Source organism: Apilactobacillus kunkeei (assembly GCF_001421115.1).
Taxonomy (GTDB): Bacteria; Bacillota; Bacilli; order Lactobacillales; family Lactobacillaceae; genus Apilactobacillus; species Apilactobacillus kunkeei_F.
In genome coordinates this window covers 1-57,671 of the sequence record NZ_JXCW01000006.1, presented here as the reverse complement: position 1 = coordinate 57,671, position 57,671 = coordinate 1, and the positions used below count along the sequence as shown (strand labels likewise).

57 protein-coding genes, 1 riboswitch and 1 other annotated feature (1 of these 59 running past the window's edge) are annotated in these 57,671 nt (G+C 38.0%); of the genes, 43 read left to right on the top strand and 14 right to left on the bottom strand.

Annotated elements, in window-relative coordinates:
* From RZ55_RS05730 to RZ55_RS05635, 20 genes are all read left to right on the top strand, one after another.
* Window positions 1-244: the 3' portion of an SDR family oxidoreductase gene (locus RZ55_RS05730; RefSeq protein WP_034532417.1), read on the top strand. It extends 497 nt beyond the left edge of the window; the window shows 244 of its 741 coding nt (coding positions 498-741); the start codon falls outside the window, past its left edge; it ends in the stop codon at window positions 242-244.
* Between the two features lie 46 nt (window positions 245-290).
* A complete protein-coding gene (locus RZ55_RS05725; protein WP_034532418.1) occupies window positions 291-728 on the top strand; it encodes an acetyl-CoA carboxylase biotin carboxyl carrier protein in 438 nt (145 codons plus the stop codon).
* 50 nt (window positions 729-778) lie between these two features.
* On the top strand, window positions 779-1,144 hold the full coding sequence (locus RZ55_RS05720; protein ID WP_051592197.1) for a 3-hydroxyacyl-ACP dehydratase FabZ family protein: 366 nt from the start codon (window positions 779-781) through the stop codon (window positions 1,142-1,144).
* A gap of 20 nt (window positions 1,145-1,164) precedes the next feature.
* The gene (locus RZ55_RS05715) at window positions 1,165-2,538 is read left to right on the top strand and encodes an acetyl-CoA carboxylase biotin carboxylase subunit (protein WP_054483815.1); all 1,374 of its coding nucleotides are present in this window, start codon (window positions 1,165-1,167) and stop codon (window positions 2,536-2,538) included.
* Entirely contained in the window at window positions 2,528-3,346 is an 819-nt protein-coding gene (locus tag RZ55_RS05710) for an acetyl-CoA carboxylase carboxyltransferase subunit beta (RefSeq protein WP_171823259.1), read from the top strand. The genes RZ55_RS05715 and RZ55_RS05710 overlap by 11 nt, the downstream gene beginning before the upstream one ends.
* A gap of 15 nt (window positions 3,347-3,361) precedes the next feature.
* Complete coding sequence (gene accA / locus RZ55_RS05705) at window positions 3,362-4,129, top strand: carboxyltransferase subunit alpha (RefSeq protein ID WP_034532422.1); 768 nt, start codon at window positions 3,362-3,364, stop codon at window positions 4,127-4,129.
* Window positions 4,130-4,171: 42 nt separating this feature from the next.
* Window positions 4,172-4,933 (top strand): enoyl-ACP reductase FabI, encoded by a 762-nt coding sequence (gene fabI, locus RZ55_RS05700; RefSeq protein WP_034532423.1) that lies wholly within the window; start codon window positions 4,172-4,174, stop codon window positions 4,931-4,933.
* Window positions 4,926-5,516 carry a 4'-phosphopantetheinyl transferase family protein gene (locus tag RZ55_RS05695; protein ID WP_057175951.1) on the top strand — a complete coding sequence of 197 codons (591 nt, stop codon included), beginning with the start codon at window positions 4,926-4,928 and terminating at the stop codon, window positions 5,514-5,516. The genes fabI and RZ55_RS05695 overlap by 8 nt, the downstream gene beginning before the upstream one ends.
* Window positions 5,517-5,882: 366 nt before the next feature.
* Window positions 5,883-6,326 (top strand): 3-hydroxyacyl-ACP dehydratase FabZ, encoded by a 444-nt coding sequence (gene fabZ / locus RZ55_RS05690; protein ID WP_034532426.1) that lies wholly within the window; start codon window positions 5,883-5,885, stop codon window positions 6,324-6,326.
* Between the two features lie 13 nt (window positions 6,327-6,339).
* Window positions 6,340-7,578 carry a beta-ketoacyl-ACP synthase II gene (gene fabF / locus RZ55_RS05685; RefSeq protein ID WP_034532428.1) on the top strand — a complete coding sequence of 413 codons (1,239 nt, stop codon included), beginning with the start codon at window positions 6,340-6,342 and terminating at the stop codon, window positions 7,576-7,578.
* A 115-nt stretch (window positions 7,579-7,693) separates the two neighbouring features.
* The gene (gene galE, locus RZ55_RS05680; protein ID WP_057175950.1) at window positions 7,694-8,683 is read left to right on the top strand and encodes a UDP-glucose 4-epimerase GalE; all 990 of its coding nucleotides are present in this window, start codon (window positions 7,694-7,696) and stop codon (window positions 8,681-8,683) included.
* A gap of 102 nt (window positions 8,684-8,785) precedes the next feature.
* Window positions 8,786-9,694, top strand: coding sequence for an aldo/keto reductase (locus RZ55_RS05675; protein WP_057175949.1), 909 nt, complete (start codon window positions 8,786-8,788; stop codon window positions 9,692-9,694).
* A gap of 98 nt (window positions 9,695-9,792) precedes the next feature.
* Window positions 9,793-10,704, top strand: coding sequence for a DMT family transporter (locus RZ55_RS05670; protein ID WP_054483813.1), 912 nt, complete (start codon window positions 9,793-9,795; stop codon window positions 10,702-10,704).
* A gap of 103 nt (window positions 10,705-10,807) precedes the next feature.
* Complete coding sequence (locus tag RZ55_RS05665; protein WP_034532431.1) at window positions 10,808-11,419, top strand: TetR/AcrR family transcriptional regulator; 612 nt, start codon at window positions 10,808-10,810, stop codon at window positions 11,417-11,419.
* Between the two features lie 14 nt (window positions 11,420-11,433).
* The gene (locus RZ55_RS05660) at window positions 11,434-14,124 is read left to right on the top strand and encodes an MMPL family transporter (protein ID WP_057175948.1); all 2,691 of its coding nucleotides are present in this window, start codon (window positions 11,434-11,436) and stop codon (window positions 14,122-14,124) included.
* A 137-nt stretch (window positions 14,125-14,261) separates the two neighbouring features.
* A complete protein-coding gene (locus RZ55_RS05655; protein WP_053792959.1) occupies window positions 14,262-15,185 on the top strand; it encodes a YczE/YyaS/YitT family protein in 924 nt (307 codons plus the stop codon).
* A 303-nt stretch (window positions 15,186-15,488) separates the two neighbouring features.
* Window positions 15,489-16,880 carry an amino acid permease gene (locus RZ55_RS05650; protein WP_053792958.1) on the top strand — a complete coding sequence of 464 codons (1,392 nt, stop codon included), beginning with the start codon at window positions 15,489-15,491 and terminating at the stop codon, window positions 16,878-16,880.
* A 43-nt stretch (window positions 16,881-16,923) separates the two neighbouring features.
* Window positions 16,924-17,862, top strand: a complete 939-nt coding sequence (locus tag RZ55_RS05645) for a DMT family transporter (RefSeq protein WP_057175947.1) — start codon at window positions 16,924-16,926, stop codon at window positions 17,860-17,862.
* 164 nt (window positions 17,863-18,026) lie between these two features.
* Window positions 18,027-18,968 carry a DMT family transporter gene (locus RZ55_RS05640; protein WP_034532436.1) on the top strand — a complete coding sequence of 314 codons (942 nt, stop codon included), beginning with the start codon at window positions 18,027-18,029 and terminating at the stop codon, window positions 18,966-18,968.
* 102 nt (window positions 18,969-19,070) lie between these two features.
* Window positions 19,071-20,810 carry a hypothetical protein gene (locus RZ55_RS05635; protein WP_057175946.1) on the top strand — a complete coding sequence of 580 codons (1,740 nt, stop codon included), beginning with the start codon at window positions 19,071-19,073 and terminating at the stop codon, window positions 20,808-20,810.
* Between the two features lie 15 nt (window positions 20,811-20,825).
* Here the strand turns inward: RZ55_RS05635 and RZ55_RS05630 are convergent, their stop codons facing one another.
* Window positions 20,826-21,521, bottom strand: a complete 696-nt coding sequence (locus RZ55_RS05630) for a hypothetical protein (protein WP_431354844.1) — start codon at window positions 21,519-21,521, stop codon at window positions 20,826-20,828.
* A gap of 79 nt (window positions 21,522-21,600) precedes the next feature.
* Here RZ55_RS05630 and RZ55_RS05625 point away from each other — a divergent pair, with 79 nt between their 5' ends.
* Window positions 21,601-21,912 carry a DUF7671 family protein gene (locus RZ55_RS05625; RefSeq protein ID WP_057175945.1) on the top strand — a complete coding sequence of 104 codons (312 nt, stop codon included), beginning with the start codon at window positions 21,601-21,603 and terminating at the stop codon, window positions 21,910-21,912.
* Between the two features lie 92 nt (window positions 21,913-22,004).
* Here the strand turns inward: RZ55_RS05625 and RZ55_RS05620 are convergent, their stop codons facing one another.
* Complete coding sequence (locus tag RZ55_RS05620) at window positions 22,005-22,232, bottom strand: hypothetical protein (protein WP_034530575.1); 228 nt, start codon at window positions 22,230-22,232, stop codon at window positions 22,005-22,007.
* 176 nt (window positions 22,233-22,408) lie between these two features.
* On the opposite strand from RZ55_RS05620, the gene RZ55_RS05615 reads away from it, so the two are divergent.
* The gene (locus RZ55_RS05615; protein WP_034530570.1) at window positions 22,409-22,933 is read left to right on the top strand and encodes a TetR/AcrR family transcriptional regulator; all 525 of its coding nucleotides are present in this window, start codon (window positions 22,409-22,411) and stop codon (window positions 22,931-22,933) included.
* Window positions 22,934-23,048: 115 nt separating this feature from the next.
* Here the strand turns inward: RZ55_RS05615 and RZ55_RS05610 are convergent, their stop codons facing one another.
* Window positions 23,049-23,246, bottom strand: a complete 198-nt coding sequence (locus tag RZ55_RS05610; RefSeq protein WP_034530568.1) for a cold-shock protein — start codon at window positions 23,244-23,246, stop codon at window positions 23,049-23,051.
* 411 nt (window positions 23,247-23,657) lie between these two features.
* Between RZ55_RS05610 and RZ55_RS05605 the strand changes: the two genes are divergently transcribed.
* Together RZ55_RS05605 and RZ55_RS05600 are read left to right on the top strand one after the other, a co-directional pair.
* Window positions 23,658-24,362: an NAD(P)H-dependent oxidoreductase gene (locus tag RZ55_RS05605; protein ID WP_057175944.1), complete on the top strand. Its 705-nt coding sequence runs from the start codon at window positions 23,658-23,660 to the stop codon at window positions 24,360-24,362.
* Window positions 24,362-24,541, top strand: coding sequence for a hypothetical protein (locus RZ55_RS05600; protein ID WP_034530555.1), 180 nt, complete (start codon window positions 24,362-24,364; stop codon window positions 24,539-24,541). Before RZ55_RS05605 ends, RZ55_RS05600 begins: the two co-directional genes overlap by 1 nt.
* Before the next feature lie 32 nt (window positions 24,542-24,573).
* Here RZ55_RS05600 and thiD read toward each other — a convergent pair whose 3' ends face one another.
* Complete coding sequence (gene thiD, locus RZ55_RS05595) at window positions 24,574-25,374, bottom strand: bifunctional hydroxymethylpyrimidine kinase/phosphomethylpyrimidine kinase (RefSeq protein WP_057175943.1); 801 nt, start codon at window positions 25,372-25,374, stop codon at window positions 24,574-24,576.
* 167 nt (window positions 25,375-25,541) lie between these two features.
* Here thiD and RZ55_RS07325 point away from each other — a divergent pair, with 167 nt between their 5' ends.
* From RZ55_RS07325 to RZ55_RS05575, 5 genes are all read left to right on the top strand, one after another.
* Window positions 25,542-25,664 carry a hypothetical protein gene (locus RZ55_RS07325; RefSeq protein WP_257719910.1) on the top strand — a complete coding sequence of 41 codons (123 nt, stop codon included), beginning with the start codon at window positions 25,542-25,544 and terminating at the stop codon, window positions 25,662-25,664.
* 53 nt (window positions 25,665-25,717) lie between these two features.
* Entirely contained in the window at window positions 25,718-27,091 is a 1,374-nt protein-coding gene (locus RZ55_RS07330; RefSeq protein WP_081034521.1) for a viroplasmin family protein, read from the top strand.
* Window positions 27,092-27,140: 49 nt separating this feature from the next.
* Window positions 27,141-27,692, top strand: a complete 552-nt coding sequence (locus RZ55_RS05585) for a sugar O-acetyltransferase (protein ID WP_057175942.1) — start codon at window positions 27,141-27,143, stop codon at window positions 27,690-27,692.
* A 233-nt stretch (window positions 27,693-27,925) separates the two neighbouring features.
* Window positions 27,926-29,515: a BCCT family transporter gene (locus RZ55_RS05580; protein ID WP_054605804.1), complete on the top strand. Its 1,590-nt coding sequence runs from the start codon at window positions 27,926-27,928 to the stop codon at window positions 29,513-29,515.
* A 97-nt stretch (window positions 29,516-29,612) separates the two neighbouring features.
* Window positions 29,613-30,551, top strand: a complete 939-nt coding sequence (locus RZ55_RS05575; RefSeq protein WP_057175941.1) for a phosphoglycerate dehydrogenase — start codon at window positions 29,613-29,615, stop codon at window positions 30,549-30,551.
* 54 nt (window positions 30,552-30,605) lie between these two features.
* Here the strand turns inward: RZ55_RS05575 and map are convergent, their stop codons facing one another.
* The gene (gene map, locus RZ55_RS05570; RefSeq protein WP_034532573.1) at window positions 30,606-31,400 is read right to left on the bottom strand and encodes a type I methionyl aminopeptidase; all 795 of its coding nucleotides are present in this window, start codon (window positions 31,398-31,400) and stop codon (window positions 30,606-30,608) included.
* A 151-nt stretch (window positions 31,401-31,551) separates the two neighbouring features.
* Here map and RZ55_RS05565 point away from each other — a divergent pair, with 151 nt between their 5' ends.
* Together RZ55_RS05565 and RZ55_RS05560 are read left to right on the top strand one after the other, a co-directional pair.
* Window positions 31,552-32,427 carry an alpha/beta hydrolase gene (locus RZ55_RS05565; RefSeq protein ID WP_057175940.1) on the top strand — a complete coding sequence of 292 codons (876 nt, stop codon included), beginning with the start codon at window positions 31,552-31,554 and terminating at the stop codon, window positions 32,425-32,427.
* A 90-nt stretch (window positions 32,428-32,517) separates the two neighbouring features.
* Complete coding sequence (locus RZ55_RS05560) at window positions 32,518-33,918, top strand: MFS transporter (RefSeq protein WP_431354843.1); 1,401 nt, start codon at window positions 32,518-32,520, stop codon at window positions 33,916-33,918.
* 41 nt (window positions 33,919-33,959) lie between these two features.
* Here RZ55_RS05560 and RZ55_RS05555 read toward each other — a convergent pair whose 3' ends face one another.
* From RZ55_RS05555 to RZ55_RS05540, 4 genes are all read right to left on the bottom strand, one after another.
* The gene (locus RZ55_RS05555; protein WP_057175938.1) at window positions 33,960-35,882 is read right to left on the bottom strand and encodes a M13 family metallopeptidase; all 1,923 of its coding nucleotides are present in this window, start codon (window positions 35,880-35,882) and stop codon (window positions 33,960-33,962) included.
* A 90-nt stretch (window positions 35,883-35,972) separates the two neighbouring features.
* Window positions 35,973-36,881 (bottom strand): glycine betaine ABC transporter substrate-binding protein, encoded by a 909-nt coding sequence (locus RZ55_RS05550; protein ID WP_034535062.1) that lies wholly within the window; start codon window positions 36,879-36,881, stop codon window positions 35,973-35,975.
* Between the two features lie 14 nt (window positions 36,882-36,895).
* Window positions 36,896-37,756, bottom strand: a complete 861-nt coding sequence (locus RZ55_RS05545; protein ID WP_053792949.1) for an ABC transporter permease — start codon at window positions 37,754-37,756, stop codon at window positions 36,896-36,898.
* Complete coding sequence (locus RZ55_RS05540; protein ID WP_034532579.1) at window positions 37,749-38,948, bottom strand: quaternary amine ABC transporter ATP-binding protein; 1,200 nt, start codon at window positions 38,946-38,948, stop codon at window positions 37,749-37,751. Before RZ55_RS05540 ends, RZ55_RS05545 begins: the two co-directional genes overlap by 8 nt.
* Before the next feature lie 295 nt (window positions 38,949-39,243).
* Here RZ55_RS05540 and RZ55_RS05535 point away from each other — a divergent pair, with 295 nt between their 5' ends.
* From RZ55_RS05535 to RZ55_RS05500, 8 genes are all read left to right on the top strand, one after another.
* Window positions 39,244-40,272 (top strand): YibE/F family protein, encoded by a 1,029-nt coding sequence (locus RZ55_RS05535; RefSeq protein ID WP_241772093.1) that lies wholly within the window; start codon window positions 39,244-39,246, stop codon window positions 40,270-40,272.
* Window positions 40,272-41,036 carry a YibE/F family protein gene (locus RZ55_RS05530; RefSeq protein ID WP_057175936.1) on the top strand — a complete coding sequence of 255 codons (765 nt, stop codon included), beginning with the start codon at window positions 40,272-40,274 and terminating at the stop codon, window positions 41,034-41,036. The genes RZ55_RS05535 and RZ55_RS05530 overlap by 1 nt, the downstream gene beginning before the upstream one ends.
* Window positions 41,037-41,112: 76 nt before the next feature.
* Window positions 41,113-43,041, top strand: coding sequence for a S9 family peptidase (locus RZ55_RS05525; protein ID WP_057175935.1), 1,929 nt, complete (start codon window positions 41,113-41,115; stop codon window positions 43,039-43,041).
* A gap of 93 nt (window positions 43,042-43,134) precedes the next feature.
* Window positions 43,135-43,626: a hypothetical protein gene (locus tag RZ55_RS05520; RefSeq protein ID WP_034532583.1), complete on the top strand. Its 492-nt coding sequence runs from the start codon at window positions 43,135-43,137 to the stop codon at window positions 43,624-43,626.
* A gap of 130 nt (window positions 43,627-43,756) precedes the next feature.
* Window positions 43,757-43,991, top strand: a binding site (T-box leader).
* Between the two features lie 82 nt (window positions 43,992-44,073).
* Window positions 44,074-44,898 carry a MetQ/NlpA family ABC transporter substrate-binding protein gene (locus RZ55_RS05515; protein WP_053792945.1) on the top strand — a complete coding sequence of 275 codons (825 nt, stop codon included), beginning with the start codon at window positions 44,074-44,076 and terminating at the stop codon, window positions 44,896-44,898.
* 34 nt (window positions 44,899-44,932) lie between these two features.
* Complete coding sequence (locus RZ55_RS05510) at window positions 44,933-46,003, top strand: methionine ABC transporter ATP-binding protein (RefSeq protein ID WP_053792944.1); 1,071 nt, start codon at window positions 44,933-44,935, stop codon at window positions 46,001-46,003.
* Window positions 46,004-46,006: 3 nt separating this feature from the next.
* Window positions 46,007-46,699 carry a methionine ABC transporter permease gene (locus RZ55_RS05505; protein ID WP_034532587.1) on the top strand — a complete coding sequence of 231 codons (693 nt, stop codon included), beginning with the start codon at window positions 46,007-46,009 and terminating at the stop codon, window positions 46,697-46,699.
* 14 nt (window positions 46,700-46,713) lie between these two features.
* Window positions 46,714-47,877 carry an ArgE/DapE family deacylase gene (locus RZ55_RS05500; protein ID WP_034532591.1) on the top strand — a complete coding sequence of 388 codons (1,164 nt, stop codon included), beginning with the start codon at window positions 46,714-46,716 and terminating at the stop codon, window positions 47,875-47,877.
* 39 nt (window positions 47,878-47,916) lie between these two features.
* Here RZ55_RS05500 and RZ55_RS05495 read toward each other — a convergent pair whose 3' ends face one another.
* The gene (locus tag RZ55_RS05495) at window positions 47,917-48,609 is read right to left on the bottom strand and encodes a VIT1/CCC1 transporter family protein (RefSeq protein ID WP_053792943.1); all 693 of its coding nucleotides are present in this window, start codon (window positions 48,607-48,609) and stop codon (window positions 47,917-47,919) included.
* A gap of 12 nt (window positions 48,610-48,621) precedes the next feature.
* On the bottom strand, window positions 48,622-49,305 hold the full coding sequence (locus RZ55_RS05490; protein ID WP_057175934.1) for a VIT1/CCC1 transporter family protein: 684 nt from the start codon (window positions 49,303-49,305) through the stop codon (window positions 48,622-48,624).
* Between the two features lie 314 nt (window positions 49,306-49,619).
* Here RZ55_RS05490 and RZ55_RS05485 point away from each other — a divergent pair, with 314 nt between their 5' ends.
* Together RZ55_RS05485 and ppcA are read left to right on the top strand one after the other, a co-directional pair.
* Window positions 49,620-50,795 carry an aminotransferase class I/II-fold pyridoxal phosphate-dependent enzyme gene (locus RZ55_RS05485; RefSeq protein ID WP_053792941.1) on the top strand — a complete coding sequence of 392 codons (1,176 nt, stop codon included), beginning with the start codon at window positions 49,620-49,622 and terminating at the stop codon, window positions 50,793-50,795.
* A 13-nt stretch (window positions 50,796-50,808) separates the two neighbouring features.
* A complete protein-coding gene (gene ppcA, locus RZ55_RS05480; protein ID WP_034532599.1) occupies window positions 50,809-52,320 on the top strand; it encodes a phosphoenolpyruvate carboxylase in 1,512 nt (503 codons plus the stop codon).
* Between the two features lie 45 nt (window positions 52,321-52,365).
* On the opposite strand, the gene RZ55_RS05475 is transcribed toward ppcA, so the two are convergent.
* Window positions 52,366-53,772 (bottom strand): MFS transporter, encoded by a 1,407-nt coding sequence (locus tag RZ55_RS05475; protein WP_057175933.1) that lies wholly within the window; start codon window positions 53,770-53,772, stop codon window positions 52,366-52,368.
* Window positions 53,773-53,832: 60 nt separating this feature from the next.
* Here RZ55_RS05475 and RZ55_RS05470 point away from each other — a divergent pair, with 60 nt between their 5' ends.
* Together RZ55_RS05470 and RZ55_RS07195 are read left to right on the top strand one after the other, a co-directional pair.
* Window positions 53,833-54,252, top strand: a complete 420-nt coding sequence (locus RZ55_RS05470; protein WP_171823258.1) for a hypothetical protein — start codon at window positions 53,833-53,835, stop codon at window positions 54,250-54,252.
* A 239-nt stretch (window positions 54,253-54,491) separates the two neighbouring features.
* On the top strand, window positions 54,492-54,791 hold the full coding sequence (locus RZ55_RS07195) for a CHY zinc finger protein (protein WP_081034519.1): 300 nt from the start codon (window positions 54,492-54,494) through the stop codon (window positions 54,789-54,791).
* Window positions 54,792-54,817: 26 nt separating this feature from the next.
* Here RZ55_RS07195 and dapF read toward each other — a convergent pair whose 3' ends face one another.
* Together dapF and RZ55_RS05460 are read right to left on the bottom strand one after the other, a co-directional pair.
* Complete coding sequence (dapF, locus tag RZ55_RS05465; RefSeq protein ID WP_057175931.1) at window positions 54,818-55,789, bottom strand: diaminopimelate epimerase; 972 nt, start codon at window positions 55,787-55,789, stop codon at window positions 54,818-54,820.
* A gap of 4 nt (window positions 55,790-55,793) precedes the next feature.
* Window positions 55,794-57,161 (bottom strand): aspartate kinase, encoded by a 1,368-nt coding sequence (locus tag RZ55_RS05460; RefSeq protein WP_057175930.1) that lies wholly within the window; start codon window positions 57,159-57,161, stop codon window positions 55,794-55,796.
* A gap of 178 nt (window positions 57,162-57,339) precedes the next feature.
* Window positions 57,340-57,524: riboswitch (Lysine riboswitch) on the top strand.
* The last annotated feature ends 147 nt before the right edge of the window (window positions 57,525-57,671 follow it).

Below are 57,671 nucleotides of genomic sequence, written 5' to 3'. Positions count from 1 at the left end.
AACTAAGACTACAGCCCAAGAAGGTGCTCTACGTGGAATCCGTTGTAATGCGGTTGCTCCAGGTATGATTAAGACTGCTATGACAGCTAAACTAGGCGACAGTTACATCGCAGATTGGGAAGAAAAGATCCCAGCAAAACGTTTTGGTACTCCAGACGAAGTTGCTCAAGTTGTTGAATTCTTAATCAAAAACGAATACATGAATGGACAAGTAATCACCGTTGACGGTGGATTAACTATGTAATCAAAGTTAAGTAAGAACATTCTTAATTAACAGGAGATATAAAAACATGGAACAAAAAGACATTGAAAAGTTAATGGACAAGTTCGACAAGTCCAGCATGAAAGAATTTAAGATTACTGCCGATGATGGTACTGACTTATACTTCAGTAAGTTAGAACACGCTGCAGTACAAAACGTTGCTCAACCAGCTCCAGCTGCTGGCGCAACTGCAAGTGAACAACCAGCTGCTAAACCAGCAGCTTCAGGTGCAAAGATTAAGGCTCCACTTGTTGGAATCGTATACTTTGCCCCAAGTCCTGAAAAACCAGTCTACAAAAAAGTGGGCGATCACGTTAAGAAGGGCGACACTGTTTGTGTAATCGAAGCCATGAAGGTTATCAACGAAGTTAAGAGTCCCGTTTCTGGAACTATTACTAAGAAGGTTGCTGAAAATGGTGACATGGTTGAATACGATCAACCAATTTTTGAAATTGAGGAGGACTAATTTTGGACTATAACGTACAAGATTTCATTCCTCAAAGATTCCCATTTCAAATGTTAGACAAGATTATTGAAGTAAGACCTGGTGAAGGTGCAAAGGCTGAAAAGCTTTTAACTGTTAACGAATGGTTCTTCTCAAAGCAACATCTTGAATTTGGAATGCCAAGACCCATCGCGATGGAAATGTTAGCTCAAACTGGAGTTTGCGCATTACTATCAATGCCTGAATACAAAGGACATAATGTTTTCTTTGGTGGTATCAAAGAAGCTACTTACAAAGACAGCTTTAGACCAGGCGACAAGTTGGAACTAGCTGTTGAAATGACAAAGCTAAAGAGAAACATTGGTGAAGGTCATGGAACAGTTACTAGAGATGGCGAAGTTATTTGTGAAGGTACTTTAATCTTTGCAATTGAATAAGTTCATAAAGGATGAGTGAAATGTTTAAAAAGGTATTAATTGCTAACCGTGGTGAAATCGCGGTGCAAATCATAAGAGCACTTCATGAGATGGACATTAAAGCTGTTGCCGTTTATTCAACTGCCGACAAGGATAGCATGTTCGTTAAATTAGCCGACGAATCAGTATGTATTGGTGGTCCACAACCAAACGAATCATACTTGAACATGGCTGCAGTGATTGACGCTGCAATTTTAACTGGATCAGAAGCTATTCACCCCGGTTACGGATTTTTATCTGAAAACGCTGAATTTGCTGAACTTTGCGAAAAATGTTCAATTAAGTTCATTGGACCAAGTTCAAAAGTAATTGATTTAATGGGAAATAAATCTCATGCCAAGGCAGCGATGAAGAACAGTGGAGTACCAACCATTCCTGGTTCAGATGGCTCCATTGATACTCTAGAAGATGCTTTAAAACTAGCGGATGAAATTGGTTATCCGGTTATGCTTAAAGCTGCTGCCGGTGGTGGTGGTAAAGGTATTCGTGAATGTGACGATGAAGAAGCATTAAAGGAAATCTTTAACACTACCAAGCGTGAAGCGAGAATTTCATACAATGACGATTCATTGTACATGGAAAAAGATTTAAGTGATGCTAAGCATATTGAAATGCAAGTTATCGCTGATCAAAAGGGAAATGTTGTTTACTTCCCTGAACGTGACTGTTCTCTACAAAGAGGTCACCAAAAGATTATTGAAGAAACCCCATGTATGGAAGTTTCTCAATCTCAACGTGATTATCTAGGTAAGCTTGTTGCCAAAGCAACTAAGGAAATTGGTTACGAAAACACTGGTACTTTCGAATTCCTATTGGACGAAAAGACCAACAATTTCTACTTCATGGAAATGAACACTAGATTACAAGTTGAACATACAGTTTCTGAAGAAGTTGCTGGAGTTCAATTAATCAAAGCTCAAATCCAAGTTGCCGCAGGTGAAGCATTACCATTCACACAAGATGACATCAAGGTAGATAGTTACGCAATCGAATGCCGTATTAACGCCGAAGACCCTGCACATGGTTTCTTACCAGCACCAGGTACTCTTCGTAAGGTTAACTTCCCATTCGGAACTAAGGGTGTTCGTATTGACTCAGGTGTTGAACAAGGTGACACCATTTCTCCTTTCTATGATTCAATGATTGCTAAAATCATTGTACATATGCCTGACAAGCCTCAGGCTGTCGTAAAAATGAGAAGAGTAATTAATGAATTTAAGGTTGATGGAGTTAAGACTAACCGTCAATTCCTAAATGATTTGTTACAAGACAAACATTTCAATGATTCAGATTTCAATAATCTATACATTGAAAAATCATTCTTGAAAGAGTGGTTGAAAAACGTTGAAGAATAATAAATCAGAAGAAACCAAAGATTTACAAACTCTAATGGACAAAGTTCCAGATCATTTGTTTATCAAATGTCCAGTTTGTGAAGAAAGCTTTTACAACAAGAAGTTAGGGGGATACAAGCTATGTCCTAACTGTGGTTATGGTTTTAGACTTGGCGCACAAGAAAGAATCAACATGACTGTAGATGAATTCACACCAATCGATTCTGAAATTAGTGCACCAAAGCGTTTCTTAGGCGACGAAAAGTACGCTGGAAAGCTTGAAAAGTCAAAGAAGGCCACTGACCTAAACGAAAGTGTTCAAACCGGTTTTGCCAAGATTGGTGATACTGAATTTGCCCTAGGTGTAATGGATTCTCGTTTCATCATGGGGAGTTTAGGTACAGCCACTGGTGAAAAGCTTGCTAGATTATTCGAACAAGCAACCGAAAAGAACTTACCAGTAGTTGTCTTCTCATGTTCTGGTGGTGCCAGAATGCAAGAAGGAATCCACTCATTAATGCAAATGGCTAAGGTATCACAAGCGGTATCTGATCACGCCGAAAAAGGATTGCTATACATTTCTGTACTAACTGATCCTACTACCGGTGGGGTTACTGCTAGTTATGCCATGGAAGGAGATATCAATATCTCTGAACCACACACATTAATCGGTTTTGCTGGTCGTCGAGTTATCGAAAAGACAATTCAACAACGTCCACCAAAGGATTTCCAACGTGCAGAAACTCTACTTAAGAATGGTTTCTTAGATGCCATTGTTAAAAGAGATGAAATGAAATCAGTATTAGCCAAGTTATTGGCTTGGAATTAGGGGGATATTAGTATTATGGGAAAAGCATACGATCGTGTTTTAGCGGCTAGAAGTGCTGATAAGATTAGTATCCAAGACCTAGTTGCTGGAATTACTGATGACTTTATGGAACTACACGGTGACCGTGCTTACAGCGATGATCCTGCAGTATATGCTGGTATCGGAACTATTGCTGGTCAACCAGTTACCATTACAAGTATCCAAAAGGGTAACGACACTGACGAAAATATCGAAAGACATTTCGGTTCAGCTGAACCTTCTGGATACAGAAAAGCTTTACGTTTGATGAAACAAGCGGAAAAGTTTAACCGTCCAATCATTAACTTGATTAATACACCTGGTGCATATCCTGGTATGGACGCTGAATACAAGGGTCAAGGTTACATGATTGCTCAATCAATCATGCAAGGACTTAAGTTAAAAGTGCCATACATCAGTGTTATCGTAGGTGAAGGGGGAAGCGGTGGAGCCTTAGCTCTAGCTGTCGGTGACACCGTTTGGGCCTTAGAAGATAGTATCTACTCAGTGCTATCACCTGAAGGCTACGCCACAATCTTGTGGAAAGATTCAAGTAAGGCAGCAGAAGCTGCTGAACAAATGCAACTTACACCAAAGGAACTATTAGACAATGAAATCATTGATAAGATTATTCCCGAAGTCAAAGATGCAAAATCAATGCAAAACTTCAAAGAAGCTTTAATTGAAAAAATTAATGAACTTAACAAATTACCTAAAGAAGAATTATTGGCCCAACGTCACGAACGTTACCGTAAATTCAACTAATGTAATTTAATTGATTTGTATATTTTAGGAGGCCAAATCATAATGTCAAACTTATTAGATGGAAAAACAATTGTTGTTATGGGTGTTGCTAACAAACGTAGTATTGCCTGGGGTTGTGCTAAGTCACTAATGGATAACGGTGCTCAAGTTATCATTACTTACCAAAATGAAAGATTAAAGCGTCAATTAGACAAGCTTGTTCCTGAAGGAACTGAAATGATTGAATGTGACGTTTCTGAAGATGCAAACGTTGAAAAGACTTTCCAAGACATTCAAGCTAAATTTGGTAACATCGATGGTGTTATTCATGCCATTGCTTACGCTGACAAGGAAACTCTTGAAGGTGGCGTTATTGATGTTAAGAAAGATGGTTACAACTTAGCTCAAGACGTTTCAGCTTACTCACTAATCTCAGTATCACGTTACGCAAGTCGTGTTATGAACCCACAAGGTAGTATTGCTACTCTAACTTACATGGGTTCAACTCGTGCTATCCCTTCATACAACATGATGGGTGTTGCTAAGGCTGCTCTAGAAGCTAACGTTAGATACCTAGCTTCAGACTTAGGTCCTAAGAAGATCCGTGTTAACGCTATCTCAGCTGGTGCCATCAAGACTCTAGCTGTTACTGGTATCAAGAACCACGGTGACCTATTGAAGGAATCAGAAGCAAGAACTGTTGACGGTGAAGCTGTTGACATCCACCAAGTTGGTGACGTTGCAACATTCCTAATGAGTAACCTATCATCAGGTGTTACTGGTGACTTGATTTACGCTGATAAGGGTGTTCATTTACTTGCTTAATAATACAGAAATTTTTATCGATTCTATTCAAAATCCAAAGTACCAAGAAATCTTCAAGAAGGCTGATGTTGATTTTACTAAGTATAATAAACGTCAAGCAATTGTAGGTAATTTGATGCTGGCAGATTACATGGGAATTAGTATTGATGAATTATTGCATGGTGACCTTTTCTACTACGGTGATCATGGCAAACCATTTCTAAAATCAAAGCAATTTCAATATAATATTTCAAACTCATATGATTTAGTAATCTTAGCGGTTTCTGATCAAGAGGTTGGAGTAGACATTGAGAAGTTGCGTCCATTTACTTACAAACGAATTACTAGTGCGTTTACTGATAACGAACTAAATTACTTAAGTAATCTAGACGAATCAGTAGAAGGGAATGAAACCCTTAAGTTATGGACAATCAAGGAAGCAGCATTAAAATTAGTCGGTACTGGTTTATCTGGTAAGGTTAAGAGTGTCGACATTGATGTTGATACCAAGAAATCTGCTAAACGATTAGATCGTAAAATTAAATTAACTGATATTGAGGTAGCTGATGGTTACGTTGGAACCCTTGCTACATATGAGGATTAATATCTGCCGTTAAATGATTTTCCGGGGTAATGGGATGCTCAAACATTAAACGAATCAAATCATGATAATTAGATGATTTCTAATGAAAAAACGGCAAAATAGATATACATTCAACCATGTGTCACATAAGGAAATATACGTAAAACACCGCTATGACAACGTTTTATTTATTTTAATTAATAAAAAGAGTCTTGTACGTTGTAACTTAGTATGGTAATTGTTAAACTTATTTATGTTGATTAGTTCATCTAGATATCAAAACTAGATGAAGAGGTAATCAATAATCCTATTGGATTAGGATCATAAATTAGATTAATAAAAGACGTTTAATTGTTAAAATTTTGAATTATAAGAGGAGTGCTTATTGTGAGTGTTTTAAATACAACAGAAATTATGGATTTAATTCCAAACAGATACCCAATTCTATACATCGATAAGGTTGATGAATTAATCCCTGGTGAAAAGGTAGTTGCTACCAAGAACGTTACTATCAACGAAAACTATTTCCAAGGTCACTTCCCTGGAAACCCAGTTATGCCTGGTGTTTTAATCATCGAAACTATGGCTCAAACTGCTTCAATTCTTATTTTGAAGAGTGAACAATACAAGGATAAGACTGCTTACCTTGGTGAAATTAAGGGTGCTAAGTTCAGAAAGATGGTTAAACCTGGTGACGTTGTACGTTTCGAAGTTACTATGGGTAAACAAAAGAAGAACATGGGACAAGTTGACTGTACTGCTTACGTTGGCGACAAGAAGGCTTGTTCAGCTCAACTAACATTTATCGTTCCAGACGTAAAACGTAAATAAGGAGGATAACTCTATGGAAAAGCGTGTTGTAATTACAGGTATTGGTGCCGTTAGTCCTTTGGGTAACGACGCTAATACATTTTTAGACAATATTTTTGCTTCAAAGACAGGTATTGCTCCAATTTCAAAGTTTGATGCTTCAGAAACTGGTGTTACTCTAGCTGCCGAAGTTAAAGATTTTGATCCGCTAGAACGTATCGACAAGAAGATTTCAAAACGTATGGATGACTTCTCACGTTACGCTCTATACTCAGCTTACGAAGCTATGGAACAAGCTGGCCTAAAAGAAGGCGAATTTGATCCAGATGAATTAGGTGTTATCTATGGTTCAGGTATTGGTGGTTTAACAACTATCCAAGAACAAGCTATTAAGATGTCAAAGAAGGGTCCAGGTCGTGTATCTCCATTCTTCGTTCCTAACTCAATCATTAACATGGCTGCTGGTAACATTTCAATTAACTTAAATGCTAGAAACACTTCTCAAGCTATCGTTACTGCTTGTTCATCAGGTACTAACGCAATTGGTGATGCATTTGACTACATTCGTTTTGGTAAAGCCAAGATGATGATTACTGGTGGTTCAGAAGCCTCAGTTAACGAATTAGGTATTGCTGGTTTCGCAGCTTTATCAGCTCTTTCAACTTCAGAAAAAGTAGAAGATGGTTCAATTCCATTCGATAAGGACAGAAATGGATTCGTTATGGGTGAAGGTGCCGGTACTTTAGTGCTTGAAGAACTAGAACATGCCAAAGCTCGTGGTGCTAATATCTTAGCCGAAGTTGTTGGTTACGGTACTAACTCAGATGCATACCACTTAACTGCTCCAAGACCTGACGGTTCAGGTGCTGTTGATGCTATGAAGTTAGCTCTTAAGGATGCTAACGTTGATCCTAAGGACGTTGACTACGTTAACGCTCACGGAACAAGTACTCATGCTAACGATTCAGCTGAATCACAAGCTATCAAGAAAGTATTTGCTGACAACGACCACATCAAGGTAAGTAGTACAAAGGGTATGACTGGTCATGCTCTAGGTGCTGCTGGTTCACTAGAAGCCGTTATCATGGTTGGTGCATTACAGCGTCAACAAATGCCAGTTAACTACGGTGTTAAGAACATCGATCCAGAAGTTGAAGTAGAACTAGTAAACGAAGACAACAAGAAGTCACCAGTTAACTACGAAATTTCAAACTCATTTGGTTTTGGTGGTCACAACGCAGTTCTTGTATTCAAGAAGTACGAAAACGACTAATAAAACAACTAAAAGACGCGGTATAATACCGCGTCTTTTTTTCTGGAATTTATTGAATTTTTAAGGTTTCTGATTGATAATGAAGGTATAAGCAATTTAAAAGGAGTATTCTTATATGGCAATTTTAGTACCAGGTGGAGCCGGCTACATCGGTTCTCACACCGTAGATCGTTTAATTGAAAAAGGCTACGATGTTGTCGTTGCAGATAACCTAGCAACTGGACACTTAGCTAGTGTCAACAAAAAAGCAAAGTTCTACGAAGGAGACATCAGAGATGCTCACTTCCTTGATAAAATCTTTGATAACGAAAAGATTGATGGAATTATCCACTTTGCCGCTAATTCTATCGTTCCAGAATCAATGGAAAAGCCATTGAAGTACTTTGACAACAACACTGGTGGAATGATTACTCTACTAGAAGCAATGCAAAGACACAACGTTAACAACATTATCTTCTCTTCTACCGCCGCTACTTACGGAGAACCTGAAAGCATTCCAGTTAAGGAAACTGACTCTCAAGTTCCTACCAATCCTTATGGTGAAAGTAAGTTAATGATGGAAAAGATGATGAAGTGGGCTGACGTTGCATATGGCATCAAGTACACCGCATTACGTTACTTTAACGTTGGTGGAGCTAAGATGGACGGATCAATCGGTGAAGACCACGGTCCAGAAACTCACTTAATCCCAATCATCCTACAAGTTGCTCAAGGCACTCGTGATAAGCTACAAATCTTTGGTACAGACTACCCAACCAAAGATGGTACTAACGTTCGTGACTATGTCCATGTTGTCGATCTAGCAGATGCTCATATCCTAGCCCTAGACAGATTAATGAAGGGTGGAGACTCAGAAGCATTTAACCTAGGTTCATCAACTGGTTTCTCAAACAGAGAAATGCTAGAAACTGCTCGTAAGGTAACCGGTAAGGAAATTCCTGCCGAAGATGCACCAAGAAGAGCCGGTGATCCAAGTACCTTAGTTGCTGAATCAACTAAGGCCCGTGAAGTACTAGGATGGAAACCTCAACATGACAACGTTGAAGACATCATAGCTAGTGCATGGACTTGGACTCAAAAGCACCCACACGGCTACGAAGATTAATATTTAATTATATTTGATTATAATCATTTCTTTTTTCTTGAAAATTAATTCTAGGGGCTTTACCATAAAGTTGAACTTAAGAAATAGGAGGCTGAATTTTCTATGAACAGATTAGAAGGACTTGAAGAAACAACCACTCTAAACAATGGCGTTGAAATGCCACGTCTTGGATTAGGTGTTTGGAAGACAGATAATACAAGTGCTAAAGAATCAGTTAAAGAATCAATCATCAAGGGTTACCATTTAATTGATACTGCAAAGCAATATGGTAACGAAACTGGTGTTGGTGAAGGAATTAAAGAAGGTTTAGCTGCAACCGGACAAAACCGTAAAGACTTATTTATCACAACTAAGTTATTTAACGGTGATCAAGGTTATGAAAGTACGATTAATGCCTTAAATGGTACACTAAAACGTCTAGATTTAACTTACATTGACTTATACTTAATGCACTGGCCAGTTGATGGCAAGTACATTGATACTTGGAAGGCAATGGAAGAACTTTACCGCCAAGGTAAGATTAGAGCTATCGGTATTTCAAACTTCGATAACGAAAGATTACAAAACCTACTAGATCACAGTGATATTGTTCCTGCCGTTAACCAAATGGAATTCAATCCAGTTAACCAAGAAAAGGATATCCTAGAATTCAATAACCATGCTGGTATTCAACTAGAAGCATGGTCACCACTTGGTGGTGGGGAAGCCTTATCTAATGAAGAAATCAAGAAGATTGCTAACAAGTACAACAAGTCAGTCGCTCAAGTAATTCTTCGTTGGGACTGGCAAAAAGGTGTTGTAACCATTCCTAAGTCATCACATGAAGAAAGAATTATTCAAAACTCAGATATCTTTGACTTCAAGTTATCAGAAGATGACATGAAGACCATCGAAGGTATCGACAAGCAAAAGCGTAGTTTATGGTACCCTGATTTTGAATGGCACACTACCGGTAAAATGACAGATACTGTAGATAAGTGGGACGATTCTCCTGCTAACTACAAAGACTAGTTATACTAACTATTCAGAAAAAAGCGTTGTCTTTAATGACAACGCTTTTTCTTTTGTCCTATAATAGTATTAAACAACAAGAGAAATGGAGAATTGGATTGGAAAATAAGACACAAGCGCAAAAAAGATTAATCGGTGGAATTCTAGCCGTAACTGGGGCAATTCTTTGGGGGATTCAAGGTCCAGTATCACAATTTTTATTCCAAGATAATAACCTATCACCGGAATGGTTAATGGGAATTAAGATGGGAATTTCAGGGATTGTGATTCTACTATTCACTAACTTCGTTAAAAAAGAACCCGTAATGGATCTTTGGAAGAAGCCAAAGAATCTGGGTGTGTTTGCTGCCTATGCCGTATTTGGTCTAGCTGCTGTGCAATACTTGTACCTAGTGACAGTTAACCTAAGTAATGCCGGAACGGCGACTGTGCTACAAAGTTTGGGAACGGTACTGATCGTTATCTTTACCGCCATCTTTTACCATCAATTGCCAAACAAGTACGAAGCAACCGCCGTATTGGTTGCACTAATCGGAACCTGGTTATTGGTGACTAAGGGTCATCTAACCCAGTTAGCAATCTCCACCCCAGCACTAACTGCCGGACTATTGTTAGCGTTAGCGGGAGCAATTCAAACGATGCTACCGGTAAACCTATTGAAACGTTTTTCAACACTAGTGGTTGTCGGATGGGCAATGCTAGTCGGTGGAATCATCTTTACCATCGTTCATCCTTTCTGGGTGGATGTACCCAAGCTAACCTTAGGAACTGTATTGGGTGTCGGATTTATTGTCTTCTTTGGAACAATGATGTCATTTATTTGTTTCATCAATAGTTTGAAATTCATTTCACCTACAGTAGCAGGGATGTTAGATACGTTTGAACCACTATCAGCTACCATTGGGGCCGTCATTTTCCTCAATACATCATTTAATGGTGCAGAAGTTATTGGTGGAATTTTGGTGTTAAGCACGGTATTTATCCTGGCTTTAGGAAATAAAAACGAATAAAAATAAAAAAGATAATGAACAACGTGTTGACTTTCTCAGCACGTTGTTTTTATAATGTAATTGAATTATTAGATAAAGTGATTTTTTGAGGGGAGACGTAGGTATGGTTAAACAAGATCGTAGAACAATCCAAACCAAGTCCCAAATTACTGAAGCCTTAATTGAATTGATTCATACTAAGGGTTTCAATAATTTAAATGTTACTGACTTAACCAGAACAGCCGGAATTGGTCGTGGTACGTTTTACATTCATTATTTAGATAAGTTTGATTTATTGTCAAAGACAGAAACACGTTTATTAGGTGAAATTCAGGATATTTTAAATGCTATTGTTCCAGAAGAATTAAAGGCGTTTTCTGAAAATAGTGAAAATACTCCATCTGAATTAGTAATTAAGACACTTGATTACTTTTACCAAAATTCCAAATTATTGTCTGCATTGCTATGCCCAGACGGTGATCCATATTTAATCGGTAAGATTAAGAAGATGTTTAAAGAAGTGATTGTTGAATCATTTCATGCTGCACCTTCTGAAATCGAATTCCACCCAGGAATTCCCAAAGATTATGTGATGGAAATCATTTTGGATAGGTTGATGAGTATTGTTGTTTATTGGATGAGCAAAGAACATCCAGAGTCTCCTAGTGAAATCGCTGAAATCATTAAAACGACGCAAAGAACAGCGCCTCAAGATTTAATTAATATCAAAAAATAAGGGGGAGAATTCAAATGCCAAAGTTTATTAAGAAGTATACTGGTAGCTTGATTGCATGGCTGGTTGTAGTAATCCTAAGTGTAGTCTTTTTACCAAACATGTCTAACTTAGTAGCACAAAAGGGCCAAACTAAGATTCCAGCTACTTCACAAAGCCAAGTCGCTGAAACCATTCAAAAGCATTGGGGTCATGGTATTAGTAATACCATGGATACAGTTGTTGTCTTCAACAACGGTAATAGTAAAATCACTTCAAGTGACCAAAAGAAAATCGATGCTACAATTCAAAAATTAAAGGACAACAAGTCCGAATACGGTATCAAGGGTGTAACTGCACCATTTGATAACGACGCAACTAAGAAGCAATTAATTTCCAAGGATAAGACCACTGAAATTGTGCAATTAAACGTAACTAAGAAGCGTTCAATCCAAAGTGTTAACAACCAACTTAAGGATGCTGTTAAGACCAATGGAGTGAAGACTTACGTTACAGGTGGGGATATCCTAAACGATGACTTTAGAGTTTCTACACAAGAAGGAATTCAAAAGACTGAAGTTATCGCCGCTGTATTTATCTTAATCGTATTGATTATTGTATTTAGATCACCAATCGTGCCATTGGTATCACTATTGACTGTGGGGGTCTCATTCATCGTTTCATTGAGCATTGTGATGAACCTTGTTCAATACTTCGGTTTCCCACTTTCAAACTTCACTCGTGTATTCATGGTAGTTGTACTATTCGGTATCGGTACTGACTACAACATCTTGTTATACAACCAATTTAAGGAAGAATTGAGTAGGGGTAAGGATCAAATCCAAGCAACCATCGACGCAAGAAAAGTTGCCGGAAAGACCATCCTATACTCAGGTACATCAGTATTGATTGGTTTTGCAACATTAGCACTAGCTAAGTTCTCAATTTACCAATCAGCCGTTGGTGTGGCTGTCGGTGTGGCCGTATTATTACTTGTATTGGTAACATTGAACCCATTCTTCATGTCAGTTCTAGGTAAGAACATCTTCTGGCCATCAAAGAACTTCGAGGGTGAAGGTGAAAACAAGCTATGGAGCTTCTTATCAAACAAGTCAACCAAGTGGGCAATTCCTGCTATCGTCTTGGTACTAGTTGTAACTGTTCCATTCATGGCTACTTACAAAAACAACCTAAACTACGACAACAGTGTGGAACTACAAAACAACGTTCCCGCTAAACAAGGACTATTGACTGTTCAAAAGCACTTCTCAAAGGGGACTGCTGAACCTTCAACTATCTACATTAAGTCCGACCACAAGCTAAATAACGAAAAAGACTTGAATGAAATTGATCGACTAACCCAACAATTGGGTAAACAATCAGGCGTAAAGACTGTGGCATCAGTCACTCAACCAAGTGGTATGCCAATTAACCAACTTTACGTAAACGACCAACTAGAAACATTAAATTCCAAGATGAAGACAGCTAAGAAGGGTATTAGTACCATCAAACAAGGTACTAAGAACTCATCATTCAACGCTACTCCATTGGAAGACATCGGTTCTTCAGCCATGACAATTGGCCAATACCTAAAGAATATTCAAGCAATGAGTAGTCAAACTGGTAGTACCAATGGTCAAGCTGTATTGACTCAATTACAACAAAAGATGGCTTCAGTGGGTCAACCATTAAGCCAAGCACAACTACAAATTGTAGGTGCATTATTACAACAAAGCGCAACTAAGCAACAAACACTAATGAGTGGTTTACAATCACAATTACAAGGCATTGCTTCAAATACCCAAGGTATCGGTGACAATGCCAAGGCGTTAGCCGCTCAATTGAAAGAAACCCAAGCCAAGCTAAAGAAGGCTGGCGTTGGTTTAGATAAAATTGAAAAGGGAATGGGTAGTGCTAATTCTTACCTAAGTTCTCTATCAAACTCACAAGCTTCTGATTCATTCAACATTCCAGAAAGCGTCCTAAAGAGTGACACATTCAAGCGTTCAGTTAACACTTATCTATCAGAAGATAAGAAGACCGCTAAGATCACTGTTGTTCTAGACAAGGACCCTAACTCTGAAAGTGCAATGAACCAAGTTGATAACCTACAAACTAAGGTATACAACAATATCTCAGGTACCTCATTAGATCACAGTGTGGTTGCAATTGGTGGTCAAACCGCAACTACTTCTGATACTCACCACATCGCAAGTTCTGACTTCTTGAGAACTGCAGTTATCATGGTTATCGGAATTATGATTGCATTAATGGTTATTACCAGATCAATTCTTCAACCATTCTACATCTTAGGTACTCTAATCATTGCTTACATTTCATCACTAAGCATCACTAAGCTAATTAGTTCTGCTGTATTAGGTGAAAAGTTCCTAACTTGGAACACACCATTCTTCACTTTCGTAATGCTAATCGCATTAGGTGTTGATTACAGTATCTTCTTGATGATGAAATACCGTGAATTCGGTAGCGTTGACGCTACACCTGAAAGACAAATTCAACATGCCTGTGCCGTGATCGGTACGGTAGTTATCTCAGCAGCTATCATTTTAGGTGGTACTTTTGCAGCTCTAATGCCATCAGGAGTATTAACTCTAATTCAAGTTGCTATTGGGGTAATTGTTGGATTAATCATCCTAGTATTTATCATTCCAATGCTAATTTCAGCATTAATTAAATTGACTTATGGCCAATCTGACGATAAAGAATAGATGAAAATAATACGAATGAGAGACGATGGATTTACCATCGTCTTTTTTGTATAAATTATTTCATTTAGAATGATAAAAGAGTTATAATGTAAGCGCAATCATAATTGAAATAATAAACATTAAGAAGGTATAAAATTATGGAAAATATTTCATACGATAACTCAAAAAACGTTATTAATAAGCCGCTAGATTTCTTTTTACGTGCGATTATGTCATTAATAGGGGTTACCTTAATTGCTTTAGGTGCCGCCTTTATGCGCTCAGGACATGTCGGTATTGACCCATTCACCGCAATGAATGCAGGGATGGCTACCAAGTTAGGAACTTCATTGGGTTCATTTCAACTATTCGCTAACTTAGTATTATTCATTATCGTTTTAATTTTCGATCGTAAACAAATTGGGCTAGGAACCATCTTTAACATGGTCCTAGTGGGATATGAAATTGAATACTTCAGTACTTTTTACTCAATGATTTTCCCAGGAAAGATTAGTATTCCAATGATGATTTTCGATGCGCTTGTCGGTATTTTAGTGTTTACATTAGGTACTTCTATCTACATGGCTACCAAATTAGGGGTATCTCCTTATGATGCATTAGCACCAATTATTTCTGAAAAGACACACATCCAATACAGAAAGGTCAGAAGTGCTCAAGACATTATCTTCATGATTGTGGCCATTCTAGTATCCGGACCATTTGGAATTATGACCATCTTCACCGCATTCTTTGCTGGATCATTGATTAGTTTCTGGAACAACACCATTAGTCGCGAGCTAATGACTCACATCGATCACTTCAGTCAAAGACCAAGTCTGCACGATGCTGCTGGTGGATTAGTTAGTTTAGGAAAACGTGGTTACGATATCGTAAGCAGCGCTTACAAGGATACCTACATTATGCAAAAGCAAATGTCTGGCTACACTAACACCGAGATTGAAGAATTAATTAAGAAAACTAACGATAATATGAGAAAAAATCAACAAGTCCAATTGATTCTTAATAAGCGTTTGGAATCATTAAACGCTGAATTAAAGGAAAGAAGAGCTAAAGATAAATAAAAAACTTGCATTCTCCATATATTTTCGGTAAGATTATTACAAATAAATGAACGAATAAAAATTGGAGGTTCAATCATGGCTGCTTGTTGTATTCTGACAATAAAACAAGATAATAATAATTTCTTCTTTAATCTGAACTAGTCGTTTAGTATAGTACGTAGAAGAGATTATTTCGCTATGAAAACTTCGGAAGCACTAGAAAAATGACTGGTAAGCAGTTATTCTTTCTAGTGCTTTTTTTACCGCACTAGTTAGGAGAACTAGTGCGGTTTTTATTTATTCATGTAAAAAAGGGGGATTTTTATGAATATTCTGTCTAAGGTGAATCGTAAGACATCATTGGCTAAGTTCATCGATAGGGATCAAAATTTACAAAGAACTATCGGCACTAAAGATTTAATCATGATGGGAATCGGCGCGGTTATTGGTGCAGGAATTTTCGTAATACCAGGAACGGTTGCAGCTACAACCGCTGGACCAGGAATCATCCTTTCATTCGTAATTGCGACAGTCGTATGTTCACTTTGCGCAATGTGTTATGCTGAATTTTCATCAGCATTACCGGTTGCAGGGAGTGCATACACATTCGGTAACGTTGTCTTCGGAGAAATTACTGGATGGATTATAGGATGGGGATTAATTCTTGAATACATGCTTTCAGTAGCAACTGTTGCATCAAGTTGGTCAGCTTACTTACAATCATTACTGGCTAATTTCGGAATCCACATGCCAAAGGCCTTATCAGCTAACTATGATCCGAATCACGGCACATATGTTAACCTGATTGCGATTCTAGTAGTGTTATTGATTTCATGGATTTTAACTAGGGGTGTTAAATCATCCACACGTTTAAACGACATAATGGTTTTAGTAAAAATTGCGATCATTATTGTCTTTGTAGTTGCCGGGGCATTCTTTGTTAAGCCTACTAATTGGAACCCATTTATGCCATTCGGTGTTAGTGGGGTCTTCACAGGGGCTTCATTAGTGTTCTTTGCTTACCTAGGTTTTGATGTTATTGCTGCCTCTGCAGGTGAAGTAAAGAACCCTAAAAAAACGATGCCTATCGGAATTATTGGGACATTAATTATTTGTACAATCTTGTACATACTAGTTTCAATTGTTCTTACAGGAATTGTACCTTATACAAAATTAAACGTTTCAGATCCAGTAACATTTGCACTACAAATGATTCACTTGGACAAACTTGGAATTTTAATTTCATTGGGTGCGCTAGCAGGTATGTTTACAATGATGGTAAACATGGTATTTAGTAGTTCACGTCTAATTTACTCCATTGGTCGTGATGGACTTTTACCTAAAAACTTGAGTAAAATAGACACTAAGAAGAACGTTCCAATTCACAGTGTTATCTTTGTAACAATTGTGATCGCCCTAATGGGTGGGATTTTCTCACTAGATAAGCTAGCAAGCCTAGTTAATATTGGGACATTGATTGCCTTTACATTCATGTCAATTGGGATTTTATTCCTAAGAAGACGTAAAGACATTAAAAATGATGGATTCAAGGTTCCATTATATCCAGTCTTACCAATCGTATCTGCGATAGCTTGTGTATACCTATTAACACAACTACCACTTGATACATGGATTTTAGCAATCATCTGGTTTGCTGGAGGATTATGTATTTATTTTGGTTATGGAATTAAACATAGCCGTTCAAACAAATCATAATGACAATTTTTTTGCCATTATGAATAAACGGGGAGTTTTATAAATGGAAAAACAACATACAACGACTGAAAACGTTATGAAAGGTATTTTCTGGTCTGCGATGGCTTCAACCCTATGGGGTTTCTCAGGAATTATCATGCAATTCGTTGCTCAAAACGAAGCAGTTCCTACTCAATGGTTCATTTCAGTTCGTACATTATTTGCAGGTATTTTATTGTTAGCTATTGGTTCAATTCACGTTGGTAAACATGTTTTTGATGTTTGGAAGTCAAAAGAATCAATCATTAGATTATTTATCTACGCAATTTTTGGTTTAGCGGTTAACATGTCAACTTTCTACGTAAGTATTCAAGAAGGTAACGCTGCTACTGCCACAATCCTACAATACTTAGCACCAATCTTTATTGTTCTATATGGTTTAGTATTCATGAAGAAGAAGCCTCTAAAGGCTGATGTTATTTCATTCTTACTAGCTCTAGTAGGGGTATTCTTGATTATCACTAACGGTCACATCGGTGAACTATCTGTTCCATTGACTGCCGTTATCTTTGGTTTACTTTCAGCTGTTTCAGCTGCCGTATACTACTCAGTTCCAAAGCCACTATCAAAGGAAAACTCACCATTTGTTGTTCTAGGTTGGGGTACTTTGATTGCTGGTATCGGTTTTAACGCATACCACCCATTCTGGACTGATGCTCCTAAGATCACACCAGGTATCGTTTTAGGTATCGGTGGAGTTATCTTAGTTGGTACTATCTTCGCATTCTCAGCTGTTCTATACAGTTTGAAGTTTGCTCCATCAGAAGTTTCAAGTATCGTTGATGCCGTAGAACCAGTGGTTACTATCATCTTAAGTATGATTGTATTCCACTTGATTCCAACACCAATCGAAGCACTTGGTGCAATCATCATTATCGTATCTATCTACTTCCTACAAAGATCTCACCAAAAGAGAGATAAGGACGACCCAGATATTAGATAGTTTGTATAAAAAAAGTTATCGAAAAGACCGTTTTTACGTATTATTTCGTGGAAATGGTCTTTTTCTATTTTCAAGCTTTCTTACTTGTGATATCTTTTTAATATAGGTTTCAAGTAAGAAAACTTTACATCTACTGGAATTATAGCTTTATATGGGGTGAAAATATGGAAAACGAAACAGGCCTTTTAGAGACTAATGTCATGAAAGGTATCTTCTGGGCTTTCTTAGCTTCAGCACTTTGGGGTGTTTCAGGTACAATTCTTCAATTCGTATCTCAAACAGAACATTTGGAAGCTAACTGGTTCTTATCAACTAGAACCATGATCTCTGGAATTGTGTTATTAATTATTTCTGCAATTGTTTATAGAGGACACATTTTCAATGTTTTTAAGTCATGGAAATCATTCATTTGTATCGTGGCTTACGGGGTGTTTGGTCTAGGTGCCAATCTATACACTTTCTACATGAGTGTACAAACTGGTAATGCCAATGCATCAACTATTTTGCAATACTTAGCACCATTATTTATTCTGTTGGGATCAATCATCTTCCAACACAGAAAACCATTACCAATTGACATCATGGTTTTCGTAATTGCTTTGGCAGGGGTTGTATTATCTCTAACTAAGGGTGATTTCTCATCACTTTCAATTACTCCTGCATCATTAATCTGGGGAATTTTATCTGGTGTAACTGCAGCGCTATACGTTGTGCTACCACGCCCAATTGTTGGTCAAAGTTCACCAATGGTAATTCTAGGTTGGGGTACTCTAATTGCTGGAATTATCTTTAACTTAAAACAACCAATCTGGGTGCACATGCCACATTTAACTACTGGTATCGTATTCGGAGTTGGTGGGATTATTCTATTCGGAACAATTCTTCCATTCATGCTATTGCTACATGCATTGAATTTCGCACCATCAGAAGTTGTTAGTCTAGTCGACGCAACACAACCTGTGGTTACTTTTATTTTAAGTATTATCTTCTTCCAAATTTCAATTAGCTTTATTGAAATTGTCGGTGCGGTTCTAGTTATTTTAGCAATCTTCATTTTACAAAAGTCACATCGTAAATTAACGATTGATAAACATAGCGAAGCTTAAAAAATATTGATATTACACTAAGAAGCGGCCTAATTTTAAGGTTCGCTTCTTTTTTATGTGTTAATATTGAACTTGTAAATTATAGTTTAAGGAAGAATATCGATGAAAAAAGCGATTAAGTTTTGGCCATACATGTCAATCTTCTTGGTTGCCGTGTTAATTATGTTGCCACAAATCGTGACCGGATCGTATATTTTAGGAGTTGACTCCATTTTTCATATGAATCGATTCTACGATGCGGCGATGCAACTAAAAACTGGCCATTTAAGTTACTTTATATCCATTTATGGATACCAACAGTCAGGACGAATTATTAACGCGTTATATGGGCCATTAGCGGCTTATTTCAATGGTTTAATTCTCTTGATTACCGGCAATTGGGTAAGATATCAGATTGTCACCTCATTGTTAACGTTATGTGTCAGCGGAATGACAATGTATAACCTAGCAATTAGAACTCACATTAAGAAAATATATGCACTCTTTGTCGGCATTGCTTACATGTCATCTTATTTGATCATGGGATGGGTTGTAGGGATGCAATTCACTGGCTGGGGTGCTGCATTATTACCTTGGTTACTAGCTGCCGGTTTTGACATGGTTGATTACAAATCAATCAACATATTAAAACTAGCGATTCCAATGTCAATTCTGTTACAAACCCATATGCTGAGCAGTTTGACTGGTGCATTAGCACTAGTGCCGATGTTTATCTATGGCGTAATTCATAGTGATGAAAAGTTAAAAATGTGGCGTAACGCCATCTTGTCATTTTTACTAACATTGTGTTTGACCGCCAACGTCTGGTACGGAATGATGCAAATATCACTCACTAACCATGCGTTAGGGGTGGCTCCACAACTTGATATGTATGAGGATTCGGTTGCCTTGTTTGGTAAGGACGTCTTCGTGTTACCACCAATTTACTCAATTGGGTTTATCATCGTGGCGATTTACTTTGCGATTAACTTCAAAAAGATTAGCTCGTCTCGAAAGATTATCTTTATTACCGGGTTATTCTTCATGTGGATTTCCTCAGTCCTATTTCCATGGGGTCCACTAGACAAGAAGTTTCCAAGCATTTCATACCTAATTCAAATGCCACGTCGTTTTGTCGTAATTCCATTTATCTTGTTATTAATCTGTGCTGGAATCATGATTAACGATACTTCAAAAAAACAATGGATCAATTCATTTAAGAATTACGCGTTGTTGATGTTAACCTTCTTCATTATCTACGATGCGGGTGGACCAGTGAGAAAAGGTGTGCACCACTTCTTCTCACCTAAGGTAGTCCAAAACGATTACAATCTGCATTATCAAACGACGGACACCAACGCCATTATAGATAGTTTGTCATCTCACGATACTGGTGCAGTTCTTAAGATGTTAACAAAGGCCACACCGGACTACTTGCCGGTTCAATACAAGATGACCGCCTATAACTACTTTGATTATCATCCATATGGTAACTATGGTGATCAAATCATCAACTATAAGGGTGAAGTCACTAAGACAATCAAACGTAATGGTCACTTATTGTTAACCTGGGATAATGACTCAGACGACAACAAATCAATGCAATTACCAATCTTTAAGTATGATGACACTAATCTGATTTTAAACGGTAAGCACATTAACAATGTTAAGCAAACCCAAATCGGTAGTGTGATTGTTAACTCAAAGCCTGGTCATAACAAATTAGAAATTTACTATCATGCAACACCAATCTTATTAGCTTTACTATGGGTTACTGTATTTAGCTGGATGGGATTGATTGCGGGAATTATGATTTATCTAATTCTAAGATGGAAAAAGCATATAAAAAGAAGCGTTTCGTAATGAAACACTTCTTTTTTATTTTTCAAAATGTTTTTGAAGTTGGGTATTAATGTTTTCATTATGCTTTAGAGATGGGAAAACATACTTGTCAGCGGTTTGAATCAAAATCCCGTTAAATGCGATTGAGAATAAAGTACCGATGCTTACAGAGTAAATACGATGTAAGAAAATCGCACAGATTAAAATGATTGTGATAGGTGGTGCGAAGTCCAATAGTTGTGACTTGATGGCACTACCGTTTAAGTAATCGAAACGAAGAATGTTGGTTGTATCATCATTGGGATGCATGAAGATGTTGGCACGTTGGTATAGTGAGATGGCTGTACAGAAGCAGCAAACCCCAAACAACGCCATTGGTATCCTAATATATATTGATAGGTGATTCCAACCTAATGATTCAAAGTAATTGGTAAAGATTTGAATGAATGAACTGAAGAAGATAATAAAGATTAGTTCTTCAACAAAACGTAAGACATCAATGTGTTTAATCAAGATTTGGTTGGTTAAAGCATTGATAATTCCAAACGTAAAAATCATAATTCCGACGTCGACACCAAACAATTGATGGATGTTTACACATGCGGCGGTCCAGATACCGGAACCACATCCTGATACAATTGTAAGGGCATTTCCAAAAGCATTTAATAATAACCCAAAGATTAATGCTATAACTCTTGTTTTTAATGTATTAACAGTTCGAATAACGAACATCTCCTAAATTAAATTAAGTAATTCAATGATATCACATATATCACTGTAATTATGGTAAAGTATAGGAAAGGTGATTGATATGAAGGGAAAATATGAAGTAAATCGGTATATTGGTGTCGTGGTTGATGAAGACCAATCAGGCCAATATGTAATTAAGAAGGACGACAATGGTGAATTCAAACTTCATGATTGGAGAACTGGGAAGCATACTAAGGGTAAATTCAAGGGTGTCGGTCAGCTATTTTTAACTGAAAACAATATGCTAGTGGCAGTTGTTGACTACGAACCTGTTAAGTTCAAGGATCGTCATGAATTTACACCATTACAAAGATTTACCAGTGAAGTCCTAAGCGATGAACAATTAAATGAAGCTAAAAAAAGACTTGATTAGCATCAAGTCTTTTTTGTGGCGTTGTTATAACCAGTTGAGCTTATTAATAAGTAAGTTGAGCTTTGTTAAGCGTCGAAATTAATAGCAAATGCTTACTTCTTTAGAAGCTTTTCAGCGTTTGCTGCTACTTCATCATTAGACATGTCTAGGTAAGGGTGCATCTTAGCTTCAGTAGCCATGGTGTCCTTGCCATCTTCTTCCATGTAATGATTCCATAAAGCGTCACGAACAGGTGTAGTATCATCTGACCAATCGAATTCCTTGTTCATTGGTGTGTCCAATACTCTTTCTCTATCGTTTACTTTTTGTTCAGCAGTCATTGCCATAATAAATTTCCTCCTTATTTTTAAAGCTCAATTACATTATAATTCTTATGTTTCTATTTGTTAAAAATTATGCTTTGATAATTTATCAAAAGTAAAGAAGGGCGACTTAACTTGCATTTAAACCCAATTTCGTATATATTCATAAATATACTGAAGTGAGGCAAAAGTTTATGAGAGATAAATTTGCAACAAAGAATAAAATTGTTAATGGAATGTTCGAACTACTTAAGACCACGCCATTTGATGAAATTAATGTGAAAGATATCTGTGCACAAGCTGATGTTTCACGAATGACGTATTATCGAAATTTTCATAATAAAAAAGATATCATTATTTACAGATTTGATAGCTCATTTACCACGTTTATCCAACGTTTAGCATCAAGTCAGTCACACAATCTAACCGATATCGCGACCATCTTCTTCGAACTTGTCAAAGAGGATCAAGACATGATGGAAATGATTATGAAAAATGATTTATCAATGATCTTATTAGAACGACTAAAATATTATATTTCCGACTTAATCGATGAAAATGTTTTGGAAACCAGAGAAGAATCTTCCAAAATGTTAGTTTCATTGATTGCCGGTGGATTAACAGAAATTATTATTACTTGGACTGAGGATGGAATGAAGGAACCAATTCAATCATTGGTAATCTTCGTTTCTAAGTACATGCATTTCAAGATTAACTAACTTCCTATCGTAATTGATAGGAAGTTTTTTATTTTTATACAATAAAAAAGCACCCGAGAAAATCTCGGGTGCTTTTGATCTCTTTTTAAACTAAAAGTTAACTAAGAGGTTATCCTTATGCAGGAGTAACGTTAGCAGCTTGTGGTCCACGGTCGCCGTCTTCAACGTCCAATGTAACCTTTTCGCCTTCTTCTAGAGTCTTGAAACCTTCTTTGTTGATAGCTGAGAAGTGAACGAATACGTCACCGTCTTCAGTAGTGATAAAACCGTAACCTTTATCAGCGTTGAACCATTTAACAGTACCTTGTTTCATAATATGAAACCTCCTTGCACATATCGTGCGTTATAAAATCTTAATGTATCAAAAGCCTGAATCAAGGGGTTATTTCATAAAACTATAAAACAAGTAACCTTAACAATCGAAACTATGTAACACATTGGTAATAATATACCCGAAATAGGGGGTGATGTCAACTAATATCAGAATAATAATTTTATTTATTTTTAATAATATACATCGTGTATAAACTATTGATATAAAGGCATTTTCAAGCGTTAATACACCTTGGATTCTTATAAAATAGCGAAAATTTTTTAAAAAAATAATTTTAAAATATACGAACAATTACAATTTTTTAATATTAAATATACGTAAATTCGTTATAGTGTAAATTTTAAGCAAAATCATTTAAAATAGTGTTATTAAAGAAACGAGGGAACGAATATGAAAACTTTGGTGTTAGTATCACATCCTGAATATGATAATTCAATGACCGAAGCATTCTTAAAACAATGTCAGTCTGATATTGAAAATGTGGATTGGGTCGTTTTAGATAATATCCAAACAGACTTTACTTTTGATAAAGAACAAGAACAACAAAGATTAGCACAATACGATCGTATTTTATTTCAATTTCCAATGTATTGGTACAGTGCACCAGCATTGATGAAGAAGTATGAAGATGATGTTTTTACCAAGAACTTCATCGCCTATGAACAAGAGGGGGCATTGAAGGGTAAAGAAATGGGTATCATCACCACATTGGGTGATCCAATCAAGGACTACCAGGTTGGTGGTAGGGAAGGTTTTAGTATCTCTGAATTGTTGAAACCATACCAAGCAATTGCACAACGTGGCCAAATGAAATTCTTGAAGCCGTTTGTCATTTCACAGTTTGCCTACATGACCGATGTACAAAAACAAAAACTCTTAATTGATTACCGTAGTTATTTAACTAACGATAACTTCGACAGCTTTACCAGTTTGCAAAAATGGTACATCGATCAATTAACTGTTTTAAAGGAATCATTGGACGAGGATAAACAATCCAGAATGGATATCTTAATCGATTATCTTCAATCTAATTACGACCAATTGGACGAATTAAAATGGGAAATTGATTTAATCAAGAAGGAGGATGATGAATAATGGCTAGTCAAAACGAATGGTTGGACCAACAAATCGAAGAACTAAAAAAAGATGAAACTAGTTTTAAATTGTTATCCTTTTTAGATGGGATTAAAGATATTAACAAAGAACAACAAAAAAGACTCCAACAAGCCCAAGACGAATTGGACGGTAGAATGTGGAGTCCTGATAAATGGTAATAAAAAAGACTCGCTTATGCGAGTCTTCTTTTTTATTGAGCCCAGTGGTTAATTGGACCGAATTTGTGAGCAACTGAAATTTCGTTTTTGATTGCTTTGTCGACATAGTCGTCAGCAATTCTAATAGCGTCGGCGATGGAAGTGCCTTTGGCAATTTCAGATGTGATGGCTGCTGATAGAGAATCACCAGTACCATTCTTATGTTCTGTATGGTAGTAAGGTCCTTCGATCCAGAAGTCTTCTCCAAACTCTAATAGGACGTAATCCTTAACGACGTCTGTTTCACCAGCGACGTGTTTACCTTTAATAATAACGTTTTTAGCGCCTAATTCGCGAAGCTTTTTGGCGGCAACCTTGGTGTCTTCGTCTGAGTTAATTTCCATGTCAGCTAACTTTTGCGCTTCGTAGAAATTAGGGGTCAAGACTGTGGCTAAAGGAATTAGTTCTTCCTTCAAAGTGTCATAAGCGGCTTGTTCAAGTAACATAGCGCCATGTTTAGTCATGATAACAGGATCTACAACTAATGGACCAAAATCGTATTTCTTGTAGTTTTCAACTACGGTACGAATAAGTTCAGCATCGGCTAACATTCCTGTTTTTGATGCTAAAATCTTAAAGTCATCAGCTAAGTCTTTGAATTCTTGGTTGATGAATGAAACTGGCATAGAGACACTGTCATGAATACCAAATGAGTTACCTGCAACACACGCTGTAATTACGGAAGCACCGTAAGTATGATGCATAAAGAAAGTATGTAAATCGGCTTGCATTCCTGCACTTCCATCACTGTCTGAACCTGCAATGGTTAAAACTTGGGGAAAATCATTTGTCATAAAATTGCCACCTCTTATTATTAAATTGAAGTTATTTTAACACAAACTTGTAAATTGTAAACAATATCTATATAATAATGAGTGAATAATTCTAATTTGCGTTAGGTACCGTCTTTATATTATAATGGTACTAATTAATTTATGGTTAACAGGAAGGGGTGTCTCTAGTGAGAATTTGTCATCCAAATGGTGTTCAAGGACGTCGTCCAATCAACAACAACAAGCGTAACAAGAAACAAAAAGAAGTTGCTGACTTACAAAAATTCTTGAAGTCAAAGCCTGCTAAATAATCTTTTGGACTCAGATTTTCTGGGTCTTTTTTTGTACATAAAAGGAGAAAAAGATGGCTAGTAAATTTTATGCAGTAAGAAAAGGAAAAAAGCCCGGTATCTATAAGACTTGGGACGAATGTAAGAACCAAGTTAACGGTTTTCCCGGCGCCGAATATAAAAGTTTTAAGACCCAATCAGAAGCCAAGGCCTACATGGGATTAGGTCAATCTGCCAAAAAGGTAGCGCCTAGGATGACCAAGAGTGGATCAATTACACTATATAGTGACGGTGGATCTAGAAACCACGGAAACAAGCTCGGCCAACACGTAAAGGACGACGACAAGGCCGCCTGGGCATATTTAATTTTGCGCAATGGTAAAAAACAACACTATGCAGCAGACGGTGAATTCGGTGCTACAAACAATAAAATGGAAGTCTTAGGGCTAGTTAACGCCTTGCAGTACATCATAGACCAGGGATGGCAAAATGAGTCTATTGACGCTATATTGGACTCCAAATACGTCTTAGATTCAATCACTAAGGGATGGCTAAACTCATGGCGTCGTCGTGGTTGGAAGAAAAGCGATGGAACAGTAATCAAAAACAAAAATGAATTCATGCAACTATCAGCACTACTAGGCCAATTTAAGCACTTAAACTTTAAATGGACTAAGGGTCATGCGGATAACTCTGGAAACAATTTTGTTGATAAACTTTTGAACGAAAAAATGGATGATATGAAATTAAATCAACCAAGCAAGACAATCGTTCATTCGACATTTGAACAACCAAAAACAGCAGAAAAAAATGTCGAAGAAGTCGTTAAATTATACGCACACGGTAAGCACATTAATGCTTCTGGTTTGAATCAATACGTCGCTTCCAACGGTCCGTCCGTTTGGGCTTATTGCATCGACTTTGATGACGAACTAACAACCAATAGCGGTGGAGTGCAAGGTATTAATAATTCCAAGATGCAATTGGTATCTGTTATCAATGGTTTAAAAAAGTTAGTTGAAATGGATTTAAACTCAAAACAAGTCGAAGTAATTACACCTTCTTTGTACATTTCACAAACTATCAACGATGAGAAGCTAGCGTACGCCAAGACCCATGACTGGCAAAGTTTTAACGGTGAAGTCATCACCAATGTCGAAGAGATCAAACAATTGGCTGAGGTCTTAGAAAAGTTTAAAACCATCAAATTTGTGAACGCTAGTTTTGATAATAACGATAAAGCAATTACTACTGTTCAACAGTTGTTAGATGATGAGGTTAGAAAAATTGATCCTGATTTAGCAGAAAAACTAGCAATTAAACCAAAGGTGGCAGAACCAAAGCCCAAACCAAAACAACAAGAAAAGGCCAAGGAATACATCGACAAGGATAAATCAGTATCGGACATCGAGAAGAGCCTTCGCGATTTAGGTTTTTTTGATAAATAATTTCATATGATACAATAATAATTGAATAAGTTATGAAAGCTGGCAAAATATGAAAACAGAACGTGAAAAAATGACGGCAGGAGAACCTTATCAACAATACGACGAAGAGTTACAACAAAGACGTAGTGTTGTTAGAAAAGAGTTAAGCGCCATTAATTCACTATCAGATAATAAAGAACAAAACCAACGACTAGCCAAGTTACTTGGCGACAGTGGTAAGAATCTATGGATTGAAACCGGCGTTGAATTCGACTATGGATACAACATCCATGTTGGAGACGACTTTTACGCCAACTACCACCTAACATTGTTGGACACATGCCCAATCACAATTGGAAATCATTGTTATTTTGGTCCAGACGTTGGATTGTACACACCGGTACATCCATTGGACCCAGACCAAAGAAAGGCCGATGTTGAAATGGGAAAACCAATTACCATCGGTGATAATTGCTGGCTAGGAGGACATGTGACTGTATTACCCGGTGTTACATTGGGTGAAAATGTTGTCGTTGGAGCTGGGTCAGTTGTTACCAAATCATTTGGCGACAATGTGGTTATTGTAGGTAATCCAGCTCGTGTTATTAAAACGGTCAAATAGGAATTAAAATATGCTTTTCAAACGCCCGTGCGGCCACATTTTACATAAATTGTTATTTGTGTATAATATAATTGAAATGCAAAAATAATTCGAATTTAATTTGTATAACCTTAGAAAAGCTGTGCAGATGGTCATTCGTTATATACGAATCACTTATTTGTGCAGCTTTTTGTGTTTAATCTCAGAGGAGGATTATTATTTTTAAAAGTAAAAATATCGACAAGCTCGTCTTTATTCCTACTGTCGTATTATTTTTAGGGGTTTCAGTATTTTTGATAATTGGTGGTTCTTCACTACAAGGACTTCTTAACAACGTATTGAACTGGGTAACCAGCAATATGGGTTGGGGTTACATGTGGATTTACATCATCAATTTCTTGTTTTTTGTATATTTGATGTTATCAAAGTATGGCAATATTCGTTTGGGTGAACCAACGGATAAGCCGGTGTACAAGAACTTCCAATGGGGTTCAATGGTCTTTGCGACCGCCATCGATGCAAGTATTCTAATGCTTAGCATGGTGGATCCATTGAGATACGTTCAACATCCAGAAGGATCTGTAAAACCATATTCAGTGACTGCTTACAACTTAGCTCACATGTATGGTCAATATGATTGGGGTCCAATGGCCTGGTTGATGTTTGCGGCACCCACGATTGCTATTGGTTATATGATGTATAACAAGAAACGCAAAATTCAATCTCTAAGTGATGCGATTACCATCTTAGATGGTGAAAAACTTTGGCAAAATATTGCCAGAAAAATCGTCAACCTACTAGTAGTATTTGGAATCATGGGAGGGGTAGGAGCCTCCGTAGGTTTGGAAATTCCAATCATTTCCAAAGTCCTAAGTTCTTTAACCGGAATTCCTGATAATCTAAATATGAAACTAGGATTATTCTTGGTATTATTTATTATCTTTGCACTAACCGTCTTTAAGGGACTAAACGGTGGAATTGATAAACTAAGTAATGCCCACATTTGGACCGCTATTATTTTCTTAGCAATCGTCTTGCTAGTTGGTCCAACCGTATACATTCTAAATTCAGAAACAAACAGTGTCGGATTATTGATTCAAAAATTCATTCCAATGAGTATGAATACCGTGCCAAACGGTCGTCCCGGTATCGCCCAACAAGAAACCATTTTCTATTGGGGTTGGTGGTTATCATACATGCCATTCATGGGACTATTCATTGCTAAGATTTCCAAGGGACGCACAATCAGACAAATTGTCATGGGGATGCTTACCTATGGTGCTTTGGGATGCATGAGTTTTTATGCCGTCTTTGGTGGTTACTCACTATGGCTACAAAAGACCGGTACATTGAATTTAACGCATATTTTAAATACGCAAGGGCAAGCTGCTGTGATTTCAGCCGTTCTTGGAACCTTACCTATGAAGTATGTCATGTTTGCATTTTACTTTATTTCCTGTTTCATCTTCTTGGCAACTACGATCTCATCTTCAGCATTCGTGCTTTCTTCATTTACCAGTTTGCCACTTGGTCCTGGTAAAGAACCTAGTCGTGTTAACAGAATGACCTGGGTAGTTGTATTTATCCTATTCTCATTCAGTTTAGTTGTCGTTGGGGGATTTGAGACAGTTCAAACGTTCTGTACCTTAGCCGGATTCCCATTGATGTTCGTCTGCATCTTGATCATTATGTCAGTCTTTAAGATGATTAAAAATGATCCTACCGTAATTAGAAATCCAAGATGGACCCCACGTCGCGGGAAGAAACCAGTTACTGTTGAACGAAAGAGTGCCATTAAGGGTAAACTAATCCTATGGCCCAAGAACACAATCAATAGACATTAAAGTCGCTAAAAGCCACTAATGGATATAAAAAATCCATGTAGTGGCTTTTTTTGTGATAATATTTATATGTTATAAAAAATTAGGAGTTGAAGAGAAAATGGCTAAAAAAGTAATTATTCCTAAAGAATTTGCTCATTATTTAGGCGAACCACTTAGGGATTATGGCTTTGAAGTAGTGGAATTAGAAGATCAATACGCAGACTCTCTACTTCAACACAAAGATGCTGATGGAATGGTAATTAATGCGACTCCATTAAGCAATGACACTATCGACCAAATGCCTAACCTAAAGGTTATCGCACGTTTTGGTGTGGGATACGATAATGTTGATTTAAACCACTGTAAGGAACGTGGAATCTACGTTACCAACACACCTGGTGGAAACGAAGTGGCGGTTGCTGAATGTGCCGTTACCGATATTTTAATTTTATCTAAGAATCTATACACTGTTTCTCAAAAAATGCGTGAAGGTGATGATTCATACGCATTCCATCACCCATCACACGATATTAAGGGTAAGACAATTGGAATCGTTGGTTATGGAAACATTGGCCAACAAGCTGCCAAGATGCTTTCTGGTTTCGGTGTTAAGACATTAATCTGGAACAGAAGCCCTAAGACTTCAGAATACGGTGAATTCGTTGAATGGGATGAACTATTCAAACGTTCTGATTTCGTTTCACTACATCTACCTGCAGTGAAGGGAACTATCGGTTCTGTTAATAAAGATACATTCAAGATGATGAAGAATTCAGCATTTATCGTTAACTTTGCCAGAGGTGCAGTGATTAACGAACAAGACATGATCGAAGCCTTGAAGTCTGGTGAAATCGCCGGAGCAGGTCTAGATGTGTTCGAAAAAGAACCACTTCCAATGGACAGTGAACTAAGAAAACTACCAAACGTCTTCATGACCCCACATAACTCAGGATTCTCAGTAGAATCATTTACTAAGATTTCTAACATGGCAAGTAGTGAAGTAAACCACGTGCTAAAGGGTGAAAAGCCTGAACACTGCGTTAACGGTTTAGACTAAATCAACCAAAATAAAAAGCCCCGTAAGAATTATCTTACGAGGCTTTTTTATTTATTATAGTTTGTACTTTTCGTCGATTTCATCGCCTTGTGAGGTTAGAATCTTTGGACCATCTTTGGTAATTGCAATGGTGTGTTCGTATTGAGCTGAGTTAGTACCATCTGATGATACGTAGTAAGTCCAGTCGTCTTTAGCATCGTATCTGTCAGTGATTTCCCAAGTTCCTAGGTTAACCATTGGTTCAATGGTAATGGTCATACCTTCCTTTAGACGTAGACCCTTACCAGGTTCACCGTATGCAGGAACGTTTGGTTGTTCGTGCATAGTAGGTTGAATTCCGTGACCGATTAGTTCACGAACGTCACCCATGTGGTTTTGGTTTTCGATGAAGTCTTGGCAAGCAAAACCAATATCACCTAAACGGTTACCAACAACGGCTTGGTCGATACCGCGGTATAGAGCTTCCTTACATACGTCCATTAGCTTTTGGTCTTCTTCTGAGATGTTTCCAACTGCATAAGTCCAGCAAGAATCACTTTCAAAACCATCCTTGTTAACGGTCATATCAACCTTAACAATGTCACCATCTTTAAGCTTTAGGCCCTTACGTGGAATTCCGTGAGCTACTTCGTCGTTAACTGAGACACAAGTAGCAAACTTGTAGCCTTCAAAACCTTTTTCTGATGCTTTTGCACCATGTTCAGTGATGTATTTGTCAGCAAATTCTTCGATTTCCCAAGTGTCTAGACCTGGTTTGATCATGTCACGTAAGCCAAGGTGAACGCCAGCTAAGACTTCACCGGATTTGGCCATCATTTCGATTTCGCGTGGTGATTTGAGTGTAATCAAAATAAATTCTCCTTTATTCGTTCATATTTAGTCTATACCTATAATCTACTACAAATTACTAGATTTGGCTAATTAATGCACATAATTATGGATGTAAATTTTGTGATTTTCTAGTATGATAGAGGGTAGAAGAAAAGAGAGGGGAATCATCTTGAGTAAAACAGCTAAGACCAATATTATTTTGATTATTGTGACATTGATTGTCGCATTTTTCGCAGTTTTCTTTGCGATTAGAAGTGACAACCTATTAATGTCTCGATCATCTAGAGGTGGCCAAAACACACCAACATTGTATGTCCATGGATTGGGTGGGTCTAGAAAATCTACGAATCACTTGGCAACAATTGCATCACGTGATGGAGGTAACCGTTCATTAGTCATCCTAGTGGATAAGGACGGAAAAATTGATTACAAAGGAAAACTTCAATTAAATACCAGAAAGCCAATTATTCAAGTTATTTTCCAAAAGAAGTTCACACCAGTAGATAAACAAGTTAGCTGGCTACACGAAATCCTATTGAAACTAAGAGATCACTATGGATTTAAGTACTACAACGCTGTTGGTCACTCTACCGGGGCCGTTACTATCTTAGATACAGCTGCTAAGTACGATAAAGATGAAGACATGCCAAAGCTACAAAAGTTTGTTTCAATCGCCGGACCTTATGACGGGGTCATTAAGTTAAGTAGCATGGGAACAGATAATTATGTTGATTCACAAGGTAAACCAATGATTTACTCAGAATCAAACAAGTGGTTCCCATCATATCAAACACTATTAAATGATTGTAAGAACTTCCCTAAGGATGTATCAGTACTAAACATCTACGGAAACGACAATTCAAAACAAGATTCAGACGGTGTTGTATCAGTGGCTTCAGCGAAGTCATTGAAGTACTTGATTGGTAAACGTGCTAAGAACTACGAAGAAATCCCAGTTAATGGGGTTAATGGTCAACACAGTCGTTTGCACCACAACATCTTCGTTGATCACATTATCGCAAGATTTCTGTTCGACGAAAATTAAGCAAAGCAAAATAGTTTACTTATTTAACCTAAATCTATAAAATAGAAAAAGTATTAAATTATAATGATTCTAAATTAGGAGATGAAGGTTTTGAAGAATTACGATTTAAATGGTAAACCATACAATCGTTTTTTGTTCGTCATTGTATTACTTTTGGGTAGTTTTACAATGTCAATGAGCCAATCATCAATTTCAACCGCTTATCCTACCTTAATGAGCTCATTTGGAATTGATGCTTCGACTGTTCAATGGCTAACAACCGGATTTATGCTAATCATGTGTGTCATGATGCCGGTTAGTCCATGGTTACTTAACAACGTTAAGTTTAAGCAATTATTTTTATTGATTTTAGCAATTTTTGATATCGGAACTTTGATTGTGGTAGCTGCACCTAACTTCCCAGTAATGATGTTAGGTCGTGCAATGGAAGCAATCGCTGTTGGTATCTTGTTCCCATCATACCAATCAGTGTTGTTATACATTACACCGGAAGAAAAAAGGGGGACTACCATGGGATTTGCTGGCCTAATCATGGGTTCAGCACTTGCTTGTGGTCCAATTCTTTCAGCAATCGTTCTCCACTTCTCAGCATGGCGTGGATTATTCATCGTCTTTGCCGTTATCATTTCAGTTCTATTTGTAATTTCACTATTTGCAATTAAGAATGTTATGCCACAAAAGGAAAGTCACCTAGACTTCCCATCAGTCATCCTATCAGTCGGTTTGATTGGTATCCTATACGTGGTTAACATGATTGGTAAGACCAACATTGATTTGACTGAAGCCATTATCATATTAGTTGTAAGTATCTTAATGGTGGCGATGTTTGCAATTCGTCAATTCAAGATGGATCAACCACTACTACAATTAAGAGTATTGAAGGACTTTAACTACGACCTATCAGTTGGTTTAACCGGTGCTTCATACATTGCCTTAATTGTTGTGACAATCATTTTCCCACTTTACTACCAAGACGTATTGGGAGTAAGCAAGACCGTTTCTGGTTTAGCGCTAGCTCCTGGTGCCATCGTATTGAGTTTGTTAAACCCATTAACTGGTAAGTTAGCAGATAAGATTGGTTTCAAATCAACCATGCTAACAGGGATGTTCATGATTCTAGCCGGATGGTTAGTATTGAGTATCACCGGTGCCACACTGGGTCTAGTTCCAATGATGGTAATTGCAGCAATCATTGAAGGTGGAAACGCCTTTGTGATGATGCCAGCCGTTACAATGGGTGCTAACTCATTACCAAAGGATTTAATCTCAGATGGTACAGCGGTTATTTCAACATTTAGACAAATTCTTGGATCAACCGGTGTCTTGGTTGCTACATTGATTTTATCTAATGTGATGAACAACAACATTGCTAAGGGAATGAGCCATGCAATTGCCCAAATGGGTGGTTTCCATGTCGTTTTCATTACATTCTTTGTGATTGAACTATTCGGTTTAGCAATGGCATTAATGCTTAAGAACACTAAGAAATAAAACCTAAATAAAAAGGCCTGACGTTTGTCAGGCCTTTTTTATTACCAAATATTTACTCGTTTATCTTCGTCCATGTACATTCCGTCACCAGGTTGAACGTCGAAGGTCTTGTAGAAGTCTTTTAAGTTCTTCACTTGAATTTGTGCTCTTAGTTCGGAAGGGGCGTGCACATCGATTGATAGTAGTAATTGTTTGTATTGTTCAGTTGATTTGGTACGCCAGATGGTTGCCCAGTTGATGAAGAAGTCACGTAGGTTTACGTCTGTTTCTCCCTTGGCAGCTTCTAGGGCACAGCTCAAACCACCGGCATCGGCAATGTTTTCTGAAACGGTCAACTTACCATTAACTTTTTGGCTGGCGAAGTTTAAACCATCGAATTCCTTAATCATGTTTTCGGCTAATGCATCGAAGTGCTTATGATCATCTTCGGTCCACCAGTTGTTTAGGTTACCATATTGGTCGAATTGACAACCGTTGTTATCAAACGCATGAGAGATTTCATGGGCGATAACGGCACCGATACCACCGAAGTTTTGACTTGATGATTGTTCTAGGCTGTAGAAAGGTGCTTGTAGGATGGCAGCAGGGAAGACAATCACGTTTTCTAGAGGTGAGTAGTAAGCGTTAACCGTGTTAGCACTCATGTCCCAGATGCTCTTATCTACTGGTTGGTTCCACTTGCTGAATTTATCCTTAGTGATAATCTTGTCGATGTTTTCAACGTTGGTGTATAAATCACCGCCATCTTCCTTACCAACTATCTTGAATTGGTGATAAAGTGGGTTGATTTCGTCAGGGTAACCAACGTGAATAGCTAGGGCGTTTAACTTGGTGATGGCCATCTTCTTGGTGTCTTCACTCAACCAGTCGTTTTGAGATAGACGTTTTTCGTAAACGTTAATCATTTTAACAACCATGTCGTGGACATCTTGTTTAGCCTTTTCACCGAAGTACTTGCGGCCGTAGTAATCACCAACGACTTGGTCGAATAAACCGGATGCTAGGTAGTAAGCAGCTTTTTTAGGTTTAGTAGCTTCCTTCTTACCTGAAAGGGTACGTGAGAAAGTACCACCGATTTGACGGAATTCTTCTGATAGTAGACCAGCAGAACCCTTAACAACCTTCACAATCATCCAGTTCTTCATCTTGGCGAATGTATCGTCGTTGACGATTTCATTGAATGCTTTGAAGTAGTCTGGTTCAGTCACGATGACTTGATCAGGCACTTGGCCAATTAGACCAGTCACGTAGTTATCCATATCAAACTTGTCAATTTGACTAGCTAGGTCACTGTAGCTCATTGGGTTGTACATCTTGGTGAAGTCGGCATTTTCTTCGGCTGACTTGATGTGTGGTGCAATTGTTCTATCAAAGTCTTCAGCGGCATCGACGATGTTTTTAGCTTGTTGTTCGTCGTAGCCAACCATGGTTAATAGTTTTTGCATCATGTCGCGGAAAACTGGCATTAGTTTGGCACCAGCTGGGTTTTGTTTATCATAGTAGGTCTTATCTGGTAGGAAGGTTGAAGCACCGCTTGCGTACAATGCGTTGTACTTGGCGTTCTTCATTTCTGCTTCAATGCCGAAACCAAATGGTAGGGGTAAACCAGATAGAGTCCAATCAGATAGTTGTTGGTTTAAATCGTCGAATGATTTAACGTCTTCGATTCTTTGAAGGGTGGCTTTAAGTGGTTTGGTACCATCTTGTTCACGCTTATCAAAGTCCATCGCTAAATCGTATAACTTCTTGAATTCTTGCATATCGTCATTTGATGGTTGCATTGATCCATCAAGTAGGGCGTCAAAGTCATTCATTAAAGTTTTATCGATATTATCGACTAGGTCCATGAAACCACCGGTTGAAGAGTGATCTGATGGAATGGTTGCATTCTTAACCCATTCACCGTTGACGGCTTGATAGAAGTCGTCTTTGATTAGTGATTCGTTAATCTTGTCATTGCTCATTTTGGCACCTCATTTACGTTTATTTTTTTGTTATATCCCTAGTATATAAAAAAGCTATTCTAAAGTTAATAGAATAGCTTTTCTTTATTATTATTTGTTGATTAAATCTTCGATTGAGTTGATGTTCTTCATGTACTTAGGAACAGCCAATCCAACTTTAGCACCATTCAAGTTTGGACCAACATCGTCGATTTTATCCTTGTATTGTTTCAAGTATAAACCGGCAGTGTTAGGTAACCAAGCTGATAGTGAAGCATCGGCAGCGTTAGTTGCGATTGATGCCCACATTGGTTGCATTTCTAGTGCTTGGATAGTTGCCTTGTAACCCATCTTGTTTAGAACTTCAGCCATCACATTAGTTGATGCGATTTCTGAATCCCAAGCAACGTAAGTTAACTTAACTGCTTTACCATTACCTCTAGGAGCGCCCTTAGTCCATTCTTGGTATAACTTAGGGTTCTTCTTGATGAAGTTGTCAGCAGCTACCTTAGGATCAACACCAGCATTAGTTTGTAGCATTACGTCTGACATTTGAGATGGAGTCCAGTGGAATTGCTTTAGAATCTTGTAAGCACCAGGATTATCCTTGGCTAGACCCTTTCTAGCAATTGTGTGGATTTGTTCTGAAGAACCGTAAACATTCTTAGGATCCTTTAGGAACTTAAGAGGGAACTTCTTGAACATCCAGTGTGGTTGCCATCCGGTAACTACGATTGGTTGTTTGTACTTAATTGCTTTAGCTAATGTAGAAGTCATTGCAGCAGTTGAACTAGTTTGTAGTTGCCACTTGTTTTGTGCTAAAGGATATTCCTTTAACGCATTTTGTGTAGAAGCCATAATACCAGCCCCGGCATCAATACCAGTGATGGTGTAATTGATTTGAGGACCTAACTTCTTATGAGGATTGTATGGAGAAGTTAAACTACTACAAGCAGTTAGAACTGTTGCCATAAGAAACATGGTTAATGTTGCTAAAACATATCTAGTTTTCTTTCTCATTTAAATCCTCCTAATTAGTGTTTTTTGTTCTTGTTAAAGGCTTGAGTAACACGGTCTAGGATGATTGCTAGGATTACGATTGCAAAACCAGCAGTGAAACCTGAACCGGCGTTGTTTCTACCTACGGCGAAGTAAACTTCTGAACCAAGACCAACGGCACCAATCATTGAAGCAATAACTACCATTGATAGAGCAAGCATCATACCTTGGTTAACACCAGACATTAATGTGTTCTTAGCAATTGGTAATTCAACCTTGATTAGCTTTTGCCAACCGGTTGAACCGAATGAATCGGCAGCTTCAATTAAATCAGTAGGAACTTGTTCAATTCCTAGGTTAGTCATTCTAACTACTGGTGGTAGTGAGAAGATAACAGAAGCAATAACCCCGGGTACCATTCCGATACCGAATAAAGCAACGGCAGGAATTAGGTAAACGAATGCAGGCATTGTTTGCATAAAGTCTAGGATTGGTTTAACGATTACCTTAACAGTGTGACTCTTTGCCATCCAGATTCCCAAAGGAATACCGATAACAACGATAATTAAACTAGAAGTAAGAACTAGTGTTAATGTTTGAGTCATATCTCTCCAGTAACCTTGGTTGTAAATTAATACAAGACCAATAAGTTCGAAGATCATTAGTCCCCAGTGCTTGCTGTCATGTAATGCCCAGTAAGTAATACCTAGAACTAAGATAATGAATAACCAAACTGGTAGTAAATCAAATACCCATTGGAATGAGTTAACGATTGCACCGATGAAATCAGTGATACCGTTGAAGAAACCAACGAATTGAGTTAACCAGTTAACAAAACTGTTAATCCAATCCGCAAATGGAATTGGTTGCATAGTTAAAGAAAATAAATTAGCCATTATTTTGCACCTCGTTTCCAGAAATTGCGCCTAATACGGAACTTCTAATGATAATTCCTAGTAGTCGATCATTGTCATCCAATACCGCGAATGGTACTGAAGTCTTGGAAATGTCGTTTAATAGTGACTTGATAGGTGTATCAGGTGTAGTTGTTGGAACGTCGGTTCTAAGGATTGATTCTAAGTCACGTTTGTCATCTTCGATTTGCTTGATAACATCCTTAGCATCAATTAATCCCTTGAAGTGGTGTTCTGAATCAACAACGTAAACACTAGAGTTGTGGTTGTCCTTCATTAATCTTAGCGCGGTTCTTGGACCGTCTTTTTCGATGTTGATAACATCTGGTCTAATCATAACGCGGCTAGCAGTAAGAATCTTAGTTCTGTCCACACCTTCGATGAATTTTTCAACGTATTCATTCTTAGGGTGTTGTAAGATGTCTTCTGGTGAACCGATTTGAACAATTTCACCATCACGCATGATCATAATACGGTCACCAATACGTAGTGATTCGTTTAAGTCATGAGAAATGAAGATGATAGTCTTCTTTAGGTGTGATTGTAAATCTAGCAATTCGTCTTGCATTTCTTTTCTGTTAAGTGGATCCAATGCTGAGAATGCTTCATCCATCAATAGAATTTCTGGGTCATTAGCTAAACCACGAGCTAATCCGACACGTTGTTGTTGTCCACCAGATAATTCATTAGGGTATCTATCATCATATCCGTGTAAGCCAACTAGTTCTAAGCATTCGTGTGCTTTTTGATGTCTAGTTTCTTTATCGACTCCTTGGATTTCTAAACCGTAAGCGGTGTTTTCGATAATGGTTCTGTTAGGGAATAGAGCAAAGTTTTGGAATACCATACTCATCTTCTTACGTCTAAATTCACGTAATTCTTTCTTATCGAATTTAGTAATGCTTTCCCCGTCTAATAGAATTTCACCATCAGTTGGTTCGTATAAACGGTTCAACATTCTAATTAAAGTAGACTTACCACTACCGGAAAGTCCCATGATAACAAAGATTTCATTTTCGTTAACATCGAAGTTGGCATCGTGAACACCAACTACGCTGTTAGTTTTAGCTAAAATTTCATCTTTGGATTTTCCTTCGTTGATCATTTCTTTGGCACGACCAACATGACGACCGAAAATCTTGGTTAGATGTTTAACTTCAACTTTTTTGGTCATGATCTTCCTCCTTGAAATTGTAGTTTGTTTAAAGCATAGGTACTATTATTACAAAGAAAAATGTTATGTGTCAAATAAGTTACATGCGTAAAATGCCGATTTGCCGGCTTTAAACGGCATAAGCTTGCATGATGGAGCCATTTAAGATTTATTTAATTAAAGTGTGTTAAAATGACTTAAATTGGAATTTTTAGGTTCAAAATTTGATAATTAAGAAGGAATGATTTTGGGTAATTTATTGAAAAAATTTCCCATCAAAATGGTGGGGATTTTTGCATTAATTGGGGTAATTTTAATGTTTTTTGTTAGTCATGATGACTTTTTATATACGCAACCAATTATGCAGATTCAAAAAGTAGAAGAACTTAGCAAGACTAAGGAGGTCGATACTTTTCAAAACGTTGATCACAGTTATGTACAAAAATTAAGTGGGGTAATCACCAATGGTAAACATAAGGGTGAACACATCACGTTAAACAATACATATACAGACTCTAAGGCGATGGATAAGAAGTACAAAGTCGGCCAAAAAGCCTTTGTGGTCTTACACGGACAGGGTGAAAGCACAATTAAAGACGCCAAACGAGACACGCCAGTCGTCTTTTTAATTTATCTAGCAATCGCCTTAATGTTTGTCTTCCTTAAAATGGCGGGGATTACTGCCATTGGAAGTATCATCATTAATACCATCTTATTCATGGTGGCACTATACTTTGACGGTTTTAATAACGGGTCAAATGTTTTATGGATTTTCTCCATATTAGCTGTGTTGTTTTCGGCTATAACCCTTTGGTTGGTAATTGGCTGGAATCGTCAAATGTTTGTGACTTTAGGATCAACTGTCGCATGTACCTTTTTGTCGATTCTAATCAGTTTGATTGTCTTTAGATTCACGCACGAGAAGGGAATTTTCTACGAATCAATGCAATATGTCACTCAGCCACCACGTCCGTTGTTCCTAGCTGAAACCATTATTGGTTCTCTAGGGGCTGTGATGGATGAATCAACCGATATTATTTCTTCATTGTTTGCGTTGAAAATGGAACGTCCTGACGTCTCAAGAAAACAACTATTCTTGTCAGGTCGAAACATTGGTAAGTCCATCATGGGACCACTAATTAACGTCTTATTCTTCATCTTTATGGGTGAAACTTTGTCGATGACACTTCTATTCCTAAAGAACGGAAATAGTTGGGGATATTCATTTTCAATGAACATGTCATTGGGGATGGTGCAAAGTCTAATCAGTGGGATTGGAATTGTGCTTGCAGTTCCGGTTGCCAGTGGATTAACCAGTTTTTTTGCAGAAAAGAGGCGTAAATAATGAGTGCAATTATCGTTTTAGGCCTTGTCCTATTAGTACTAATGGTATTGGTAGGTGGTAAACAAGGTTTTCAATCATTTTTAAGTTTGGTGCTTAACTTTGGCTTCTTATTCTTTGCGATTGTCTTGATGGCATTTCACTTTCCACCAATCGTCGTCACTTTGATTGCCGGAGTGATCTTATTGGCATTGACCATCTTCTTGAGTGGAACCAATGATGAGACCAGTCGACTAGCATTCATCGCTTCCGTATTAGTGCTATTAGCGCTTGTCTTATTGATTGTGCCGGTTGAACACTGGGCACAGGTGCAAGGATTCGGGCTGGAAGATAGTGATGACCTAGAAGGGCTATCTTTACCAATCGGAATTAGTTTTATCGATATCTCGATTTCAACAGCCATCCTAAGTACGTTAGGGGCGATTGCCGAAGCAACGATGGCGATTGCATCCGGTTTGGATGAAATTAAGGAACAGCATCCGGAGATTAAACCAAGCCGTTTGTTCTTCGATGGGGTCTATGTTGGAAAACAAATCATTGGAACAACATTGAATACCTTATTCTTCGGATTGTTTGGTGGATCACTATCATTATTTGTCTGGTTCCACGGCTTATCCTACTCATTGGGGGATATTTTAAACGACAAGGTCTTTGATGCCGAGTTCATCATCATCTTGTTCTCGTTAATCGGTGTTATCATTACGATTCCAATTACATCGTTTGTCATTACTGAGCAATTTAAAAATCAAAAACAAACTAAGTCCTAACATTGTTAGGGCTTTTTTATTGCATTTATGCTGATAAAACTTAATACTAGACTTAAATTGAAAAGAGGCGTTGTTAATGAATAAAAAAATAGAATCAAATGACTTATTTGAATTGAAATCCATTACGCAAGTTACTGCTATTAATGGAAATATTTTCGCTGTTTTAAACCGTGTCGACAAGCAAGAAAATACCTATTTTGCTGATATTATCAGCATTAACAACAAGAACGAAGTAAAGAAATGGACCGATGGTGGTAAGAACGTCAATCCCGTGCAAGTGGGCGATTACCTAGTCTATCTACATAATGGTGATTTAATGAGAATGCCACTATCCGGTGGTAGTGCTGAACAACTTACTAGGGATGCCAAGATATCCAAACTAGTTAGTGGAAAAGATGGCCAAACCGTTTTCTACCAATCATCAGATAGTAAGATACCCGCTAAGTTTGAAACCACCAAGTTCCCAGAAACTAGAAGGGTCCACCGCTTTGATAACCGACATGACGGTATTGGATGGGTTGATGATCAAGCTACTGATACCATCTACCGCTATAACATTAAGATGAACCAAAGAAACGCTGTCTACAGATCCAAGTACGATTTGAGCTTGCAAGATGCGAACGCCAAGCAAAACCGTTTATTGGTAATCAAGCCAACTAACCCAACATTGGAAACTGAATCAGACGAAACTAGGGCGGTCTACGATGTTGATTTAACTAAGGATACCGAAAAACAAGTTACAGCAAGTATCTCCAAGGGTGAATTTAGCTACGCTAGTTATTCTCCTGACGGTCAAAAGATTGCCGTTGTCGGAAACAACGCTAAGTATCCAAACGCAACCGTTAACGAGTTATACATCTATGATGAAGCAAGTGATAAGTTAACCGACGTCACCAAGGACTTCGAGGGTGAAGTGTTCGGCTCAATTACCGCCGACTTCATTCAAAACGAGGGTAGTCACTTAGTTTGGATGTCAGACACTAACTTTGTCTTTAGTGGTGTGACTCACGGCCACAGCGTTGTCTTTGAATACAACGGCCATGACATTACCAAGTTGTTTGAAGGCCACTGTCATGTTGTGGACCTAACCGCCATTGATGGTGAGGTGTACTTCAGTCTTTCAACTCCAACCACCCCAAGTCAATTAGTCCAACTAGTTGACCAACAACTAGACGTGAAGTTTGACCCTAACGCTAACTTCTCAGCACAACACGACTACGCAGACGTAACACCATTTGAAACACCATCCAAAGACGGTAAAACTACTGTTGAGGGATGGGTATTAAAGTACACCGGTAGTTCGAACCATCTTCCAGTGATTCTATACGTCCACGGTGGTCCACAAGCTAACTACGGTGAAAGCTTCTTCCATGAATTCCAAGTGTTAGCCAGTCGTGGTTATGCCGTCGTCTACGTTAACCCACGTGGTTCTACTAGTTACGGTCAAGAATTCGAAACAGGCGTCATTGGTAGATACGGAAAGGAAGACTTTGCAGACGTTCAATCTGGTTTAGATGCTGCCCTAAGTCAATTTGCTGACCTAGATGAACAAAACACATTCATTGCCGGTGGCTCTTATGGTGGATTCATGTCCAGTTGGGCAATTGGTCACACCGACCGTTTCAACGCTGCGATTGTGCAACGTCCTGTATCTGATTGGCACTCATTATATGGAACATCCGACATCGGAGTTCGTTTCATTAGAAAAGAACTTGGCAAGGATCTATACGATGAGGGCGGATTGGAATACTACTGGGACTGTTCACCATTGAAGTATGCCCACAACGTCAAGACACCTACTAGAATTCAACATGGTGAATTCGACATGCGTTGTCCGGTTAACCAAAGTGAAGCGTTATTCACAGCAATTAAGCAAACCGGCACCCCTGTGGATTACATTCGTTATCCACAATCATTCCATGGATTCTCAAGAAACGGTTTACCAAACCTTAGAATCAAACGTCTATCAGACATCTATGAATGGTTTGATAAATATTTAAGATAGTATTAAGAAAAGCTGTTATGGAAACATTCAGCTTTTTTTATTAAATAAAAAATGACATAATAAAGTCATTACATAAAGAAAGCAGGACTGATAATGGATACTGTTATTTATTTAATTTTATTTTTTGTTGTAATCGCACTATTACTATTCGGTGCCTATGAAACACTACCAAAGATTCACAAGTTGAATAAGACCATCAACCAAAAGACACTTGATTCATTTGGCGGAGATAAGAAACAAATCGAAGCATTTAAGTCAGGTGAAAAGAAGTTAAACGTCGTGACTGGTCAATACGTGATCTTAGCAATCGTCGCTACTGCGTTTGTCTTGAGCATCATCTTCCCAGAAATGGCCAACAACTACTTAATCATCGTGTTATTTGTACTAGAAGCAATTTACATCTTCCTAGGATTAAAACTACCTAGCTTAGAAAAGAAACATGGTGAATTCACCGGGGATGTTTTAAAGAAGCGTCTACAAGCCATTCGCCTTACATTTTTCGCATTCATCGGTTTCTTCGTAGCCGTAGATGTGTTAATTTTAATCATCGAATTACTATTTTCTCAGAATGTAAGATTGCTATAAAACACTAAAGGAGCCTTGATTAGGCTCCTTTTTATTTATTAAGAAAATATTAAATTAGAAAATAATGATAAAAATATGTTGCAATATTAGAAAATGGGTGTAATATATAAAACAACTTAACCGATACGAATAAAACAAGATGATCAGGAGAGTAGTTATCCAATGATTGCGCAGAGAGTTCACGTTTGCTGAAAGTGAATGAATCAGAAGATAATGAATATGGCCTGTAATTTGGCATCGCTGATAATTAAGCGATGATGGGGTGGCAACCATTATTAATTGCACGCGTTTATATAGACGTTATTGAGGGTGGGAGTGTAAGCTTCCACTGAATTAGAATGGTACCACGGAACTCCGTTTCTAGATTTAATCTAGGAGCGGAGTTTTTTTGTTGGCTAAGTTAAAAATTCCGTTACATACATTTATATTTTTTAGGAGGTTATTCTTATGAAGAAGAATTACAAGAAATTATTATTGGCTTTTACATTTTTATTGGTATTACCACTAACCCTTTTAGCAAGTTGTGGTAAGGATTCAGGACACACAGTTAAGATTGGTATCATGGGTGGAGACACACGTGTTTGGAAAGCTGTTCAACAACGTGTTAAAAAAGAAGGCGTTGATCTACAACTAGTTCAATTCACTGATTACTCACAACCAAACAATGCTTTAACTAACAAAGAAGTAGACATTAACGCATTCCAAAACTACGCATTCCAAGACAACTGGAACAAAGCTCACCACACTAAGATTGTAGCTATTGGTAAGACTATCTTCTCACCACTAACTCTATACTCCAAGAAGGTTTCAAGCCTAAAAGATCTTAAAGATGGCGCATCAGTTGCTGTTGCTAACGATGTTACTAACGAAGCTCGTGGACTAAAACTACTTGCTAGTGCCGGTCTAATCAAGCTAAAGAACACTGCATTACCAACTCCAAGTGACATTACTGAAAACAAGAAGCACCTAAAGATTGTTCCTCTAGATGCTGCACAAACTCCAAGAGCTTTATCTGACGAAGACGCTGCTGTTGTTAACGGTAACTTCGCCCTAGATTCAAACCTAAGTTCAAAGGACATCCTATTCAAGGAACCTACCAATAAGGCTTCAATCCCATACATCAACATCATCTCAGCTAACAAGAGTGATGCTAACAACAAGTACTACAAGAAGGTTGTAAAAGCTTACCAAACTCAAGCTACTAAGGATCTTCTAAAGAAACTTTACAAGGGTGAAAACATCCCTGCATGGGACATCAACTTCAACAAGTAAGGTTTAGAAACAAAATAGAGGTAGAGGTGAAACTATGGCACAAATTAGTCTAGAGCACATCGATGTCACCTTTAAGCAAAAACACCAAGTTTCAAAGGCGGTACAAGATGTAACGCTACAAATTGAAAAGGGTGACGCTTACGGTATCGTTGGTTATTCAGGGGCTGGTAAGAGTACTCTAGTACGAGTAATTAACCACCTGCAAAAACCAAGTGCCGGAAAAGTGATTATCGATAACAAAGATATTGATAAATTCAGCCATGCGCAAATTCGTCAATTAAGAAAGAACATTGGATTTATTTTCCAACACTTTAACTTAATGAACGCCAGAACAATTGAAGACAACATTCTATACCCAATGGTTGGAACTAAGACTTCAAATGAAGAAAGAAGAAAACGTGTTCAACGTTTGATTAATCTAGTTGGTCTAAATGGGAAGGAAAAGTTCTACCCAGCCCAACTATCTGGTGGACAAAAACAAAGAGTGGCCATTGCCAGAGCTTTGGCAAACAATCCACAAATCTTAATTAGTGATGAAGCAACCAGTGCGTTGGACCCAAAGACCACGCAAGCAATCTTGCAGTTACTAAAGAAGATTAACAAAGAACTAGGCGTTACCATCGTTTTAATTACCCACGAAATGGACGTAGTTAAGTCACTATGTAATAAGGTAGCTGTCATGGATACTGGTAGGGTCGTCGAAAAGGGAAGTATCTTAGAAGTTTTCAGTAACCCTAAGACACAACTAACCAAAGACTTTATCGACACCACCAACAACGTCAAGGAAGCAGTGGAAACACTAAGCGCCCAAGAACGTTTCGTTGAATTATCACGTAACCAACAACTATTCAGATTGCATTACATCGGTGCTTCTACTGAAACACCAATCATCGTTGATTTGTACCAAAAGTTTGGTGCCGTCGCCAACATCGTATATGGAAACATTGAATTTATTTCAAACGTGCCATTAGGTAACTTGATTATCGAAATCGATGCTGAAGAATCAACTATCAAAGAAATCAAAGAATACCTTGCTTCAAAGGATGTTCATTTAACTAACATCAATTTGGATCAAGAAAAAATCAGAAATAGTAAGGAGGGATAGCAGATGAGTTCATTTTTGACACATTACTTACCAAACGTGATGACAATGATTCCGGACTTTGAACAAGCCACAATCGAAACATTGTACATGACATTCGTAACAGCACTAATTGGTGGAATAATCGGTTTGTTTATCGGTGTTTTACTAGTCTTAACTGGACCAGAAGGAATCAGTGAAAATATTCCTTTCTACACAGTTTTAGATAAGATTGTGAACTTCTTCCGTGCCATTCCCTTCATTATTCTATTAGCTGTGATTGCACCATTTACCAGAATTATCGTTGGAACTGCAATCGGTACTACCGCTTGTATCGTTCCGTTGGTAATCGCCGTCATTCCTTTCTACGCTCGACAAGTGCAAAACGCACTTCTAGACGTGGATAGTGGAATTGTTGAATCAGCCCAAGCCATGGGTTCATCAACATGGGGAATCGTCTTTAGAGTATACCTAAAGGAAGGATTACCTAAAATTATCCGTTCATCCGTGGTAACATTAATTAGTCTAATCAGTTTAACTGCAATGGCTGGTACCGTTGCCGGTGGTGGACTTGGTAACCTAGCTGTCATGGTTGGTTACCAAAGATATGAAAATGACGTTACCTTTGTATCATTAATCTTAATTTTGATTTTGGTATTCGTCATTCAAATTATCGGTGATATCTTAGCCAGATTAACTGATCACGAAAACGCAAAATAAGAAGGTAGATACTAATGGAAAAAGAAGAACAATTACAGGTATTAAAGGACCTAGTCGCATTTAATACGGTAGATGCCAATGAAAGAGACATCGCAGATTATTTAAGCCAACTATTTAAAAAGCACGGGATTGCAAGTGAAATTGTGGACCAGTTTGATAATAGAAGTAATCTAGTTGCTCACATTGGTAGTTCTTCGAAAAAGGTTTTGGCCTTTGCTGGTCATGAAGATACCGTTCACGAAAATAACTTGGCTGATTGGACCCACGATCCATTTATTCCATACGTAGAAGACGGCAAAATTTATGGCCGTGGTGTGACTGACATGAAGTCAGGTCTAGCAGCCCAAGTGATTGCTTTGATCGAACTAAAAGAAGAACATGCTGACTTAAACGGTCAACTAAGATTTCTAGCAACCATCTCTGAGGAATTAACCCAGGGTGGGGCCAACTTCCTTTCAAAGCGAGGGGATGTTGACGACGTCGATGCCATCGTGATTGGTGAACCAACCGGTCAAAGACAAAGCAATCAAAATCACCATTATATTGTCTATGCTCACAAGGGAGCACTTATTTACACCGTTAAGAGTGTCGGAAAGGCAGCGCACAGTTCTACTCCAGAATTAGGAATCGATGCGATTGATAACCTTATTAATTATCGCCAGGCAGAAAAGCAATATTTTGCTAAACAAACCGGTGAGGATGATATTTTGGGTAAAACCATCTACACACCTGATATCTTTGAGGGTGGCAAACAGGTTAACTCAATTCCTGACTTTGCCTATCAAAAGGTCATGGTTAGAACCATTCCACAATTAAATAACGATCAAATCATTGCTGATTTGCAAGAATTGGTTGATTCATTTAACCAAAAGGATGGCTATAACCTGGAACTAGAGGTAAACTTCAGTGGTTATCCGGTCAAAAACGAAGCCGATTCACCAATTGTCAACGCTGCTCAATCTGCCAGTGAAGAAATTCTGGGTGGAAAACTTGATTTGAAGACCTTATCAATGGGAACCGATGCTTCTCAATTTAAGGAACGCAATCAAGACGTGGATGTTATCATCCTAGGACCGGGAAATGACACTGCGCATCAAACGGATGAATACGTTGATTTAGAATCATTTTATTCATTCATACGTCTATATAAACAAATTGCAATTAACTATTTAAAGTAAATAAAAAAGCCTAAGCAAAAGTGCTTAGGCTTTTTTGTTTTAGAATTCGTTCATTAATTTCCCCATGGTATAGTGAATGATCATGGTTAGAATTCCGATGATGATGTTTCGAATTACTGCGACTTTGACTTTACCGTCACCCAGTTTGGCACTCATAAACCCAGTTAGACCAACTGATACGATAACGGCTAGAATAGTGGCTGGCCAACGGTAAATTCCACTGGTTAGACTCATTGCAAGAAGTGGGAATAATCCACCTAATGCGGCTGAGAATAGGGATGAGAATGCTGCTGACCACGGATTCATGTAGTGGTTTAATTCGATGTTGTACTTGATACTAACCATTGTTTCCAATGGCTTCTTAGCAATCAATTCATCGGCAATTTCTTTGGCGGTTTCTTCGGTAATTCCACGACTCATGTAGAATTCTTGAACAATCTTCTTTTCACCTGCTAGGTCGTTTTTTAATAGGTAACGTTCCTTTTCTACCGATGAGCTTTCGGCGTCACGTTGTGAACTCACGGATGCATATTCACCGGATGCCATTGAGAAGGCACAGGCTAGTAGGTCAGATAGACCGGCGATAAAGATTGTGAAGATGTTTGGTGTGGCCACGGCAACTGAGAACAAGACACCAACGACGGTAAGAATTCCATCGTTAGATCCCAATACCCCAGCTCTTAGGGTGTTTAGTCTTTCGTCCATTGTGGCAGTTTGTTTTTTCTTTTCCATTGTTATTCCTCCCTAGGCTAGACTTCCGACTAGCAAACCAATTAGATAGGTTACTAGCATGGTTAACATTCCGGATGCGACGTTTCTTAATGTTGATTTCAAACGGTTGGCGTTACTCAACATTGCTGCAGCATATCCGGTCAGCGATAGGGCGATTAGGACAGCAATAAATGTTGCTACTACCTTAATGTTAGCAGGGAAGAGGGAGATAGCGACTAGCGGTAGGATGGATCCTGTCGGAAATGAAATCATTGACGCGATTGCAGCCGCATAAGGACTGGTGAATTGGTTGACGTTGAAACCGTATTTTTCACGAACGGTTGTCACTAATGCGTCTTTGTTCATCATTTCGGTAGTGGCTTTGTTGGCCAGTTCGTCTGAAATACCACTATTCATGTACTTTTCTTTGACGATGTTGAATTCTGTTTGATAATTGTCTCTTAATGCGACCTTTTGTTTTTCAACGGCGTTCTTTTGAGAATCACTTTCAGAGTTGACGGAGACATATTCTCCCATGGCCATTGAAACGGTTCCGGCGATCATGCCGGCAATCCCTGAAATGAAAATTGAGAAGGTGTTGCTAGTGGCACCGGCAACACCGATAACGATACCGGCAACCGATAGAATTCCGTCGTTAGAACCCATTACACCGGCACGAATGATATTAATACGTTGTGCTAAAGTTTGTTTTTTCATATTGAAGGCCCTTTCTAGATTAGAATGGTTATTAACTAGTAATAATTATAATTCACTTCTTTCATAAAGTAAACCCTTCATTTTTAAGGTACTACCGAACAATTATTTTTTCAATAACTAACAAAATATTTATCGAAAATATTGATATATCAATATTTTATACGATCTATAAAATTAGAAAATGATTAAAAATTATATTGTAATTTTAATGAAGTTATATTATAGTATTTAACAATATGATGCTCATTGAAAATTGGACTAATTGATTAGAAACAATCAATTGGTCCTTTTTTGCATATTTAGGAGGAATTGTAATGCCCAACTTATCATCATCACTTGTTGGTAGACATAACCAACGATTGAATGCATTAGCTCCATCAGGAATTAGAAGCTTTGATAAAAAGATTTCTTCCATTGATGGTTTAATTAAATTGACAATTGGAGAACCAGATTTGGATACTCCAGAACACGTTAAACAAGCAGGAATCGATAGCATTAAGAATAACGATTCCCATTATGCTGATCAAACTGGTAAAAAAGAATTGCGAGATGCAATCTCCAATCATTTATCAAATAAGTACGATTTAAAATACGATGCTGATAGTGAAGTGATTGTGACAGTTGGTGCCACAGAAGCCCTATACTCAACATTCCAAACAATTATTAACAAGGGAGATAAGGTAATCGTTCCAACACCTACTTTTGCTTTATACTTCCCAATCATCGAAATCCTTGGTGGAGAAGTCATTAAGGTCGATGTATCTGAAGACGACTTCATCTTAAAACCAGAAAAATTAAAGGCCATCCTAGACGAATACGGTGACTCAGTGAAGGCCTTATTATTGAACTATCCAAGTAATCCGACCGGAGTTGAATATTCCAAAGAAGACTTAGCCGGACTAGCAGAAGTAATTAAACAACATTCGATGTATGTTTTATCAGATGAAATCTATAGCGACTTAACATATGGAGTAGATCACTACTCAATTGCCAACATGTTACCTGAACAAACAATTTATCTAAGTGGTTTATCAAAATCACATGCGATGACAGGTTATCGAGTTGGATACATCTGTGGACCAGCCGAATTCATTAAGAAGGTTGGAATGGTTCACGCGTTCGTAGTTACATCAGTTACAAATTCTGCCCAAGTTGCGGCGGCTGAAGCATTAGCCAACGGTGAAAACGATCCGATTGAAATGGCTAAAATTTACCAAGAAAGACGAGATATCCTATACAAAGGTTTGACTGAATTAGGTTTCTCAATGCCAGAACCAAAGGGGGCATTCTACATGTTCGCAAAGATTCCAGCACAATACGGTAAAGACGATGAAAGCTTTGCACTAGAATTAGCCAAGAAGGCTAAGATTGGTGTTATTCCAGGTAGCGCATTTGGACCTGGTGGAGAAGGTTACATCAGATTTTCATATGCTTCATCTAAAGAAGTTATTTTAGAAGCGCTAAAACGATTACAAATTTTTATGAAATAAAGGGGTAATTAACATGGACAGAAGAATTCCAAACATCATGGGGACTCAACACCCGGACAACGCTAACGTTCCGTTTTTTAAGAACGATAACGACAAGTTCGTGTCCGCATTCAATGAAATTAACGAAGCGTATCAAAACTATTCCACATTAGATGCAGATGAATATATGTGGGATTGGGAAGGAAAACATGCTGACTCTTCCGTAATTGATCGTTTGTATTCTGAACATTACGATTACTTCAGTAAACATCCACTTGGCAACGACAAGTTTTTAACTTTCCGTTTACCAAACATCTGGGAAGAAACTGGGTACAGCTTAATGCAAGCTATGACTACTATCTTATTAGCTGAAGATTTTGCTCAAGACTTAGGTTTCAAAGACCGTCCATTGTTCGAAGCAATCTTGCCAATGGCTAGAACCGCTGAGCAATTGGTTAACATGGAAGAAAAATTCTCAAGTTTAGCTCACTTCAAATCAAAAGAATTTGAAAATGGTCATGAAAACAACGACCGCTTAAGAATGATTCCATTATTCGAAAGTTTTGAAGCTCAATTCAATGCTCCAGATATTTTGAAGAAATACGTAGAAATCTATAAAGACGAATTTGGTGAAGACTTAACATACCTACGTGTGTTCTTAGCCGGATCAGATTCAGCTTTATCAAATGGTTTCTTAAACAGTATCATTGGTAACAAGTTAGCCCTAACTAAGTTAGGTGAATTCGAAAACGAAACAGGTATCGATGTATACCCAATCGCAGGTACTGGTAGTGCCATCTTTAGAGGGGGACTATCTCCACTAATGGTCGACAGATACCTAGAAGAATTCCCAGGTCTAAAGACTGCTACCATCCAATCAGCATTCAGATATGACTTTGACTTAGAAACTGTTGTTAAACCAGCTGTAGCTAAGTTACGTGATGGACTACAACACAATGCCTTTAGAATCATCAACGATGATGACCAAAAGACATTGTTATCAGTCGCTGACAAAGCGGCAAAACAATACCATGAAACTCTAGATCCACTAATCAACGACTTACAATCAGTCTTTGATTCATTCCCTAAGCGTCGTGATAGACACCAACACGTTGGTATCATCGGATACTCTAGAGATGTTGATGGATACAAGATGCCAAGAGCCATCACATTCACTGGTTCACTATACTCAGTTGGGGTTCCACCTGAAGTATTAGGTACTGGTCGTGTGTTAAGCCAATTAACTGATGATGAAATCAGAGCATTGAAGCAATACTATCCAAACATGAAGCATGACTTTGCCCATGTCTTGAAGTACTATAGTGCAGATGCCTTAGATTCATTAATCGAAAAGAATGCTGCATGGAAGGGTGTTAAAGAAGACATCCAAGCCATCGAAGACGCATTCGACATTAAGGCTGGCCCTACTAACGAAGAAGAAAAAGAACACGCTAAGTTAGCAAACGATTTAGTTCGTATTGATGACCAAGAAGTTCGTGAAATCTTAATTGAAAAGATGGGACGTCTAAGACATTTCTTAGGTTAATTCCAAACAAAAAAAGCTAGTGAGATTTACTCACTAGCTTTTTTGTTATGCGTATTTATTTTGATGGTGTTTTAATAGCCAGATTAACATGACAGTAACGATTAACATGATTATTGCTGCTACCCAGTAGGTGAAATGCATTCCATAAACGAATAGCGAATCGTTACCAAATGGGTAGGTGGTAATCTTTTTACCGTTCTTAAAGCTCATTGCGCCATATAGGATGGATGTCGAGATTGATAATCCAAGGGTAAAACCGATGTTTCGACTTAATGCAAGGATGGATCCAGCAATCCCTTGTTGATCCTTGGCGGCGTTTTCCATCACCATTGGATTGTTTTGGAATAAACCATTGGCAGTGGAGAAGACCACGAATCCTAATAGCATGACCATTAGTGTCCAGCTTGGTTGCATGATGGCAAAGATAACTTCGGCAGCTACGAAAATAAGTGATGCGCGTAGTGACATAATCACGGCACCGTACTTATCACATAGCACACCACCCAAGTAGGCAGTAAAGACGTTTACCACCGGTAGGACACTCATTAGTAGTCCGGTGTGTGATGGTGAGAACTTCAAGGTGTCTTGGATGTAGAAAGGAAGCAAGACGTTGTTGAAGTAGATAATGATGTACATGAACATCAAAGCAATGATACTGATTGAAAAACCGGGGTTCTTAAATAGGCTCAGTGCTAATATTGGGTCGTCGACTCGACGTTCTACCATAATAAATGCGATTAGTAGAACTAGGCTAGCGGTAAATGCCAAAATAACGCTGGTATTAGCGAAGCCAATTTGTTGACCAGTAAATATACCAATAAAGAATGAACCGATTAAGACGGCCAAAATAATGAAACCTGGCCAATCAATATGAATGGCTTGGCGTTCCTTAGTTGATTTCTTTTGATAGACGAATTCACCAAAGACATAGGCGAAGATGCCGATTGGCACGTTGAATAGGAAAATCCAGTTCCAATTGGCGATGGAAAGAATAATTCCGGCAACGGCAGGACCTGCAATGTAACCTAGTTGACCGATGGTGGTGTTGATTCCTAACGCACGACCACGAAGGTTAAACGGTACCGATTCGGTGATGATTCCAAGGTTGGTAGCCATGGTCATGGAAGCACCTAGCCCTTGTAGACAACGAGCAATCAATAAGACGATTAAGTTTTCAGAAAGTCCACAGATTAGTGAACTGATGGTAAAGATTAAAGTTCCAAGTTGAAATATTTTCGCCTTGCTGATTTGATCCCCTAGTTTACCGAATAGAATTAGGGACATACAGATTAGAATTAAGTAGGCCGAAGATATCCATTCTGCTTGGTTCATTGGAATATGTAGGTCTTTAGATATCTGCGGTAAAGCGGTATTTACGATACTCATGTCAACGGTTCCTAGAAAGGAAACTAATGCCACTGACAGGATGATGAAAAACTGTTTGCGATTCATATGTACACTTCCTTTAATTGATAATATTAATTGTATCAGATGAGCGACAAAAGAAAAATTATGGAGTATAGTATCTTAAATGATAAAAAAGAAGGTGTCGCCATGGACATAGTCACAAACGATGAATATATCGGAGATAGCCGATTAGCTGAATGGTACTTCAAATCCAGGGATGGATATGAGTTAGACAGCTTTTCATTAGGTTATTTTTTAAAGGACTTAGGTGATTTTGTTGTTGTGAAAACCATCGATTTGAACGGTGCGTTGGACACAGTGACAGCATTTTTGAAAAGTGACATTTTAGAAATAAGGTATGAAACGGCCTATACCGACATGCTGAATTCCTATATTGAACAGAATATGGAAAGTAATTTATACGATCCCTATCATTTAATGAACCAGTGGGATACATTTAACGCTAACACAATCCAACAGGTCTTATTGAACTGCTTTGAAGCCGAGAAGGTGATTAGTGTTTGAATTCTAGAGGGCGAATACGTCGAGCATGGTAAGATTGTCTTATTAACCGACAACGTCATGACACTTAATGAATCCGAGTACCTCGCTGATTTAAACGAGCACGAAAACTGCAACACGACAATTAGGATTAATAAGACCACCGAGATTAATTTTTTGAGTAAGAACAATCATTTATACGAGCAGTATTTGTTGAAAAAACCAGAATCAAATAATAAATAAACAGAAATCGAGATGATTCGATGATTTACGGAATTCAATTAGATAGTGATGGTCGTTGCATTCACTACCATCAGCCTCACGACATTGCGTCCATGGAATGTGGTGAGTGTCACCAATACTTTGCGTGTTATCAATGCCATAATTTAGTGGTTGATCACGACTTTTTGCCAATTAGTACCAAGGACACTAAACCGGTCATGTGTGGCCGTTGTAAACACAAGCTAACCTTTCAACAATACCAAGATAAGGTTTGTCCATATTGTTTCGCGCAATTCAATCCGAAGTGTGAACTGCATGAACATTTATACTTTAAAGACTAAAAAAGACTAGCGTTAGCTAGTCTTTTTTATTGCTTAATGGTATCGATGAAAGCTAGGTAATCAGCTTCTTCACCGGATTCTTTTAAGTTGTTTTGAATTGCTTGAGATAATAAATCGACTTCGTCTGCTTCAATGTAACCAACGAATGTCGCGTTACCCATTAGTTGAATCCAACGGTTGTCGGGTTCGGTATGGACTTTAGTTTGAACCTTACCACCGGGATTGAAGACGTCGATTGGTTCGTTAACGTCGACTAATTCAGGGTAGTTCATCGCAAACGCCATTGAAGTAGCAGACATTCCGGTTCCACAGGCGTTAGTGAAACCAACTCCACGTTCGAAGGTTCTAACGAAGATCTTGTTCTTACCTAAAATCTTGGCGAAGTTTACGTTGACGCCGTCTGGATAGTAGTCGTTTGGTTGGTTTAGATAAGTTCCTAAATTGAATAGGGGTTCTTCTAAATCGTTATCGTCTTCGACAAAACTAATTAGGTGTGGATTAGGAACAGCCATTGAAGTGAACTTTAGATGGTCACTAAATTCCGGAATTTCTTCGTTAATAATTTGGTCAAAATCTAAATTGGTATAGGGTAAATCTGCGGGTGCAAATTTAACTGGGGCGATTTGAACTCCAACCCATGAAACGCCCTTTGCAATGTCGTCAAAGACATGGACGTTTAAATCTGCTTGCATGGTTTGCACCTTGAAATCAGTTTGGTTGAATTTTTCGGCTAGGTAACGACCGACACAACGAAGTCCGTTACCACACATTGAAGCAACGCTTCCATCTGAATTAAAGACCTTCATTTGACCGATGCATTCAGCATGGTCTGAGTGATCAACGACTAACAAACCATCTGAGTATGGTAACACGTCGCTTTGTGCTAGCTTTTGGGCTAGATGACTGAATTGAGTGTCATCCAATGGATCCTTTAGTTCATCGACATCCAATAAGAAGAAATGGTTCTCTGAACCGTGTACATAGTGTAACTTTGTCATAATATTAATCCTCCTTGAAGAATTGGTTGTAGATGCTTACAACAGCCTCATCTGTGTATTCTTGGTCTATTCCAATCATAATCGCAATCTTGGAAGCACCTTGGTTAATCATGTTAATTGGAATTTTCTTTTCAGCTAATGGCTTGATGATTTGGCTGATTGAACCGACTGATACGGCCATGTTTTCACCAACGACCATGATTAAAGCATAGTTGTGAATCCATTCTAGTTTGTCAGGATGGATGGCTTCTGAAATTTCCTTACATAGGGCATGAATGGTGTCATCAGAAGCTTGGTTTCTATCGAAAATGATGGTCAAATCATCGATACCTGATGGCATGTGTTCATATGAAATACCGTACTTCTTGAAAATTGAAAGGATGGTTAAAGTAGCACCAATTTGCTTGTTCAATAGGTATGAGTGAAGGTATAAAGCTGAGAAACGATCATCGGCGGAAATCCCGGTGATGACGTGTGAATGCTTTACCTCGTCTTCTGGAACAATCAGTGTTCCGGCGTCATCTGGACGATTAGTGTTCTTAACGTTGATGGTTACGTGACCCTTGATGGCTGGGATGATTGCTTCGTCATTAAAGACTGAAAAACCTGCGTAGGCCAATTCACGCATTTCACGATAACTCATCTTAGTAATTGGGTATGGGTTATCCACTAGGTGGGGGTTAATCGCAAAGATGGAACTAACGTCGGTGAAGTTTTCGTATATATCAATATGTAAACCGGTAGCGACAATTGAACCAGTGATGTCTGAACCACCACGAGCGAACGTAGCGATATTTCCTTCCTTGGTGTATCCAAAGAAACCAGGGAAAACTAATTTTTCATCGTCAGAATATTCGAAGTTTTCTAAATTGGTATAGGTCTCATCAAGGAGGTTAGCTGCGTTTGGATTAATGTCGTCTAAAACGATTCCAGCTTCCTTAGGATCGACGAAACGAGCTTTCATTCCACGACTGTTTAATACCGCTGCCATCAACTTAGCGTTCATTCTTTCACCATTGGCCTTGAATGCGGCCATTAGGTATTCGTTGTCTTTGTAATCGTTCTTTGCTAGGTTGGTAAATGTATCCTTGATGCCGGCAAATTCACTTTCATCAACGTCGTAGGCGTTCGCAATTTCAGCGTAACGACTAATGATTTCATCTAGAGTAGCTTGATAATCCTCTTTGTTGATTACTTGGGTTGCGTATTGAATTAATAGATCTGTGATTTTGACATCATCATCAAAGCGTTTACCAGGAGCGGAAACGACAACGACTTTACGTTGTTCATCTTCTGAAATGATGTTTATAACCTTGGCGTACTGTTCGCTATTGGCTAGTGAACTTCCACCAAATTTTACTAACTTGGACATGTAAATCAACTCGCAATCTTAAATTATTGATTTGTATTTTAACATTAAAAAACAATTAGACAAGTTATCATTTTTGAAAGATAAACGAATTTTAAGTCGCTTATATGGTAATAAAAAATTTTAAAAAATTTATTTAAAAAACTTCTTGACGTAATACAACTATTAGAATATAGTTAAAAGTAATCGAAGAGGTCGCAAGCGAGATTAGTAGATAAAGTCAGTCACTGCAATGACTATGAGCTTTATTGAAAGGTGAACTTGCCGAAGTTAATGATTTTTTGCAGAGATCATTTTCTGGGACGTGTGTGAAGAATGCACGGACTGTCACAAGAAAATATGTCTTGTGGAGCGCTTTCGACAATTGAATCCTAAAATTAGAAATTGATTAATAAAAATTTTAAAGGTTCTTTTGGATAGTGTGCCCACTCATCCAAAAGAACCTTTTTTTTTTTTTTTTCAATCTGTCGAGTTTAAAACGACCTAAAAATCATTCGATTAGAAAGGCTGTTT

What these genes read in the sequence shown, in the direction of transcription:
- RZ55_RS05725 (WP_034532418.1), top strand. Translation starts at nt 291, where the DNA reads ATGGAACAAAAAGACATTGAAAAGTTAATGGACAAGTTCGACAAGTCC.
- RZ55_RS05720 (WP_051592197.1), top strand. Translation starts at nt 779, where the DNA reads ATGTTAGACAAGATTATTGAAGTAAGACCTGGTGAAGGTGCAAAGGCT.
- RZ55_RS05715 (WP_054483815.1), top strand. Translation starts at nt 1,165, where the DNA reads ATGTTTAAAAAGGTATTAATTGCTAACCGTGGTGAAATCGCGGTGCAA.
- accA (WP_034532422.1), top strand. Translation starts at nt 3,362, where the DNA reads ATGGGAAAAGCATACGATCGTGTTTTAGCGGCTAGAAGTGCTGATAAG.
- fabI (WP_034532423.1), top strand. Translation starts at nt 4,172, where the DNA reads ATGTCAAACTTATTAGATGGAAAAACAATTGTTGTTATGGGTGTTGCT.
- fabF (WP_034532428.1), top strand. Translation starts at nt 6,340, where the DNA reads ATGGAAAAGCGTGTTGTAATTACAGGTATTGGTGCCGTTAGTCCTTTG.
- galE (WP_057175950.1), top strand. Translation starts at nt 7,694, where the DNA reads ATGGCAATTTTAGTACCAGGTGGAGCCGGCTACATCGGTTCTCACACC.
- RZ55_RS05675 (WP_057175949.1), top strand. Translation starts at nt 8,786, where the DNA reads ATGAACAGATTAGAAGGACTTGAAGAAACAACCACTCTAAACAATGGC.
- RZ55_RS05665 (WP_034532431.1), top strand. Translation starts at nt 10,808, where the DNA reads ATGGTTAAACAAGATCGTAGAACAATCCAAACCAAGTCCCAAATTACT.
- RZ55_RS05660 (WP_057175948.1), top strand. Translation starts at nt 11,434, where the DNA reads ATGCCAAAGTTTATTAAGAAGTATACTGGTAGCTTGATTGCATGGCTG.
- RZ55_RS05655 (WP_053792959.1), top strand. Translation starts at nt 14,262, where the DNA reads ATGGAAAATATTTCATACGATAACTCAAAAAACGTTATTAATAAGCCG.
- RZ55_RS05650 (WP_053792958.1), top strand. Translation starts at nt 15,489, where the DNA reads ATGAATATTCTGTCTAAGGTGAATCGTAAGACATCATTGGCTAAGTTC.
- RZ55_RS05645 (WP_057175947.1), top strand. Translation starts at nt 16,924, where the DNA reads ATGGAAAAACAACATACAACGACTGAAAACGTTATGAAAGGTATTTTC.
- RZ55_RS05640 (WP_034532436.1), top strand. Translation starts at nt 18,027, where the DNA reads ATGGAAAACGAAACAGGCCTTTTAGAGACTAATGTCATGAAAGGTATC.
- RZ55_RS05635 (WP_057175946.1), top strand. Translation starts at nt 19,071, where the DNA reads ATGAAAAAAGCGATTAAGTTTTGGCCATACATGTCAATCTTCTTGGTT.
- RZ55_RS05630 (WP_431354844.1), bottom strand. Translation starts at nt 21,521, where the DNA reads ATGTTCGTTATTCGAACTGTTAATACATTAAAAACAAGAGTTATAGCA.
- RZ55_RS05625 (WP_057175945.1), top strand. Translation starts at nt 21,601, where the DNA reads ATGAAGGGAAAATATGAAGTAAATCGGTATATTGGTGTCGTGGTTGAT.
- RZ55_RS05620 (WP_034530575.1), bottom strand. Translation starts at nt 22,232, where the DNA reads ATGACTGCTGAACAAAAAGTAAACGATAGAGAAAGAGTATTGGACACA.
- RZ55_RS05615 (WP_034530570.1), top strand. Translation starts at nt 22,409, where the DNA reads ATGAGAGATAAATTTGCAACAAAGAATAAAATTGTTAATGGAATGTTC.
- RZ55_RS05610 (WP_034530568.1), bottom strand. Translation starts at nt 23,246, where the DNA reads ATGAAACAAGGTACTGTTAAATGGTTCAACGCTGATAAAGGTTACGGT.
- RZ55_RS05605 (WP_057175944.1), top strand. Translation starts at nt 23,658, where the DNA reads ATGAAAACTTTGGTGTTAGTATCACATCCTGAATATGATAATTCAATG.
- RZ55_RS05600 (WP_034530555.1), top strand. Translation starts at nt 24,362, where the DNA reads ATGGCTAGTCAAAACGAATGGTTGGACCAACAAATCGAAGAACTAAAA.
- thiD (WP_057175943.1), bottom strand. Translation starts at nt 25,374, where the DNA reads ATGACAAATGATTTTCCCCAAGTTTTAACCATTGCAGGTTCAGACAGT.
- RZ55_RS07330 (WP_081034521.1), top strand. Translation starts at nt 25,718, where the DNA reads ATGGCTAGTAAATTTTATGCAGTAAGAAAAGGAAAAAAGCCCGGTATC.
- RZ55_RS05585 (WP_057175942.1), top strand. Translation starts at nt 27,141, where the DNA reads ATGAAAACAGAACGTGAAAAAATGACGGCAGGAGAACCTTATCAACAA.
- RZ55_RS05575 (WP_057175941.1), top strand. Translation starts at nt 29,613, where the DNA reads ATGGCTAAAAAAGTAATTATTCCTAAAGAATTTGCTCATTATTTAGGC.
- RZ55_RS05555 (WP_057175938.1), bottom strand. Translation starts at nt 35,882, where the DNA reads ATGAGCAATGACAAGATTAACGAATCACTAATCAAAGACGACTTCTAT.
- RZ55_RS05550 (WP_034535062.1), bottom strand. Translation starts at nt 36,881, where the DNA reads ATGAGAAAGAAAACTAGATATGTTTTAGCAACATTAACCATGTTTCTT.
- RZ55_RS05545 (WP_053792949.1), bottom strand. Translation starts at nt 37,756, where the DNA reads ATGGCTAATTTATTTTCTTTAACTATGCAACCAATTCCATTTGCGGAT.
- RZ55_RS05540 (WP_034532579.1), bottom strand. Translation starts at nt 38,948, where the DNA reads ATGACCAAAAAAGTTGAAGTTAAACATCTAACCAAGATTTTCGGTCGT.
- RZ55_RS05535 (WP_241772093.1), top strand. Translation starts at nt 39,244, where the DNA reads ATGTTTTTTGTTAGTCATGATGACTTTTTATATACGCAACCAATTATG.
- RZ55_RS05530 (WP_057175936.1), top strand. Translation starts at nt 40,272, where the DNA reads ATGAGTGCAATTATCGTTTTAGGCCTTGTCCTATTAGTACTAATGGTA.
- RZ55_RS05525 (WP_057175935.1), top strand. Translation starts at nt 41,113, where the DNA reads ATGAATAAAAAAATAGAATCAAATGACTTATTTGAATTGAAATCCATT.
- RZ55_RS05520 (WP_034532583.1), top strand. Translation starts at nt 43,135, where the DNA reads ATGGATACTGTTATTTATTTAATTTTATTTTTTGTTGTAATCGCACTA.
- RZ55_RS05515 (WP_053792945.1), top strand. Translation starts at nt 44,074, where the DNA reads ATGAAGAAGAATTACAAGAAATTATTATTGGCTTTTACATTTTTATTG.
- RZ55_RS05510 (WP_053792944.1), top strand. Translation starts at nt 44,933, where the DNA reads ATGGCACAAATTAGTCTAGAGCACATCGATGTCACCTTTAAGCAAAAA.
- RZ55_RS05505 (WP_034532587.1), top strand. Translation starts at nt 46,007, where the DNA reads ATGAGTTCATTTTTGACACATTACTTACCAAACGTGATGACAATGATT.
- RZ55_RS05500 (WP_034532591.1), top strand. Translation starts at nt 46,714, where the DNA reads ATGGAAAAAGAAGAACAATTACAGGTATTAAAGGACCTAGTCGCATTT.
- RZ55_RS05495 (WP_053792943.1), bottom strand. Translation starts at nt 48,609, where the DNA reads ATGGAAAAGAAAAAACAAACTGCCACAATGGACGAAAGACTAAACACC.
- RZ55_RS05490 (WP_057175934.1), bottom strand. Translation starts at nt 49,305, where the DNA reads ATGAAAAAACAAACTTTAGCACAACGTATTAATATCATTCGTGCCGGT.
- RZ55_RS05485 (WP_053792941.1), top strand. Translation starts at nt 49,620, where the DNA reads ATGCCCAACTTATCATCATCACTTGTTGGTAGACATAACCAACGATTG.
- ppcA (WP_034532599.1), top strand. Translation starts at nt 50,809, where the DNA reads ATGGACAGAAGAATTCCAAACATCATGGGGACTCAACACCCGGACAAC.
- RZ55_RS05475 (WP_057175933.1), bottom strand. Translation starts at nt 53,772, where the DNA reads ATGAATCGCAAACAGTTTTTCATCATCCTGTCAGTGGCATTAGTTTCC.
- RZ55_RS05470 (WP_171823258.1), top strand. Translation starts at nt 53,833, where the DNA reads ATGGAGTATAGTATCTTAAATGATAAAAAAGAAGGTGTCGCCATGGAC.
- RZ55_RS07195 (WP_081034519.1), top strand. Translation starts at nt 54,492, where the DNA reads ATGATTTACGGAATTCAATTAGATAGTGATGGTCGTTGCATTCACTAC.
- dapF (WP_057175931.1), bottom strand. Translation starts at nt 55,789, where the DNA reads ATGACAAAGTTACACTATGTACACGGTTCAGAGAACCATTTCTTCTTA.
- RZ55_RS05460 (WP_057175930.1), bottom strand. Translation starts at nt 57,161, where the DNA reads ATGTCCAAGTTAGTAAAATTTGGTGGAAGTTCACTAGCCAATAGCGAA.